This window comes from Streptomyces sp. NPDC028928 (genome assembly GCF_055564915.1).
In genome coordinates this window covers 694,141-738,912 of record NZ_JBVHVI010000001.1, presented here as the reverse complement: position 1 = coordinate 738,912, position 44,772 = coordinate 694,141, and the positions used below count along the sequence as shown (strand labels likewise).

At 73.1% G+C, this 44,772-nt stretch carries 36 protein-coding genes; 15 read left to right on the top strand and 21 right to left on the bottom strand.

The window, feature by feature from the left end; genetic code table 11:
• From ACZ4U1_RS03355 to ACZ4U1_RS03340, 4 genes are all read right to left on the bottom strand, one after another.
• Positions 1 to 2,702: caspase, EACC1-associated type (locus ACZ4U1_RS03355; RefSeq protein ID WP_467899019.1), on the bottom strand; the 2,702-nt coding region annotated here is incomplete at its 3' end.
• Positions 2,703 to 2,844: 142 nt separating this feature from the next.
• On the bottom strand, positions 2,845 to 3,834 hold the full coding sequence (locus ACZ4U1_RS03350) for an SMP-30/gluconolactonase/LRE family protein (protein WP_467899017.1): 990 nt from the start codon (positions 3,832 to 3,834) through the stop codon (positions 2,845 to 2,847).
• A 189-nt stretch (positions 3,835 to 4,023) separates the two neighbouring features.
• Complete coding sequence (locus ACZ4U1_RS03345) at positions 4,024 to 4,488, bottom strand: hypothetical protein (protein ID WP_467899016.1); 465 nt, start codon at positions 4,486 to 4,488, stop codon at positions 4,024 to 4,026.
• Positions 4,489 to 4,613: 125 nt separating this feature from the next.
• Positions 4,614 to 7,268 (bottom strand): glycoside hydrolase family 31 protein, encoded by a 2,655-nt coding sequence (locus ACZ4U1_RS03340; protein ID WP_467899014.1) that lies wholly within the window; start codon positions 7,266 to 7,268, stop codon positions 4,614 to 4,616.
• Positions 7,269 to 7,494: 226 nt separating this feature from the next.
• Here ACZ4U1_RS03340 and ACZ4U1_RS03335 point away from each other — a divergent pair, with 226 nt between their 5' ends.
• A complete protein-coding gene (locus ACZ4U1_RS03335) occupies positions 7,495 to 8,592 on the top strand; it encodes a GNAT family N-acetyltransferase (protein ID WP_467899012.1) in 1,098 nt (365 codons plus the stop codon).
• A 13-nt stretch (positions 8,593 to 8,605) separates the two neighbouring features.
• On the opposite strand, the gene ACZ4U1_RS03330 is transcribed toward ACZ4U1_RS03335, so the two are convergent.
• The 3 genes from ACZ4U1_RS03330 to ACZ4U1_RS03320 all read right to left on the bottom strand — a co-directional run bounded on the left by ACZ4U1_RS03330 (position 8,606) and on the right by ACZ4U1_RS03320 (position 11,031).
• On the bottom strand, positions 8,606 to 8,773 hold the full coding sequence (locus ACZ4U1_RS03330) for a hypothetical protein (protein WP_467899009.1): 168 nt from the start codon (positions 8,771 to 8,773) through the stop codon (positions 8,606 to 8,608).
• Between the two features lie 847 nt (positions 8,774 to 9,620).
• Positions 9,621 to 10,628 carry a Ppx/GppA family phosphatase gene (locus tag ACZ4U1_RS03325; protein ID WP_467899007.1) on the bottom strand — a complete coding sequence of 336 codons (1,008 nt, stop codon included), beginning with the start codon at positions 10,626 to 10,628 and terminating at the stop codon, positions 9,621 to 9,623.
• 79 nt (positions 10,629 to 10,707) lie between these two features.
• Positions 10,708 to 11,031 carry a ribosomal protein L7/L12 gene (locus ACZ4U1_RS03320; RefSeq protein WP_467899005.1) on the bottom strand — a complete coding sequence of 108 codons (324 nt, stop codon included), beginning with the start codon at positions 11,029 to 11,031 and terminating at the stop codon, positions 10,708 to 10,710.
• A gap of 179 nt (positions 11,032 to 11,210) precedes the next feature.
• On the opposite strand from ACZ4U1_RS03320, the gene ACZ4U1_RS03315 reads away from it, so the two are divergent.
• The 4 genes from ACZ4U1_RS03315 (at position 11,211) to ACZ4U1_RS03300 (ending at position 17,840) form a co-directional block, all read left to right on the top strand.
• Positions 11,211 to 12,368 (top strand): FAD-dependent oxidoreductase, encoded by a 1,158-nt coding sequence (locus tag ACZ4U1_RS03315; RefSeq protein ID WP_467899002.1) that lies wholly within the window; start codon positions 11,211 to 11,213, stop codon positions 12,366 to 12,368.
• Between the two features lie 153 nt (positions 12,369 to 12,521).
• Positions 12,522 to 14,315 (top strand): RICIN domain-containing protein, encoded by a 1,794-nt coding sequence (locus tag ACZ4U1_RS03310; protein ID WP_467899000.1) that lies wholly within the window; start codon positions 12,522 to 12,524, stop codon positions 14,313 to 14,315.
• Positions 14,316 to 14,360: 45 nt separating this feature from the next.
• Positions 14,361 to 15,176: an inositol monophosphatase family protein gene (locus ACZ4U1_RS03305; RefSeq protein WP_467898998.1), complete on the top strand. Its 816-nt coding sequence runs from the start codon at positions 14,361 to 14,363 to the stop codon at positions 15,174 to 15,176.
• A 123-nt stretch (positions 15,177 to 15,299) separates the two neighbouring features.
• Positions 15,300 to 17,840 carry a discoidin domain-containing protein gene (locus tag ACZ4U1_RS03300; RefSeq protein WP_467898996.1) on the top strand — a complete coding sequence of 847 codons (2,541 nt, stop codon included), beginning with the start codon at positions 15,300 to 15,302 and terminating at the stop codon, positions 17,838 to 17,840.
• Between the two features lie 25 nt (positions 17,841 to 17,865).
• On the opposite strand, the gene ACZ4U1_RS03295 is transcribed toward ACZ4U1_RS03300, so the two are convergent.
• On the bottom strand, positions 17,866 to 19,032 hold the full coding sequence (locus ACZ4U1_RS03295) for an amidohydrolase (RefSeq protein ID WP_467898994.1): 1,167 nt from the start codon (positions 19,030 to 19,032) through the stop codon (positions 17,866 to 17,868).
• 146 nt (positions 19,033 to 19,178) lie between these two features.
• On the opposite strand from ACZ4U1_RS03295, the gene ACZ4U1_RS03290 reads away from it, so the two are divergent.
• The gene (locus ACZ4U1_RS03290) at positions 19,179 to 20,642 is read left to right on the top strand and encodes an aminotransferase class I/II-fold pyridoxal phosphate-dependent enzyme (RefSeq protein WP_467898992.1); all 1,464 of its coding nucleotides are present in this window, start codon (positions 19,179 to 19,181) and stop codon (positions 20,640 to 20,642) included.
• Between the two features lie 374 nt (positions 20,643 to 21,016).
• The gene (locus tag ACZ4U1_RS03285) at positions 21,017 to 23,299 is read left to right on the top strand and encodes a catalase (protein ID WP_467898990.1); all 2,283 of its coding nucleotides are present in this window, start codon (positions 21,017 to 21,019) and stop codon (positions 23,297 to 23,299) included.
• Positions 23,300 to 23,359: 60 nt separating this feature from the next.
• On the opposite strand, the gene ACZ4U1_RS03280 is transcribed toward ACZ4U1_RS03285, so the two are convergent.
• The 7 genes from ACZ4U1_RS03280 to ACZ4U1_RS03250 form a co-directional block, all read right to left on the bottom strand.
• On the bottom strand, positions 23,360 to 25,027 hold the full coding sequence (locus ACZ4U1_RS03280) for a PP2C family protein-serine/threonine phosphatase (RefSeq protein ID WP_467898988.1): 1,668 nt from the start codon (positions 25,025 to 25,027) through the stop codon (positions 23,360 to 23,362).
• Positions 25,011 to 26,063, bottom strand: a complete 1,053-nt coding sequence (locus tag ACZ4U1_RS03275; protein ID WP_467900057.1) for a SpoIIE family protein phosphatase — start codon at positions 26,061 to 26,063, stop codon at positions 25,011 to 25,013. The genes ACZ4U1_RS03280 and ACZ4U1_RS03275 overlap by 17 nt, the downstream gene beginning before the upstream one ends.
• A gap of 8 nt (positions 26,064 to 26,071) precedes the next feature.
• Positions 26,072 to 26,515: an ATP-binding protein gene (locus tag ACZ4U1_RS03270; RefSeq protein ID WP_467898986.1), complete on the bottom strand. Its 444-nt coding sequence runs from the start codon at positions 26,513 to 26,515 to the stop codon at positions 26,072 to 26,074.
• Positions 26,515 to 26,895: an STAS domain-containing protein gene (locus ACZ4U1_RS03265; RefSeq protein ID WP_467898984.1), complete on the bottom strand. Its 381-nt coding sequence runs from the start codon at positions 26,893 to 26,895 to the stop codon at positions 26,515 to 26,517. Before ACZ4U1_RS03265 ends, ACZ4U1_RS03270 begins: the two co-directional genes overlap by 1 nt.
• Positions 26,892 to 27,785 (bottom strand): STAS domain-containing protein, encoded by an 894-nt coding sequence (locus ACZ4U1_RS03260; RefSeq protein ID WP_467898982.1) that lies wholly within the window; start codon positions 27,783 to 27,785, stop codon positions 26,892 to 26,894. The genes ACZ4U1_RS03265 and ACZ4U1_RS03260 overlap by 4 nt, the downstream gene beginning before the upstream one ends.
• 292 nt (positions 27,786 to 28,077) lie before the next feature.
• Complete coding sequence (locus ACZ4U1_RS03255; RefSeq protein WP_467898980.1) at positions 28,078 to 29,253, bottom strand: acyltransferase family protein; 1,176 nt, start codon at positions 29,251 to 29,253, stop codon at positions 28,078 to 28,080.
• A 246-nt stretch (positions 29,254 to 29,499) separates the two neighbouring features.
• The gene (locus tag ACZ4U1_RS03250) at positions 29,500 to 29,796 is read right to left on the bottom strand and encodes a Rho termination factor N-terminal domain-containing protein (RefSeq protein ID WP_467898978.1); all 297 of its coding nucleotides are present in this window, start codon (positions 29,794 to 29,796) and stop codon (positions 29,500 to 29,502) included.
• A gap of 193 nt (positions 29,797 to 29,989) precedes the next feature.
• On the opposite strand from ACZ4U1_RS03250, the gene ACZ4U1_RS03245 reads away from it, so the two are divergent.
• The gene (locus ACZ4U1_RS03245) at positions 29,990 to 30,811 is read left to right on the top strand and encodes a MerR family transcriptional regulator (RefSeq protein ID WP_467898976.1); all 822 of its coding nucleotides are present in this window, start codon (positions 29,990 to 29,992) and stop codon (positions 30,809 to 30,811) included.
• Positions 30,812 to 30,888: 77 nt separating this feature from the next.
• Here the strand turns inward: ACZ4U1_RS03245 and ACZ4U1_RS03240 are convergent, their stop codons facing one another.
• Positions 30,889 to 31,839, bottom strand: coding sequence for a hypothetical protein (locus ACZ4U1_RS03240; RefSeq protein ID WP_467898973.1), 951 nt, complete (start codon positions 31,837 to 31,839; stop codon positions 30,889 to 30,891).
• A 474-nt stretch (positions 31,840 to 32,313) separates the two neighbouring features.
• On the opposite strand from ACZ4U1_RS03240, the gene ACZ4U1_RS03235 reads away from it, so the two are divergent.
• Both ACZ4U1_RS03235 and katG read left to right on the top strand, forming a co-directional pair.
• Positions 32,314 to 32,751: a Fur family transcriptional regulator gene (locus ACZ4U1_RS03235; RefSeq protein WP_030640662.1), complete on the top strand. Its 438-nt coding sequence runs from the start codon at positions 32,314 to 32,316 to the stop codon at positions 32,749 to 32,751.
• Between the two features lie 33 nt (positions 32,752 to 32,784).
• The gene (gene katG, locus ACZ4U1_RS03230) at positions 32,785 to 35,010 is read left to right on the top strand and encodes a catalase/peroxidase HPI (protein ID WP_467898971.1); all 2,226 of its coding nucleotides are present in this window, start codon (positions 32,785 to 32,787) and stop codon (positions 35,008 to 35,010) included.
• A gap of 100 nt (positions 35,011 to 35,110) precedes the next feature.
• Here katG and ACZ4U1_RS03225 read toward each other — a convergent pair whose 3' ends face one another.
• Entirely contained in the window at positions 35,111 to 35,674 is a 564-nt protein-coding gene (locus ACZ4U1_RS03225) for a GlcG/HbpS family heme-binding protein (RefSeq protein WP_467898969.1), read from the bottom strand.
• Between the two features lie 190 nt (positions 35,675 to 35,864).
• Between ACZ4U1_RS03225 and ACZ4U1_RS03220 the strand changes: the two genes are divergently transcribed.
• Positions 35,865 to 37,061, top strand: a complete 1,197-nt coding sequence (locus tag ACZ4U1_RS03220; protein ID WP_467900055.1) for a sensor histidine kinase — start codon at positions 35,865 to 35,867, stop codon at positions 37,059 to 37,061.
• Positions 37,058 to 37,720: a response regulator gene (locus ACZ4U1_RS03215; protein WP_467898968.1), complete on the top strand. Its 663-nt coding sequence runs from the start codon at positions 37,058 to 37,060 to the stop codon at positions 37,718 to 37,720. The genes ACZ4U1_RS03220 and ACZ4U1_RS03215 overlap by 4 nt, the downstream gene beginning before the upstream one ends.
• A 29-nt stretch (positions 37,721 to 37,749) precedes the next feature.
• Here ACZ4U1_RS03215 and ACZ4U1_RS03210 read toward each other — a convergent pair whose 3' ends face one another.
• Positions 37,750 to 38,244, bottom strand: a complete 495-nt coding sequence (locus ACZ4U1_RS03210) for a hypothetical protein (RefSeq protein ID WP_467898966.1) — start codon at positions 38,242 to 38,244, stop codon at positions 37,750 to 37,752.
• A gap of 96 nt (positions 38,245 to 38,340) precedes the next feature.
• Here ACZ4U1_RS03210 and ACZ4U1_RS03205 point away from each other — a divergent pair, with 96 nt between their 5' ends.
• On the top strand, positions 38,341 to 38,874 hold the full coding sequence (locus tag ACZ4U1_RS03205; protein WP_467898963.1) for a caspase family protein: 534 nt from the start codon (positions 38,341 to 38,343) through the stop codon (positions 38,872 to 38,874).
• 79 nt (positions 38,875 to 38,953) lie between these two features.
• Here the strand turns inward: ACZ4U1_RS03205 and ACZ4U1_RS03200 are convergent, their stop codons facing one another.
• A complete protein-coding gene (locus ACZ4U1_RS03200; RefSeq protein WP_467898961.1) occupies positions 38,954 to 39,877 on the bottom strand; it encodes a serine hydrolase in 924 nt (307 codons plus the stop codon).
• 11 nt (positions 39,878 to 39,888) lie between these two features.
• A complete protein-coding gene (locus ACZ4U1_RS03195; RefSeq protein WP_467898959.1) occupies positions 39,889 to 40,869 on the bottom strand; it encodes a helix-turn-helix domain-containing protein in 981 nt (326 codons plus the stop codon).
• Positions 40,870 to 40,997: 128 nt separating this feature from the next.
• Here ACZ4U1_RS03195 and bla point away from each other — a divergent pair, with 128 nt between their 5' ends.
• Both bla and ACZ4U1_RS03185 read left to right on the top strand, forming a co-directional pair.
• On the top strand, positions 40,998 to 41,990 hold the full coding sequence (gene bla, locus ACZ4U1_RS03190) for a class A beta-lactamase (protein WP_467898957.1): 993 nt from the start codon (positions 40,998 to 41,000) through the stop codon (positions 41,988 to 41,990).
• A 219-nt stretch (positions 41,991 to 42,209) separates the two neighbouring features.
• Complete coding sequence (locus tag ACZ4U1_RS03185; RefSeq protein ID WP_467898955.1) at positions 42,210 to 43,778, top strand: carbohydrate-binding protein; 1,569 nt, start codon at positions 42,210 to 42,212, stop codon at positions 43,776 to 43,778.
• A gap of 102 nt (positions 43,779 to 43,880) precedes the next feature.
• Here the strand turns inward: ACZ4U1_RS03185 and ACZ4U1_RS03180 are convergent, their stop codons facing one another.
• On the bottom strand, positions 43,881 to 44,609 hold the full coding sequence (locus ACZ4U1_RS03180; protein ID WP_467898953.1) for a hypothetical protein: 729 nt from the start codon (positions 44,607 to 44,609) through the stop codon (positions 43,881 to 43,883).
• Positions 44,610 to 44,772 lie beyond the last annotated feature (163 nt).

Sequence of the window (44,772 nt, the reverse complement as noted above, 5' to 3'; positions counted from 1 at the left end):
GGGGGGGGGGGGAGCGGGGGGGTGGTGGGGGGCACCTCGGTCGGCGGGCCGTGTTCTTTTTCGGGCCTGGAAGACGGGGGGAGGAGCTGGTGTTCTCCCCCCCCCCCCCCCCCCGCGGCACGCCCGAGCAGGCGGCGGCGCAGCTGTTCCCGTGCGCCGGACTGCATCGTGGCCGGGGGCACGGGTTCATCGAGCAGCCAGGCCAGTTGTTCGATGAGCGAGTCGGTGAAGGCCATGCTGTCGGCCTGGCCCGCGAGGCGGTGCGAGGCGAAGAACGCCACGACGTCGACGTCGGGAGGGGGACGCAGCGCGAAGGTGGAGAGCAGCGCCGTCTTGCCCGACCAGGGGGCACCCTGCACGAGGGCGTACGGCTTGCCCCCGTGGCAGAAGGCCGCCAACGCCTCCAGCTCCGTCTCCCGGTCGTGCAGCAGTGCCGGGGCCAGGGCGCGGATCTGGTCGATGTAAGGGGCCACCCGCTCAGGTTCCGGGCCGGGGATCTCGGGCAGCTTGTCGAGCGGTCCCAGCCCCAGCAGTGCGGTCAGTCGCTCCTGGTGCTCGGGTGAACCGGTCAGGAGGCGCTCGATCCGGACGGCTTCGAGGTGATCGGGGCCGTCGAAGGGGTTGAGCGCGTTGATGACGCCGACGATGCGCCCTGCGGCCCACACCGGTGCGCCGCCCATTCCGCCCCAGGGGGAGGGGCCGCCGTCGGTCGGCTCGCGCGGAGCGCCGTTCACGGTGATTTCGAGTGTGCCGCTCCGGAGGTTGGACAGGGTGGACGTGGCACCGAAGAGGTGGGCCAGGTCCGTGATGGTCCGTCCACTGTGCCAGTCCCGACGCTCCTTGTAGACGGGGAAGCCCGCGGCTTCCACGGTGACCACCGCCGGTCGGCTCGTGATGCGGCCGTAGCGCACAGGAGGGACGACGGGGGCGTGGCTGGGCGGCTCGAACCGCAGGACGGCGACGTCCGCGGTGTCGTCCACCCACGCGACGGTCGCCGGTCCGGTCCATTCCTCGCGGCCGAAGGTGAGCCGCAGGAGGATCTCGGCGTGGCCCCGCACCGCGTGGGCCGCGGTCAGCACGCAGTCGTTCGTCACCCGGTAGCCCGAGCCGTGGTAGCCCCCTGTCAGGACTTCGGCGATGCGCGCCGGATCCAGGTGCCGTGAGGAGCCGGCGCCGGCCTCCGCCCGCGTCGGCGGAACGGATTCCCGGATCTCCGACGGCGCGCTCGGGAAGAGGGTGACCGTGATCATCCCGTGCCGGATCACCACCACCGGTTCCGGCGAGCCCAGGGTCTGGCAGTCCGCGACCGACCGGGGCAGCCCCGCGCCGACGGACTCGACCAGCTTCACCCAGGTCAGCAGCCGCGCCAGGCGGAAGTTGCGGGGCTGTGACTGGCCCTCCAGGGCGCTGAGCCGTACCTGCCCGTCGGGTACCTCCGACGGCCCTCCCCAGGTGCCGGGGCTGATCACCTCGATGCGGTCGTCGAAGACATGGACCTGTACGCAGGCCGCCTGGTCGGTGTAGTCGCGGTGCACGACGGCGTTGGCGATGATCTCCCGTACCGCGATCATCGGATAGCGGTAGGTGGTCTCGCTGTACGCGCTCGCGGCGCTGGGCGACTCGCCGAGCGCGGCCGACTTCGCCACGAAGTCGCGGGCTTTGACGATGAGTTCGGGGACCGTGCCGTGGAGGTCGACGCTCTCCACGGGGTCGGTCTTGTGGGAGCCGCGGAAGCGGACACAGCGCACCATCGCCGACGGAAGGAGCGCCGTCGGGTTCTGCCCGAACAGCAGTACCCCGGCGAGGGTGGGATGACCCTCCTTCAGAAGACCGGCTCGCTGGAGGAATTCACCGGACGTCAGCTGCTCGGGCAGGGTGGCCGCCATGTCGTCCCGCAGGTCGCGCCGGAACGCCTCGATGAGCTTCTCGCTGAGCGTCTCGCCTGGGGCGACGTCGTCCATGGAAGCCGAACGGGACGTGGCACGGCGGTCGTCGACCCGGTACTCGGGCTGCTCCGGAGGCGACGGGGAGACGGCCGGCTGCTCGGCCGTGGGTGCCGGGCGGCGGGCGATGGGAACGGCTCCCGCTCCGTCGAACTTGCGGTGCGGTGCGTGACCGTCGAACTTGACCTGTGCCAGGTAGGTGAACAGGTCGTCCAGGTCGACCACGTGATCGGTGTTCCGGTCGACGGCCCGGGTGAGCAGGCCGTCGACCAGTGCGCGGGTGAAGGGGCTCGGTTCGCCGCGTACCTCCGCGTCGGCCGCCCGGTCCGTCGCCGAGGTGGCGGCGATCAGGAAGCGTCCCTCGCCGGACAGCGCGTCGAGGAGGGCGTCGTCGCCCTTGAAGCCCCCGCTGTGGCAGCAGTCGAGTATGACGATCTTCACCTGGGCGAAGCTGGTGGCGATGACGTCGGACAAGGTCGCCGCCGGGACGGCGGTCGAATGCAGCCTGTCGACCCTGGTGTTGTTCGCGCACAGGAAGAGTTGCCGGTTGCGGTTGCGGCCGTGCCCGCTGTAGTAGAACAACAGCGTGTCGTCCGGCTCGGCGCTACTGAAGAAGTCGTCTGTCGCGCCGACGATTTCGCCGGCGTCGGCTTCGGCGACCAGACGCACCTCGCTGCGTTCGAAGAGACCCGCCGATGGGTCGGTGAGCGCGTCGCGCAGGAGGATCCCGTCCGCCTTCGGGCCCTGGAGTTCGTGCAAGGCACCCGGATCTCCCGGAAACCGTGAGTTGCACACGATCAAGGCCCGGTACATGCGCCCCAGCTTATGGGTTGCCGATCCGCGTCACCAGACGCGTGCCGCCGGCCGGACCGACCGGCCGACGGCGACGTGCCTACGACCCCTACCCCCGGCCGATGAGGTGGCGCAGGCGGGCCAGCAGGAGGTTGGGGTCCCGCCGGGTGGTGTAGGCACCGCTCGGCACGTACACGGTCCGGCCGCGGACGGCCACGGAGGTCGGGTTGGACAGGCCGTCCTGCGCGGTGAGCACGGGGACGACGGTGCCGTCCCTGTGGATCAGGACGACCTTGCTGCCGGCGTTGAGCGCGGCCAGCACGCTCCTGCCGTACCCGGGGAAGGTGAAGTCGTCGATGCCGGTGAGCGCGTCGGCCCGGGTCTCGACCGGGCCGGCGCTGCCGTCGGGGCTTACGGGGATGCGCAGCAGCGTGCCCCGGTCCGTGTTGGACACCCACACGGCGTCCCTGCGGACCTTGATGCCGTTGGCGCCGAAGCCGCGGGCGGGCGGCGCCGGGAGCGGAGCGAGCGCGGGGCCCGTCGCCCACTTCGTGGCCCTGCCTCCGGCCTGCGGGACGCGCCAGACGGTGCCGCGCACCGAGTCGGCCGCGTAGAGCACGCCCTGGTGCTCGTCGAGGGCCAGCCCGTTGGGCAGCCCGTCGGCCGGCAGCGCGGCGATCTTCTCCGGCGCGCCGCCGTCGGGGGAGAGGCGCCAGATGCCGGTCTTGCTGGTGCCGGTGGCGTAGTTGACGTACAGCGTGCCGTCGTGGGCGCGGGCGATGCCGGTGACGACGGCGCGGTGCACGAGCGGGGTGGCCGGGTGGGCCACGGCGGGCAGGGTCGCCCGGACCCGGGTCCGGCCCTCGGGGGTGACGTGGGCGATCTGCCGGGCGTAGGCGAACGTCAGGTCGGCGGAGCCGTCCCGGTCGAGCGCGATGTTCTCGGGCGTCCGTCCGGCGGCCAGGTCGAAGTGGGTGAGGACGCGCGCGTCCGTGACGAGCCGCTCACTGCCGGGGGCGGGCGGGGCGGGCGTGGCGGCGACGAGGCCGAGCGCGAGCACGGCCGTGGCGGCGCCGGTCAGGCGGGGGAGTCGGGACATGTGACCTCTTTTCGGTCGGCGCGCTGGGCGCCGGCGTGCGGGTCACACCAACATGACGGGGGAGGGGCCGCCGGTGGCGGGAGCCGGGCCGCGGGATCGCCCGCGCGGACCACCGTCACGCGCCCCGCGGGGCGCGCCCGGGTGACGATCCGGCCCTGCGGGCGGGCCCCGGGTCGCCGGGCCCGTCCGTCAGTCCCAGAGCGGATACGTCATGACCTGCTTGAAGCCCTCCGGACGGCCCTCCGGATAGGTGAGGCTCATCCGGTCGTAGCGCTGGACCGCCGGGTGCTTCTTCCAGGGCTTCGCGCGGTCGAGCCGGACGGTCACCGGGTACGCGTGGAAGGTGCCGGCCGCGCAGTACGGCTTGCAGTCGTTGACCATGTTCACGCCCACGGCGGTCGCCCCGTCCGGACCCCACTGCGACCAGTGGAGCCCGGTGAGCCGGCTGTTGCCGTCGCCGCAGGCGAGGATGAAGTCGCCGGGGCGGACGGTGCGGTGCCACAGGCAGTCGACCAGGACGGGCTGTGACGCGCCGGCCCGGGGAGGCGGTGGTGAGGTGGTGGCCGGCGCACTGGCCGTGGCCGTGGTCATGGCCGCTGTCAGCAGGGCTCCCGCCGCGAGAGTGACCGCCGTTCCCACCACTGATCCGCGCATGGCCGCTCCCACCCGTCGTGCTGTGTCCGACCGCGTGCACCCGACGCTACGACCGTCCCGCCGATTGCACCAGTCGCGCAGGTCGGGCCGCGTGTCAGCCGTGTGGCGACGGTGAACGGGACACGTCAAGAGCTCCTTTGCCTCGGCTCGACCAGGCGCACGGTGAACCCCCGGTCGAGCGGCAGACTCGGGGTGCTGAGGGTGGTGACCCGGGTGCCGGCGTCGTACGACCAGGCGTCGGCCGGCAGCGGACGCCCGTCGAGCAGGACCCGCGCGGGTGCCGTGCCGCCGTGCACGGTGAACCGGTACGACCGGGCGGCCGGCTTGCCCGCGTAGTCACCCCGGCTCGCGCCGGCCGTCACGGTCGTCCCCCCGGCGTCGCCGCGCACCGACACCCGCTGAGTGGCCGCGGCTCCCTTGGCGAAGTCACGGGTCACACCGTCGTCCTCGTACAGCGTGTAGTGGCTGCTGCCGTGCGCGGCCGGGTACAGGTCCCAGTCCAGCTCGTGCCGGTCGCGGGTCTGCCAACTCGTCGTCCCCTTCGGCCACATGGGGACGATCGCGCCCTCGCGCACGAACAGCGGCAGGGTGTCCAGCGGGGCGTGGTAGCCGTTGAGCGTGGTCGGGCCCTCGTAGGTGCGCCCGGTCCAGTAGTCGGTCCAGGTGCCCTCGGGCAGATAGATGCCGTCGCGGGTCTCCGCGTCCTCGTACACCGGCGCGACCAGGAAGTCCGGGCCGGACAGGAACTCGTACTTCGCCTGCGCGCCCAGGGTGTTCGGGTCGTCCGGGTACTCCAGCCAGAGCGGACGCACCGCACCCACGCCCGTCCTCGCCGCCTGCGCGGACAGGGTGTACATGTACGGCAGCAGCCGCTCCTTCAGCTGGAGGTACGTGCGGTTGATCGAGGTGTACGGCTCGCCGTCCCGCCACGGCTGCTGGTCGGCGGGCTTGCCGGTGGTGAGGTCGCTGGCCCAGCCGTCCATCGTCATGATGGCCGGCAGGAACGCCTTCCACTGGAGGTCGCGGGTGTACATCTTGGCGTCGTGGCGGTAGATGCTGCCCACGTCACCGGTGTTGTAGGCGATACCGGACATCGTCGCCCCGGCGTACGTCGGGATCTGCCAGCGGATGTAGTCCCAGGACAGCTTCTGGTCGCCGCTCCACAGCACCCCGCAGCGCTGGGCGCCCGCCCAGGACACCGGCAGCCACACGAAGCCGCGCGCGTCGCTGTTGTCCTCGATCCCCTGCTTGGCCGCGTCACAGGCGTCCAGTGCGAACTTGTAGCCGTTGCCGACCCAGGCCACGTCCAGCTTGGCCACCCGCTGGCCCGCCTTGACCTGGTCGGCGAGCTTGTCGATGCCGTCCTGGGTCCACAGGCCGAGCTGGGCGTGGTGGTCCTCAAGGCCCTTGGCCGTCTGCTCCAGGTTCTCGTACCCGCAGCCGTACCCGTCGTTGACCAGCATCCAGCCGAGCGGCATCCGGTGCTCGGTGTAGCCGTCGGCGATCTTCAGCGCGTCGAGGGTGTGCCGCTCGCCCCGGTTGGCGTTGTGCAGATAGCAGTCGGAGTCGCCCGGTTCGAGGCCGTACACGGGCGGCATGAAGGGCCTTCCCACCAACGCCGTGTACTCGCCGATCACCTGCTTGGCGTCGCCGAGGAAGTAGTAGGCGTCCAGGCGCCGTTCCTGCTGGCCGGTCGTCACCGGAGAGCCGAAGGTGTACACGCCCGGCGCGAAGGTGTTGCGGAAGACGCCGTAGCCCGCGCTGGAGAGGTAGAACGGCTGCGAGTTGTTGTAGCCGCCCTCGTTCCAGTCGAAGCTGTTCGCGACGTACATCGTCCGGCCGCGGTGCGAGAAGCTGCCGTTCTGCTCGCCGCCGCCGAAGAACTGCTCGTCGGCGCCCCGCGCGAGGCTCTGCCGCATCCCGCCGGTGGACCAGCGCAGCGGCTTGTCCTCCTGCCAGATCCGGGTGCGGTTGTCCGCCTCGTACAGCCCGAACCGCAGCGGCTTCTTGTACACGCGCAGCACGGCCTGAGGGGACCGGATGCCGTAGTAGTCGCCCGCGTCGAACGACGAGGTGTGCCGTTGGAGCGCGGGCTGCCTGCGCACGATGGCGGTGCCGGCCGGATCGCTCAGCGAACCGGACGGGTCGGCCTGGAGCCGGAGTTGCCCTCCCTTCAGGAAGTCGGCGCGTGCGGTGAGCCGCCCGGCGCCGATGGTGTAGCTGCCGTCGCCGCCCGAGAAGGACGTGAGGTCACCGGCGTCCGTGGTCGCGGGCAGATAGGCGGTGCCGGTGAAGGAGTTGTCGTGCACGTCGTACGGCACCACGAGCACGTGGTAGGTGCCCGAGGCCCGCGGGATCACCGTGGCCTCGGGGTCGGCGGTGCCCGCGCTGGATGCCACCTGCTTGCCGTGGTCGTCGTAGACGTACAGGTCGAAGTCGTCCGAGGGGCGTTCCCACTTGACGGACAGGGGGATGCCGCCCTCGGGGTTGTCGTCCCAGTAGCCGTCCGGCACCGAGACCGTCAGGTCGAAGCGGGAGCAGACGGTGCCGTCGGGGTCGGTGGCGGCGTCTGGGCACTTCTCGGGACCGCCGCCGGTGCCCTTGGCGTAGACCGGGCTCTGCCAGCTGACGCTGCTGTGGGCCGGGTCAAGGACGGCGCCGGCCGCCGGTGCGGCGGCCTGGGCGGGGGCCGGGGCGGCGAGCGCGGTCCCGGCCAGGACGCTCGCCAGCCCCAGCGGTATCCAGGCCGGCCACGGCACACGGTGTCGGAGTCTTCGCACGGCGGAACAGCTCCCCTCGCACCTTCGCGGACTGACTGTTCTTACGGCGGTGCTGCTTGAAAGCGCTTGAAATGAGCGTCAATCGAGCAACTTCACGCACGAAGCCTCAGGGTTGAAGCAGGTTCATGTCAATACCGCGGAGGCGTCCTGAGGCACCCTTGACAGGGTGCGGGGGTTTCGCGAGGTTTGAGCCTTGTCCTACGGTTCGGGACGCGCCCCGCGCGTCATGGGGGAGGCTGACGTGGAGATCACCGTTCACAGACCCGGGGAGCTGACGACCGGGCTGCGCGAGGCCTGGCACCGCGCGATGGACGAGTCGCCCGAGTACGCCAACCCCTTCCTGGCCCCGGAGTTCGCGGCCGGCGTCGGCCGGTTCCGGGGCGAGGCGCGGGTGGCGGTCCTGCGGGAGGGCGGGGAACCGGTCGGCTTCCTTCCGTACGAGCGCGGTCCGTTCGGCACCGGCCGGGCCATCGGACTCGGCCTGTCCGACTGCCAGGCCCTCGTGCACCGGCCCGGGATCACCTGGGACGTGCGGGAACTGCTGCGGGCCTGCGGGCTCAGCGTCTTCGAGTTCGACCATCTGCTGCGGGAACAGCGGCCGTTCGAACCCCATGTCACCGGTACCTTCGCCTCACCGGTGATCGATGTGAAACCCGGCGACGGCACCTACGCCCAGTGGCTGCGCGGCACTTACCCGGGGCTGGCCAAGACCACGCTGAAGAAGGAGCGCCGGCTCGGCCGGGACGTCGGCGAGGTGCGGTTCGTGTTCGACGAGCGGGACCCGCGGATGCTGCGCACCCTCATGCGGTGGAAGTCCGCGCAGTACCGCAGAACCGGCCGCATGGACCGGTTCTCCCGGCCATGGATCGTCCGCCTGGTCGAGGATCTGTTCGGCGTTCGCGAGGAGCACTTCACCGGGGTGCTGTCCGTGCTGTACGCGGGCGACCGGCCGGTCGCCGCCCACTTCGGCCCCCGGTCGAGCACGGTCCTGGCGGCCTGGTTCACCGCCTACGACCCCCAACTGCCCGCCTACTCACCCGGATTGATGATGCACCTGCGGACCGCAGAGGCCGCCGCCCGGCACGGGGTGACCCTGGTGGACCTCGGGCGCGGCGACAAGGAGTACAAGGACTGGCTGAAGACCCGGGAACTGCGGGTCGGCGAGGGGTTCGCCGCCCGCCCGCACCCGGTGGCGCTGGCCCGCCGGCTGTGGCGGCGGCCGGTGCGCGGCCTGCGGAACACGGTGCTGGCCCATCCGCGCCTGCGCGAGCCGGCCGACCGGCTGCTGAGGACGGTGGGCACCCTGCGGACCCGCGGCCGGTAGCCACCCGCCCCCCTCAGCGGCTCTGCCACCACAGCAGACCGCCCGCGACGAGAGCCGAGCCCGCCGCGCCCGCGACCCCGCGTACGACAGCGAACAGTGCGGCCCGCCCCAGCCCGCGGACGGTGTGCCGGCGTGGCCGTCGCGCCGCCCTGTCCATCGAGAACCCCTTCCACTTGGTCATGCCCACCCCTTCCGGTCGGTCCGGCCCTGCGCCGGTCCGTCGCCCCGCAGTCTGCTGCCGTGTCACCGAAGCCACCCGGAGCAGCGGGAACACCGGGCGGACTCGTCCTACGCTGGCTGTTCGGCGAGTTGCCCGCCGTGCCCGCCGCGGGCGGGACCGGACGGCGGGCAGAAGGGGGACGTGGGTGACATCGCGGTCCGAGGAGGCCCAGGCGCTCTACGAGCAGTTGCGCGCCCTGGAACAACGCGCACAGGACGCAGTGCGCCGGGCCGGCCGGCGATACTCACGCAGGGAGGTCAGCCGGGCGCTCGGCAGACCGCCGGCGGCGTGCGGGGTGCGGCAGCGCGTGCCGCCGCGCTCTGCGAGCAGTTGGGACGGCCCTCGGAGGCGGCCGACTGGTACCGGCGGGCGGCCGAGGAGGGAGACCTGGACGCCCTGCGGCACACCGCGCGTCTGATGACGCCGGCCGTGGGCCAGGATGCCGCTTTCGCCTGGCTCATGGCGTGCGCCGACCGGCACGCCGCGGCGGACCGGGACGAGCCACGGGCCACCGTGGCCGGGCTGCTCCATGCCGCCGGACGCACCCCGGAGGCGCTCGACTGGCTCCGCCGCGCCTCGGGGGCCGGTGACCCCTACGCCTGGTACCAGTACGTCGGCCTGCTGGAGTCCGCGGGCCGTACGGGGGAGGCGCAGCGGTTGCGGCGGTACGGGTGGGAGCCTGGGGGAGCGATCTCGCAACCGTGGAGCGCGGTCCCGCCCGGCCCGCTGCCCCTGGTCCGGTCGGCCGTACGGCCCCGAACCGGCCGGTGCAGCCGTTCGGGCCCCGTCGGCCGCGGGCAGGGCGCGGTCAGGCGGGCGGTCCGGCGATGCGCAGGGTGGCCGCCGGGACCGGTGCGGGGCCGGCGGTCTCGCCGGTGGCGTCCGTCCACCAGTCGGAGCCGTCCTCGACGTAGCGCAGCAGCACACCCTCGCGGATCGCCCAGGGGCAGACGACGGCCCGGGGCAGGCCCATCAGCTTCAGCGCGGTGTGCCCGACGACCGCTCCGGCCAGGCTCTGGGCGGCGCGCGGGGCGGAGATGCCGGGCAGCTGGGCGCGTTCGGCGGCGGGCAGCGCGGAGAGGGCGCGCACCGCCTCGCGCAGGTCCTGGCAGGCCAGTTCCCGCTCCATGAAGGGGCCGTACCGCCCCGGCGCGGCCCCGCACAGCCGGGCCAGCTGCTGGAACGTACGGGAGGTGACCGCGGCGGTGCGCGGGCGCTCCCAGCGGATCCGCGCGGCCACGTCCCGCAGTTCGTGGCGGATACGGCGGCGCAGCTCCTTCAGCTCGGCCGCCCCCGGCGGGTCCTGGACGCCCAGGTGCTCCTGGGTCAGCCGGTTCGCGCCGAGCGGCAGGGAGGCGGCGAAGTCGGGCAGCCGGCCCCGGCCGAAGGCCACCTCCAGCGAGCCGCCGCCGATGTCGAGCAGGGCGAGGGGGCCCGCCTTCCAGCCGAGCCAGCGGCGGGCCGCCAGGAAGGTCAGCTCGGCCTCGGTCTCACCGGGCAGGGTGCACATGCGGATCCCGGTGCCGGACGCCACCCGCTGGAGCACCTCGTGACGGTTCGGGGCGTTGCGGACCACCGCGGTCGCGAAGGCCAGCGGGCCCGCCGCGTGCCAGCGCCGGGCTGTGGCACCCGCCGCGGCCACCGCCTTCACCAGCCCCTCCACCGCCTCGCCGCCGAGGGCGCCGTCGGGGCCGACCTGTTCGGACAGGCGCAGCTTCCACTTGACGGTGTGCACCGGCAGCGGAACACCACCCTCCACATCTGCGATCACCAATCGGACTGTGTTCGACCCCGCATCCACCACGCTCACCCGCATGGCCGGGGAGTACCCACTTCACCGGCGACGACCCGTGACACGGGGGGCGTGCCGATGCACGCCGCTCCCGCCGCGCGCCTCAGGTCCCGCTCGCGCGGCAGTCCGACGCGGACCGGTAGCGCGAGGCGCACGGGCCGGGAGCCAGTGGGCGCCCGCTGGGCGGCAGCGTCCGTGCGCACCACCCGCACACCATGTCCGCCCCGGCTCCCGCCGCACGCAGCCGCGTCGCGGCCTGGACGGCCGCCTCGAACCAGATGTCCTCGACCACCGGTACCGGAACGGCGGCCATCAACCGCGCGCTCCGCCAGGCGCTCAAGCCGGTGACGGCACGCAGGGCCTGCACGACGTCCCGCCGGCGATCCCCCGCACCGGTGAGCAGCACACGGAAAGCCGGCTCCTCCACCCGACGGCCCCTCCCTCTCGCCCGCGTCCTCGCCGGCCCGTCCCGAACCCCTCGCCGGCTGTCTCTTCGCCGGCCCTGTCCGGATCCCGCCCACCCGGCCCCCGACGGCCCCGCCACTGCCCTTGGATGGCCCCGACCACTGTCGGCGGGCGGAGCGGCGGGTGACCGGAGCGGATGCGATGAGGGTACTGGTGATCGGCGGTGGCATCGCGGGCACCGCGACCGCCCTGGGCCTGCACAAGGCCGGTCTCGACGTCACCGTGTTCGAGGCGCACCCGGACACGGCCGAGGACATCGGCGCCTTCCTCACCCTGGCGAGCAACGGCATGCGCGCGCTGGCCGAACTGGGCGCCACGGCCGCCGTCACCGCCGTCGGTTTTCCGCTGACTTCCCTGCGGCTGCTCGACAGCGCGGGCACCGAGATCACGCACGCGCCGCTCGGCGAGGCCGGCGATCCCGCCCTGCGCTACCGCTGTCTGCGCCGCGGCGAGCTGAACGCGGCCCTCCAGGGCGAGGCGGTCCGGCGCGGCGTCCGGCTGCGCCACGGTGTCCGCCTGGTGGCCGTCACCGACGGACCGGACGGGGTCACCGCCCGCTTCGCCGACGGCACCACCGCCACCGGAGACCTGCTCGTCGGCGCCGACGGACTGAAGTCGACCGTCCGCCGGCTGCTGCTGCCCGAGTCCCGGCCCGGGTACTCCGGCCAGCGGGTCTACTACGGCTACACCGGCACCGCACCCGTGTCCGCCCCGCAGGCCGCCATCACCATGGTGCGGGGCAGCGCCACCGCGTTCGGATACACGGTCTCCCCGGCGGGACAGACGTACTGGTTCGCCCGCGCCGGCGGCGATCCGCTGCCCGCCGGAGCGACCGCCGCGCCCTCCGCCGAGCTGCGCGCACACCTGCTGCCGCTGCTGCGCGAGGACGAGACGCCCGCCGCCGGTCTGGTCGCGTCCGCCGACGGGGAGATCATGGCCGTCAACGCGACGGAGATGCCGCTCGGCGCCCCGTGGCACACCGGACGGGTCCTGCTCGTCGGCGACGCGGCCCACGCGGCCTCCCCGGCGACCGGACAGGGCGCCTCCATGGCCCTGGAGGACGCCGTCGTCCTGGCCAAGGCGCTGCGTGACCTGCCGGACCCCGGGAGCGCGTTCACCGCGTACGAGCGCCACCGGCGGCCGCGGGCCGAGCAGAACATCACCGTCAGCGGCGGCCTCTCCCGCGGCACCCGCACACCGTCCCGTCCGGCCCCCGTCATGGCCCGTCCCGCCGAGCCGGACGAGCGGCTGCTGCGCCAACTGGCCTGGGACACCCCGCTGCCGCCCGAGCCGCACTGACCGCCAGCCCGTGCGCGAACGTGGTCGCACCGGCCGCGTCGCGCGCACGAAAGTGCAAGAGGCGGGGCACGGGAGTCCATTGCCGGGGTGACGCCGGAGCCGGATCGTTCCGTGCAACCGGCCCTTCGGCAACAAGGAGCACCCGTGCGACCGTTGAGCAGAGCAGGCGGCGCCGTGGCCGCCGCCGTCGCCCTGGTCCTGGGCGGCGGCACCGCGGCGCCCGCGCAGACCGCGTCCCCCGGCGCCGCCGGCTACACCGTGACCGTGGGCACCCCGGTGCCGTTCACCCACCCCACGGACACCCCCGCCACCCCCTACCTCGACAAGGACGGCACCTTCCACTACCAGCAGTCCGCCGCGCTCTACGGCGCCGACGACCCGCGGGTCTGGGACTTCTACACCGGCAAGGACTTCGACAGCGCCACCTTCGACCGCACGCTCAGCGAGGCGGTGAACCCGGCCGACCCCGCCGACCGCAACGACGACACCACCTGGCGGTGCAACAACAGCCCCACCGGGCGCGAGGCGACGTACGCGCCGGCCGGCTCGCGCTACGCGCAGAAGAACTACTGCGACCTGTCCGGGGTGTGGATCGACCCCGACACCGGTGACTGGTACGGCCTGGTGCACAACGAGTTCACCCCGCAGCCCTTCGGCGACGGACTCCACTACGACGCCATCGACTACGCCGTCTCCACCGACCAGGGCCGCACCTGGACCATCGAGGACCACGTGATCACCTCGCCGTACAGCACCAGGCGCGGGGACACCACGGCCTTCCCGCACGAGACGTACTCCTACGGCGACGGCGACCAACGCCTGTTCGTGGACCCGGCCTCCGGCTACTTCTACGTCTATTACGGCTCGCGGATCGTCGACAAGAGCGGCGGCTGGAAGGCCTTCTACGAGCACGTGGCCCGTGCCCCGATCGCCGCGAAGATGGCCCCCGGCTCCTGGCGCAAGTGGTACGACGGGGCCTGGTCCCAGCCCGGCACCGGCGGCCGGGAGAGCAACCTCGTCCCCGTCGACGCCGGCCACCCCACCGGCCACACCCCCGCCGACGCCGAGTACGACCCGGCCAACACCGGCACCGCCGCCCAGCAGATCGCGGCCGGCACCATGCCCCCGACCTCACCGCTGTTCGTCCTGAACATCGCCTACGACGCCCACCTCGGCCTGTACATCGGCACACCGCAGGCCGTCGACCAGAGCGGCCACGCACCGCAGTACCTGTACGCCACCGACGACCTGGACACGCAGAAGTGGCGGCTCATCGGCGACACCGGCGACTACACCACCGCGTCCTGGTACCGCTGGTTCCTGGACCGCGCCAACCGCACCGGCTCCGCCGTCGTCGGCAGGACCTTCCGCGCCTACTGCTCCTTCGGCTGCTCCCACGACGCCTCCGGCGAGTACGTCGACATCACCGTGGATTCCGCCACGCCGGCCGCCCCGCCCGTGGACATCGGCCGCACGTACCGCATCGCCGGCGGCACGGGCCGCGTCCTCGCCCAGGCGTCCGGCGGTTCCGCCGTCACCTCGGTGGCACGGCCCTCCGGCTCCGCCCGCGAGTCGTGGTCCTTCACGCCCACCGGCGACGGCGCCTTCACCCTCGCCAACGCCGCGACCGGCCGGCTGCTGAGCGTCGACTCGGGCAGGACGGCCGGCCGTGCCTGGGGCGCCAGGCCCACGGTCACCGCGGTCCGGGCCGGCGGACCGTCCGTCGGACAGCAGTGGTTCGTGATCCCCGACTCCGCCGACGGCGGCTACCGCCTGGTCAACCGCTACAGCGGCCTCGTCCTCGGCCTCTCCGCGAACCCGGGCCGGCTCGCCGAGACCACTGCGCTGCGCACCTGGACGGACACCACCGGCACCACCGTCGGCGACGGACGCACCGCGGCCGAACAGACCCTGTCCCTCACCCCGGCCGGCGTCCGGGCGCACTGAGCCGGAGAAGGCCCGCGGTGACCGCGGCTCTCCTATGCTGCCCCCATGTCGATCATCAACGGGGAGTCCGACGCCCGGCTGGCCGTGACGGCGGCGCAGGCCGGTGCGGCGGTGGTGCGGGAGATGTACGGCCGGCGGCTGGACCGCCGTGAGAAGGCCGCCGGTGACTTCGCCACGGCGGCCGACCTCGCCGCCGAGCGGGCCGTTCTGGAGGTGCTGCGGGCCGCCCGGCCCGGGGACGCGGTGACGGCCGAGGAGAGCGGGGACACCGGTGCCGCCGGAGCCCGGCGCCGCTGGCTGGTCGACCCGCTGTGCGGCACCCTCAACTACGCCGTGCAGACCACACTCGTCGGCGTGAACGTCGCTCTGCGGGTCGGCTCGGAGGTCACCGCCGCGGCGACGGCCGATCCGTTCAGCGGGGAGGTGTTCTGGACCGACGGCGCGCGGGCCGTGGTCCGCCGCGACGGCGGTGACACGGAGCTGACGCCCGCCGCCGGGTCCGCGCTGGTGGACGTCAACCTCGACCCGCCGTTCCCCAACGCGCCCGGCTTCCAGCCGGCCCGTCTGCTCGCCGACCCGGGCTTCGCCGCGCGGTTCCGGCCCCGGGTGATCTCCAGCACCCTCGCGGTGGCCTGGGTCGCCGCCGGGCGCCGGGCCGCCTACGTCACCGACGGCCGGCCCGCCGACAGCGTGCACTTCGCCGCGGGCATCGCCCTGTGCCGGGCGGCCGGCTGCACGGTGACCGGCCTGTACGGCGAGCCCCTGCACACCGGCGCCGACGGGCTGCTCGCGGCGGCCGAGGCCGAGACGCACGCCGCCCTGCTGGACCTGGTCAAGAAGCAGGCCGGTCACGTGAGTTGAGCCTTCGCTCGAAGGATGTGGTGTCGGAAGGCTTGTGGCCCGCTTGGTTCATCACTTAAATCAAAACATGAACTAAGCCGAGGGGTCAGCTCCTCGGCCCCGCCCATGTCTGGAGCCGCCGCAATGAGACTGAGATCCCTGGGCATCGCGCTGGCCGCCACGGCCGCGCTGATCGCCCTGCCCACCGCACACCCGTCGGCCGACGCGGCCGAAACCCCCTTGTCCCAGGGGAAGACGGCCACCGCGTCCTCCGAGGAGAACACCGGCACCGCCGCCGCCCACGCCGTCGACGGCGACCCCGGGACCCGCTGGTCCTCGGCCGCGGGCGACGACCAGTGGGTCCGCGTCGACCTCGGAGCCACCGCCACCGTCAGCCGGGTGGTCCTCGACTGGGAGGCCGCCTACGGCAAGGACTACAAGGTCCAGATCTCCGCGGACGGCACCACCTGGACCGACCTGAAGTCCGTCACCGGCTCCGACGGCGGCACCGACACGCTCGACGTGTCCGGCCGGGGCCGCTACGTACGGATGCTCGGCGTGCACCGGGCCACCCCATGGGGCTACTCCCTCTGGGAGTTCCAGGTGTACGGCAGCACGGACGGCGGCCAGGCGGGCTGCGGCACCGCCGACGCCGCCCGGGGCAGGCCCGCCACGGCCTCCTCCACGGAGAACGCCGGCACGCCGGCCTCCGCCGCCTTCGACGGCAGCACCGCGACCCGCTGGTCCAGCCAGGCCGCCGACCCGCAGTGGCTCCAGGTGGAACTCGGCTCCGTCAAGGACCTCTGTCAGGTCGACCTGAACTGGGAGGCCGCCTACGGCAAGGACTTCCAGATCCAGGCCTCCACCGACGGACAGAGCTGGAGCACCCTCAAGAGCGTCACCGGGGCCAGTGGCGGCACGGCGTCGTACGACGTCAGCGGCTCCGGACGGTACGTCCGCATCCTCGGCACCGCCCGCGGCACTGGCTACGGCTACTCCCTCTGGGAGGTCGCCGTGCACACCGGCACCACCGGCGTCCCGCCCGTCCAGGGCGGCGGCGACCTCGGCCCGAACGTCATCGTCGTCGACCCCTCCACCCCGGGTCTCCAGCAGAAGTTCGACGACGTCTTCGCCCGGCAGGAGTCCGCCCAGTTCGGCGCCGGCCGCTACCAGTTCCTGCTCAAGCCCGGCACCTACGACAACCTCAACGCCCAACTCGGCTTCTACACCTCGGTATCCGGCCTCGGCCTGAACCCCGACGACACCCGGATCAACGGTGACATCACCGTCGACGCCGGCTGGTTCAACGGCAACGCCACGCAGAACTTCTGGCGTTCGGCGGAGAACCTCGCCCTCAAGCCGGTCAGCGGCACCGACCGCTGGGCCGTCGCCCAGGCCGCGCCCTTCCGCCGGATCCACGTCCAGGGCGGCCTCAACCTCGCTCCCAACGGCTACGGCTGGGCGTCGGGCGGCTACATCGCGGACTCGAAGATCGACGGTACGGTGGGCCCGTACTCCCAGCAGCAGTGGTACACCCGGGACAGCTCGGTCGGCGGCTGGACCAACGGCGTGTGGAACATGACCTTCTCCGGCGTCCAGGGCGCCCCCGCCACCAACTTCGACAACGGCCCGTACACCACCCTGGACACCACCCCCGTCTCCCGCGAGAAGCCGTTCCTGTACCTGGACGGCTCGACGTACAAGGTGTTCGTCCCGGCCAAGCGCACCAACGCCCGGGGCGTCTCCTGGCCCGCGAACGCCGGTACGTCCGTCCCGCTCGACCAGTTCTACGTCGTCAAGCCGGGCGCCACGGCCGCCACCATCAACGCGGCCCTCGCCCAAGGCCTCAACCTCCTCTTCACCCCCGGCGTCTACCACCTCGACCAGACCCTCGACGTCACCCGCGCGAACACCGTCGTCCTCGGCCTCGGCCTCGCCACCCTGGTCCCGGAGGGCGGCGTCGACGCGATGCACGTCGCCGACGTCGACGGCGTGCGGCTCGCCGGATTCCTCATCGACGCCGGCCCCGTCAACTCCGACACGCTGCTGCGCATCGGCACCCCGGGCGCCACCGCCGACCACTCCGCCAACCCCACCACCATGCAGGACGTGTTCATCCGCATCGGCGGCGCCGGACCCGGACTCGCCACCAACTCCGTGGTGGTGAACAGCGACGACGTCATCGTCGACCACACCTGGATCTGGCGCGCCGACCACGGCAGCGGCGTCGGCTGGGACACCAACCGCGCCGACTACGGCCTGCGCGTGAACGGCGACGACGTCCTCGCCACCGGCCTGTTCGTGGAGCACTTCAACAAGTACGACGTCCTCTGGAGCGGAGAACGCGGCCGGACGATCTTCTTCCAGAACGAGAAGGCGTACGACGCCCCGAACGCCGCCGCCATCACCCACGACGGCATCACCGGCTACGCGGCCTACAAGGTCGCCGACTCCGTCACCACCCACGAGGCGTGGGGGCTGGGCAGCTACTGCAACTACACGGCCGATCCGTCGATCGTCCAGGCGCACGGCTTCCAGACGCCCGTGACGCCGGGGATCAGGATGCACGACCTGCTGGTGATCTCCCTCGGCGGCAAGGGCCAGTACGCGCACGTCGTCAACACCACCGGCGCACCCACCTCGGGCACCGACACGGTCCCGTCCAAGGTGACGTCCTTCCCGTAGGGCTCCGGGCGGCGGCCGTCCGCGGTCAGGCGGGGGCGCGGCGCAGGTCCTCCCATGCGCGGTCGCGCAGTTCCGGCTCCCGCAGGACGTCCGCGGCCGTGCAGGCCAGCGCCTCCACCACCGCCGTGAGCACCCGCCGGGCCCGTTCCGAGAGCGCGGCCTCGGCGAACTCCGGTGTGTGGTCGGAGCCGCCGGCGCCCGTGATCGCGACGAACGGGTGGATGGCGGGCACCCGGCCGCTGACGTTGCCGATGTCGGAGGAGCCCAGGTAGACGCCGGGAACGGGCGGGGTGAGGGTGATGCCGGCGCGGTCCAGGTGCCCGGCGAAGCGCTCGGACAGCACCGCGCTGTCGCGGAAGTGTTCGTACCGCACGCTCGCCCGTTCCACCGTCAGGGCCGTCCCGGTCGCCAGCGCGACGCCCTCGGCGGCGGTGCGCAGCTGCCCCGCCAGTTCGTCCAGGGCGGCGGTGGTGAGGGCGCGCAGTCCGAAGCGGCCCTCGGCGTACTCCGGGACGATGTTCGTGGCCGTACCGCCCTGCGTGACGATCCCCTGGACATGGGACCCGTCCGGCAGCCGCCGGCCCAGCGCCGACAGCACGTTGAACAGCTCGACCAGCGCCGCGAGCGCGTCGATGCCCTCCGTCGGATTGCCCGTGGGATGCGCGGCCCGCCCCCGGAAGCCGACCCGGTACTGCTCCTGCGCGGTCAGCGGCGCCCGTACCCAGTCGTACACCCCCGGGTGGAACATCAGGGCGGCGTCGACCCCGTCGAAGACCCCGGCCTCCACCTCCAGGGCCTTGCCGCCTCCGCCCTCCTCGGCCGGCGTGCCCACCGCGAGGACCGTGCCCCCGGTGCCGTCCCGCACCGCGTCCGTGACCAGGGCCGCGCCGAGGCCGGCCGCCGCGATCAGGTTGTGCCCGCAGGCGTGCCCGAGCCCGGGCAGGGCGTCGTACTCCAGGGGGAACGCCACCACCGGCCGTCCCGTGCCCGAGTGGGCCGTGAACGCGGTCGGCAGGCCCGCGGTCTCCCGCCGCACCGCGAAGCCCGCCCGCTCCAGTTCCCCGGTGAGCAGCGCCGCCGCCCGGTGCTCGGCGAAGGCGGTCTCCGGGTCCGCGTGCAGGGCCGAGGCGACCGCCCACAGCGCGTCGGCGCGGCGCGCGGCCTCCTCCCGGATCCGCTGGTACAGCGACACGAGACCTCCTGGGGTGTGGCGGGCGTGGTGGTGCGTGCCGGCCCGGGTTCCACCCGGACGGCCCTTCGACACCGGCCTCGCGGGTTTGGGCCGCCCGGCCGGTGCAACACGGTGGATGCGGCACCGACCACCTCAGGAGGACAGCCATGGACCACTCGCGCGTACCCGTCCTGGAAGCGTTGCAGGAGTTCCGGCGGCGAGGAGACGTGGTGTACGGGCCACCCGGGCACAAGCAGGGCCGCGGCACCGACCCCCGCGTGGCCGAGGTCCTCGGCCTCGACGTCTTCCGCTCGGACGTGCTCACGCTGAACGGACTGGACGACCGCCGCGAGTCCCAGGGCGTGCTGGAGCAGGCGCAGGAGCTGATGGCGGACGCGGTCGGCGCCGAACACGCCTTCTTCTCCACCTGCGGCAGCTCCCTGTCCGTGAAGACCGCGATGTGCTCGGTGGCCGGCCCGGGGGAGAAGCTGCTGCTGTCCCGCAACGCGCACAAGTCGGTCATCGCCGCCGTGATCATCAACGGCGTCGAGCCGATCTGGGTCCACCCGAAGTTCGACGCCGAACGGCACATGGCCCATCCGCCCGAGCCCGACGACGTACGCGACCGGCTGCGCGAACACCCCGACGCCAAGGGCATGCTGCTCATCACGCCCACCGACTGGGGCACCTGCGCCGACGTGCGCGCAGTGGCCGACGCCTGCCACGCCTTCGACGTACCGCTCATCGTGGACGAGGCGTGGGGCGCCCACCTGCCCTTCCATCCGGGCCTGCCCGCCTGGGGCATGGACGCGGACGCCGACCTGGTCGTCACCAGCGTGCACAAGATGGGCGGCGCCATCGAGCAGAGTTCGGTGTTCCACCTCCAGCACGACCGGGTCTCGCCCACCGTGCTCAAACAGCGCGAGGACCTGCTCGGCACCACCAGCGCCTCCTGCCTGGTCTACGCGGCGCTCGACGGCTGGCGGCGGCAGATGGTCGAGCAGGGGCACGCTCTCCTGGACGCGGCTGTGCACCGCGCCGAGCGCGTCCGGGCCCGGCTGCGGGAACTGCCGGGGCTGCGGGTGATGGGCGGCGAGGTCATCGAGGAGGGCCTGGCCGCAGAGTTCGACCCGCTGAAGATCGTCATCGACGTACGGGACCTCGGGATCAGCGGCATGCAGGCGACCGAGTGGCTGCGCGCCAACTGCCACATCGACATGGGCGGCTCGGACACCTGCCGGATCACTGCCTCCATCACCCACTCCGACGACGAGGAGACCGAGAAACTGCTGGTGGAATCCGTCGGTTCGCTGGTGGAGCGCGCGGACTCGATCGAGCGGCGACCCGCCGTGCACCTGCCCGAGCCCCGCGCCCTGGAACTGGAGCAGGCGGTGCTGCCCCGCGAGGCCTTCTTCGCCGCCGCCGAGGTGGTGCCTGCCGAGCGGGCCGTGGGCCGGATCGCCGCCGAGATGATCAGCCCGTACCCGCCGGGCGTGCCGGTCGTGGCGCCGGGCGAGGTGATCACCGCCGAGGTTCTCGACTACCTGCGCAGCGGTGTCGCCCACGGCTTCCTCGTCCCCGACGCCGCGGACTCCTCCCTGGAGACGCTGAGGGTCATGGCACGCCCCTGACCGGCCCCTCCCGACCTGCGCCGGGCGGGGGCAGCGCCTAGGGTGGCCTGTGCGGGCGGCGGCCGGGTGCATGCCTGCCCCGGGTCAAGAAGCCGGCCCTGCTGCTGAACACGTCCTCGGCAGGGGTCACTTGGCCCTGCCGGTGGTCCCCGGGCCCGGACCAGCGCGTCCGGCGGGCCTCCCGCCCCGGCAATTCGATAGGAGACGGCCCGACTTCACCCCGACCGGAAATCGCCGAGATTCCCGGTTTCGGACGCCCCGGCCCGGGGACCTCGGTACGAGTGCGCCGCCACCCCTTTCGTTCGAATATCTCCCGGTATATCCCTGGGTGCCGGCCGCATGCCCCGGCGTGACCAGCGAAGGAACAGGTACTGATGAGCGAGACGAACCCCCTGAAGCGAGCGGCGGACAAGGTGGCGGACGCCCTCCAGGGCGGGCCCGCGGGCCCCGAGGACGGCATCCCCGGCAAGCCGGGAGCCGAGTCGCCGCCCGTCGCCGAACCGACCGGACCCCGCGAGCCGCTGCCCCCCAAGCCCGACCAGACCGGCCCGGACACCGTCTCGCCCACCGGGCAGCCGACCGGCGCCGACCAGGCCCGGATGGCGCAGAGCGGCGGCTACCTCACCAACGCCCAGGGCACCCGGCTGTACGACACCGACCACTCCCTCAAGGCGGGACCCCGCGGACCGGTGCTCCTGCAGGACCACCACCTGCGCGAGAAGGTCATGCACTTCGACCACGAGCGCATCCCGGAGCGCGTGGTCCACGCCCGCGGCGCCGGCGCGCACGGCGTGTTCCGCAGCTACGGCACCGCCGCCAACGTCACCAAGGCGGCGTTCCTCGCCGAGGACGTCGAGACACCGGTGTTCGTCCGCTTCTCCACCGTGCTCGGCTCCCGGGGCTCCTCCGACACCGTCCGTGACACCCGGGGCTTCGCGACGAAGTTCTACACCAGCGAGGGCGTCTTCGACCTGGTCGGCAACAACATCCCGGTCTTCTTCATCCAGGACGCCATCAAGTTCCCGGACATCATCCACGCCGGCAAGCCGCACCCGGACCGGGAGATCCCCCAGGCACAGAGCGCCCACGACACCTTCTGGGACTTCGTCACCCTGCACACCGAGGCCACCCACCACACCCTGTGGAACATGTCCGACCGGGGCATCCCGCGCTCCTACCGCACGATGGAGGGCTTCGGCGTCCACACCTTCCGGCTGGTCAACGAGGCCGGCGAGACGACCCTGGTGAAGTTCCACTGGAAGCCGAAGCTGGGCGTGCACTCGCTGGTGTGGGAGGAGGCGCAGATCATCAACGGCGTCGACCCGGACTTCCACCGCCGGGACCTCGCCGACGCCATCGAGGCGGGCGCCCACCCGCAGTGGGAGTTCGGCATCCAGACCTTCCCCGACACCCCCGACCAGACCTTCGAGGGCATCGACCTGCTGGACCCGACGAACATCGTCCCCGAGGAGCTGGCCCCCGTGCAGCCGATCGGGCTGCTCACCCTGGACCGCAACCCGTTCAACTTCTTCGCCGAGACCGAGCAGGTCGCCTTCCACGTCGGCCACCTCGTCCCCGGCATCGACATCACCGACGACCCGCTGCTCGCCGGCCGGCTTTTCTCCTACCTGGACACCCAGATCACCCGGCTCGGCGGACCCAACTTCCCGCAGCTGCCCATCAACCGGCCGCACGCCCCCGTCAACGACATGCTGCGCGACGGCATGCACCAGACCGCCGTGCACCGGGGCGCGGCCCCCTACCGCCCCAACTCCCTCGACGGAGGCTGCCCGTTCACCCCCGGCGCGCACCTCGACGGCGCGTACGTGGAGACACCCGTACGGATCCCCGAGGCGACCAAGGTGCGCGAGGCACCCGAGTCGTTCGACGACCACTTCAGCCAGCCGCGCCGGTTCTGGCTCAGCATGAGCGCCCCGGAACGCGAGCACATCATCGGCGCCTACACCTTCGAACTCGGCAAGTGTTACGAACAGGCCATCCGCGAGCGGGCCCTGCAGGTCCTGGCCAACATCGACCCGGAGCTGTGCGAGGGCGTCGCCGCCGGCCTAGGCCTGCCCGCACCCCAGCCCACGGTGCCGCTGGCCGACGTCGAGCCCAGCCCCGCCCTCTCCCAGGTCGGCCACACCTGGCCCACCGACGGCAGGATCATCGGCATCGTCACCGGCCCCGACGGCGACCTCGACGGCGTACGGGCCGTACGCCAGGAGGTGCTGGACGGCGGCATGGTCCCGCTGATCGTCGCCCCGGCGGGCGGCACCGTCGGGGACGGCGCGGACGCCCTGACCGTCCAGCGCACCTACGCCACCGCACGCTCCGTGGAGTTCGACGCCCTCCTGGTGGCCGGCACCCCCGGCGTGGGAAGCGACGCCTACGGCGCCCGGGACGCCAAGGCCAGCCACCCCGGCCTCCACCAGGCCACCCCCGACCCGCGGGTCGGCCTGCTGCTGGCGGAGGCGTACCGGCACGGCAAGGCCATCGGCGCCGCCAAGGGCGGCGAGAGCGCGCTGGAGGCGGCCGGCATCCCGCTCGACGCCCCCGGCGTGATCGCCGACGACTCCGCCACCGCCGTCCTGCAACAGCTCACCCGGCTGCTCGGCGCCCACCGGGTCTGGGAACGCTTCCCGTCCGCCGCCTGACGGCACCCGCCTCTCGCGGCAACGCCGGCCCCCATGACCGGGGGGCCGGCGCACGGCCCTTCACTCCCGCGTGGTGCGGCACAGCAACAGGCAGATGTCGTCGTCGTGTTCCGAGTCGTGCAGCATCGGCTTGAGCAGCGCGTCGGCCGCCGCGTCCAGATCCGCCAGATCCGCCGAACCGAGCGCCTCCATGGCCTGCGCCAGCCGGTCGATGCCCGCGTCGATCCCCGCGGTCCGCCGCTCCACCAGACCGTCCGTGTACAGCGCGAGCGTGGAGCCCGCCGGCAGCTCCAGGGTGTACTCCTCGTAGGTGAACGGCACCGGGACCCCCAGCATGATCCCGGGTTTCGCCTCCAGCACCCGCACCTCGCCCCCGGGACCGCGCGCGATGGCCGGCGGATGCCCGGCGGCCGCCCACACCACCTCCGGCTCACCGGGCGTGAACCGGGCGATCGCACAGGTCGCGTACAGCTCCGGCTGCTGGTGGCGGAGCATCCGGTGCAGCAGGGTGAGGATCCGCGCCGGGCCGTTGCCCTCGACGGCGTAGGCGCGCAGCGCGGTGCGCAGCTGGCCCATGATGACCGCCGCGCGCAGCCCGTGCCCCGTGACGTCCCCTATCACCGCCAGCACACTGCCGTCCGGCTGCGGAAAGGCGTCGTACCAGTCGCCGCCGATGTTCAGCCCGTGCGTCGCCGGCAGATAGCGGGCGGCCAGGTCCAGGCCCCGGGTGGCGGGCAGCTCGGTGAGCTGGGCCCGCTGCAGGGCCTCGGCGACGTCCCGGTGCTGCTCGTACTGGCGGGCGTTGTCCAGGGCGATGCCCGCCCGCCGGGCCAGCTCCAGCAGCATCACGGTGGTGTCCGGGTCGAAGCGGTCGCCGGGCGCCGCCAGGGTGAGCACGCCCTGCACGGTGCGCGCGCCGAGCGGCAGGCACAGCAGCGGCCGGTCCGGGGAGAGCGCGGAGGCCGGCAGGTCGTCCACGCCCGGGAGTTCACCGGGATGCGGCGCCGCGTGCTGGGGGCGGCCGGTGCGCGCCGCCGTCACCGTGGCCGCCGCCCGCTCGCCCGGCGGGGTCCGCTCGTCGTCCACCAGCCAGACGTCGACGTGCCGCGCGTACTCCGGAACCAGCAGCTCGGGCAGCCGGCGCAGGATGTCCTCGTGGTCGAGGGAGGCGTTCAGCACCGCGCTCGCGTTGGCCAGGAAGGTCAGCAGACGGCGGGCGTTCTCCGCCTCCGCGCGTGCCGCCCGCTCGGCGTCGAGGAGTTCACGCTGCGCCAGCGCCGCCGCCTCCAGCTCGGCGTGCAGCGCCAGCACACCCTGGTTCGTCTGGTGCAGCTCCTCCCGGTGGAAGTCGAGAAGCTCCTCCGTCTCCGTCAGGCGGGCCAGCACGGCGTCGGTGTCCGCGTCGGCGTCCAGCAGCGCCTCGGCGAGCGGGACGCCGCCCGGGCCGGGCAGCGGCACGGTCACGGGGGAGGGGCAGACGAGCGTGTGCTGCCAGGGCTCCGGCCCGCCCAGGGCGACCCGCAGCCGCCCGCCCGGGCCGGCGGTCACCGCCAGGTCGGCGCCGTCCGTGCCGAGGCCGCGGCGCAGCCGGGTACCGAGCGCGGCCAGGAAGCGGGCACGGTCGAGCACCGGCACCCCGGCGTCCGCGAGGAGCCGCGCCAGCAGGGCACGGGCGCGGGCCGCGTCGGCGGCGGAGGCGATGGTCCATTTCTCAGAGGCGGCTGTCATGGGCGCTGGTCCGGCGGTCGGGGGCCAGTACGGCCACGCTGGTGTCGTCGCGTACGGGGCGGGCGGGGCTGCCGGCGTCGCGCAGGATCGCCGCGGCCACCACCGACGGGTCCTGGCCGAGCAGCCGGGGGTCCTCCGGCGGCCTCCAGCGGCTGGGCAGTCCGTCGCTGTGCACAACGAGCAGACTGTCCCCGCGCCACGGCACCCGGCGCAGCGGAACCTGCGCCGGGAAGTACGCCCCGACGATCCCCGGATGCGAGATCAGGGACGTCCAGGAGTCCCCGGTGCGCACCCGGGCGCCGACGTTGCCGACCCCGGCGAAGCCGAGTTCCGCGCGCTCGGTGTCCACCTGGGCCACCGTGACCGCCGCGCCCCGGGTCGGCCGCAGCGCCGCGTGCAGCCGGCGCAGGATGTCCGGCGGCGGCAGATGCGCGCAGTGGCGCAGCTCGGCCACCGCCGCGGAGGAGGCGTGCGCGGCCTTCGGGCCGTGTCCGAGACCGTCCGCGAGCAGCAGCGTCAGCAGCCTCCCGGAGCGCACCCAGCTCCAGGCGTCACCGCAGTGTTCGGCCTGCCCGAGGGAGACCGTGATCCCGCCCGCGGGCACCGGTGCCGCGGGACTCCCGCGCCTGCCGGGCTCCGGGTCGATCCGGGCCGCCGCCACCGTCCCGCGGCCCGGCAGGCTGTACAGGTGGAAGGCGTTGGCGCTGCGCCGGCAGCTGCCCAGGCCCGCGCCGAGCGAGCCCTCGGCGGTGGACCAGCCGTCCCGCAGCGCGGCGCCGACGTCGGCGATGCCCGGCCCGTGGTCGAGCGAGAACAACTGCACCGAGGCGCCCGCCCCGTCGGCCGGCGGATCCACGAGGTTCACCACCATGCGGCCCCCGCCCGCGTGCCGGAGCAGGTTGGTGGCCAGCTCCGTGGCGACCAGCTCGGCGGCCGCCGTGCGCGCGGGGACGAGCCCCGCCTCTCCGCACGCCTCGCGCGCCGCGATCCGGGCGTCCCGGACCCGCGTGGAGTCGTGCACCGGGACCTCCCACACCCGGCTCATCACACCCCCGGACGCGACGAGGGCACCTGGGCCACCCAGGCGACGGCCGTGACGGTCGTACCCCTGCCCGGCTCGGTGTCGACGCTGAACTCGTGCACCAGCCGCTTCGCTCCGCTCAGCCCGAGACCGAGGCCGCCGCCGGTGGTGTACCCGTCGGTCATGGCCAGTTCCAGGTCACGGATGCCCGGACCGCTGTCGATGAAGCACATCCGCAGCCCCCGGGTACGTCCGTTGTCCAGCGGCGTGATCTCCGCCCGTCCGCCGCCGCCGTGCACCAGCGTGTTGCGGGCCAGCTCGCTCGCCGCCGTGACCAGCTTGGTCTGCTGCACCAGACCGAAACCGAGCCGAGCCGCGCACTGCCGCACCTCCTGCCGGACCCAGGCCAGATCCGCGTCCGAGCCGATGGGCAGACTCGTCGCGGACGCCTGGCCGGACTGCTGCATCAGCTCCCTCCCCGGGACAGCAGTTCCATGGCACGGTCCACGTCCAGGGCGGTGACCAGGCCGGGCAGGGTGAGCCCCAGCTCGACCAGGGTGATCGCCACGGCCGGCCGCATCCCGGCCAGGACCGTACGGGCCGCCAGCAGCCGGGCCGTGGAGGCGATCTCCGCGAGGACCCGGCCGAGGAACGAGTCGACGATCTCCACCCCGGAGATGTCGAGCACCACACCGGTCACCCGGCTGGTGGCGATACGGCTGGTGATGTCGTGCTGGAGCTGCTCGGCCATGCCGTCGTGCAGCTCGCCCTGCAGGGAGACCAGCAGGACGTCGCCCAGGGCGAGCACCGGGACCTGGGACGACTGAACGGGAATGGGCTGGTTCACCGGGCGCTCGCACCCGCGTCCGCACGGGAGACCTCGATGCCCTGTTTGCCCAGCGCGTAGGCCAGCGCGTCGGACAGCGAGGCACGGGTGAGCACCGAGCCCAGGTCGATGCCGAGCTGCACGATGGTCTGCGCGATGGCCGGGCGGATCCCGGACACGATGCACTCGGCACCCATCAGACGTGCCGCGGCCACCGTCTTCATCAGGTGCTGCGCGACGAGCGAGTCCACCGTCGGCACCCCGGTGATGTCCAGGATGGCGTACCGGGCCCGCTGGTCGACGATGGCCTCCAGCAGCGACTCCATGACCACCTGGCTGCGCGCGCTGTCCAGCGTCCCGATCAGCGGGACGGCGACCGTGCCCTCCCACAGCTTGATCACCGGGGTGGCCACCTCGAGCAGCTGCTGGCGCTGCCGCTCGATCAGCTCGGCGTTCGCGTCCAGCGCCGTCTCCATCACCACCAGGCGCAGCGTGCACAGCAGCAGGGACAGTGCCAGCACACTCTCGTGGGCCTGCGGGGCGGCGGGATCGGCGAACTCCTCGCGCAGCAGCTCGACCGCGGAGGCGCGCAGCCCGGCCACCTCCTCGGCGATCTGCGCCGGGGTGGATCCGGTGCGGGCCCGGGTCGCGGACATCCGCCCCAGCTGCTCGCGCACGGTGCCGAAACCGGGCGCCTCGATGTCCTCCAGCCGTCCGCTGACCGCCACTTCGGACAGCGCGTCGACCACCGCCTTGCACGCCTCCACGGCCTCGTCACGGGAAACGGTGAAGACCGAGCGGAACAACGGGGCGTCGGCCCAGCGCTGGGCGATCTGCTCCCTGCGTTGCTCCAGGAAGGAACTGACGACCTGCGGTGCCGATCCGGCCGCCTCCTGCTCGGGCACTCTCATCCTCTCCTCTCGCACAGCCGGGTCCGCCGGTCGGCCGGCTCCCCGAAGCCGATCACTGCCGACCGTCCACCGTAGCTGGCACGCCCCAGCCGTCCAAACCCCGCTCCCGGCACCGCGTTCACGTCAACTTCCCCCAGGCCAGAAGCACTTTTGTACCGGACGGCGGGCGGTGTGCGCCGCCGGGCCGGTGTCGGGGAGCCGTCTACCCCGAAAGCCGCGGGACTCTCCTCGCTGTTGCCGACGTCACCCGTGCGTGCGACCGGTGGCGGCTCGCCCCGCGCGGGTGACGGGATCAGTCGCGTGCCGCGGCCGGGGCCTCCCGCCGCGCCGGTACCGGGTCCGGCCGTCGCCTGGACCGGCGGCGGCGCAGCAGCAGGCGCCGTGCCGGGCCCTCCACCGCCTCGTACAGCACCCAGGCCAGGCCGAGGGAGACGGCGAACGCGGCCGTGGTGACGGTCAGTCCCGCCAGGGGGCCGAAGTGCGGCTTCTTGCCCAGCAGCTCGGTCGCGGCGCGCAGCACCAGCAGGTGGATCATGTAGAAGGCGAACGACAGCTCCCCGAGCCGTACCATCCGCCGGCGCCGCCACAGGGAGGGCAGGCCGTGCAGGTCGGCGACGGCCGCGGCGGGGATGAGCAGGGCGAAGCCGGCGAGGGTGCACACCGTGGCGGAGTAGCCGGGCCTGACCTGCGGGACCAGGAAGTAGCCGATGACGGCCAGGGCGAGCGAGGCCTCCAGTCCGGGCCCGCGCCAGCGGCCGAGCAGCACCAGCCGCGCGGTGACCGCGCCGAGCACGAACTCGGGCAGCCGCGCGGCCGGGAACGAGTAGATCGAGTGGGTCCACCAGTGGTGGGCGTCCGCCCAGGCCAGCATCAGGACCGCGGCCACCGAGAGGCCGCCCAGTGCGGCCGAGCCGCGCGCGCCGAGCCGGCGCAGCAGCAGGAAGATCAGCGGGAAGGCGGCGTAGAAGAAGGCCTCGCAGGCCAGGGACCAGCTCACCGGGTTCAGCGTCTGCCACCACGGCTGCCACCAGGAGTGCAGCAGCAGCGCGTTCGCCAGCGCCTGCTTCGCCGTCGGCCGTGGCTGGTGCGTCAGCGTGTACGCCATGACGAGGGCGACGGCGAGGGTGGCCAGGTGGACCGGGTAGATCCGGGCGACGCGCCGCCGCCAGAAGGCCGGCGCGCGGTCACCGGGCCGCGCCGACCAGGTCAGGACGAACCCGGACAGGACGAAGAAGAACGACACTCCGGTGGCGCCGGCGCCGAAGGCCCAGGACACGAGGCGGCCACCCGTGCCGCCGAACCAGCCGAAGTTGTGCACGTGCAGTCCGAAGACCAGCAGCGCCGCCATCCAGCGCAGCCCGGTGAGCGAGGGCAGGGAGGGCGGGGCGGCCGGTGCGGGGGACCCGGCGGTCGCCGCGTCGGTCCGGGCGGGTGGCGTCCGGAGCGCCGGGGTCGTCGCCGTGGTCATCACATCACCTGCCGCAGGGGGTTCGCGTGGGGCATGAAGGGGAACGTTGCCCGCTCACCCCGGGTCCATCACGTCGCATGGGGAATGTCACACTGCTGCCGAACGACGGGCGGCCGTGATTGCCACGGACGGCGGGACGGGGTGCACCCACACGTGTGATGGACGCCCGCCTCGGTGACGGGTACACCCCACGCGGCCCCGGCGGGCCGGCCGGCCAGTTCCTTCCGGAGGTTCAGCCTGAGCCCGTCAGGCCGCGGCACCCTGCCGGTCCGGGGCCGCGACCAACTGCTCCCGGGTCATCTTCGAGCGGCCCGGCACGCCGGCGGCGCTCGCCCGCTCGTACAGCTCCGCCTTCGACAGGGCGGTCAGGTTCTCGGTCTGCTGCTTCCGCTCTGCGGCCCGTTTGGTGCCGCCGCCCTCGCGGCCCCGGGAGCGGTTCTGCTCGACGCGCGCCCTCGTCGATCTCGTAGCCCTTGCCGATCCGGTCGGTGCCGAGCCGCGCTTCCTGTGGGAGGGATCCTCCCTCCCGTGTCCCCCTCCCACGGCCGATGTCCCACCGGCGGCCCCTCGGGCCCGGGCACTCCTGCGGAAGACCGGCGAGGCGGGCAGGGGCCGGGATGGATCAGGTGCGTGCCCGGTGACCAGGCCGGGGTACCGGCCGACCCTGTCGCGGTCCGTCGCCGTCGCGTAGTTTCTTGACCCTCACACCGTGTCAGGCGGTCCACTCGGAGACATCATGTTCACCATCGGAGACTTCGCCCGGCACGGCCGCGTCTCGGTCCGGATGCTGCGTCACTACGACGCCACCGGACTGCTGCGCCCGGCCCACGTCGACCCCGCCAGCGGCTATCGCTACTACACCGCCGCCCAGCTCGCGCGCCTCAACCGGATCATCGCGCTGAAAGACCTCGGTTTCACCCTCCAACAGGTGGGCGACATCGTGGACGAGAAGGTCGGCGCCGAGGAACTGCGCGGCATGCTGCGGCTGCGGCGGGCCGAGCTGGAGACGGCCGTGGCCGCAGCGGAGGCACGGCTGGTCCAGGTCGAGGCGAGGCTCCGAGCGATCGAGAGCGAGGGGCACATGCCCACGAACGACGTCGTCATCAAGAACGTCCGCACCCTGCGGGTCGCCGAACTGACCGCGACCGCCGCCAGTTTCGACCCCGAGGACATCGGCCCGGTCATCGGGCCGCTCTACGACCGGCTCTTCCGCCACCTGGACGCGGCGGGCATCGCGCCCACGGGTCCCGGCGTCGCCTACTACGAGGACGCCCCGGAGGGCGGCGGCAGGATCAGCGTCCACGCCGCCGTCCAGGTCTCCGCTCCGCTCCAGGACGGCGCCTTCCGCGTCCTCGACCTGCCGGCCCTCGACCAGGCGGCGACCATCGTCCACCGCGGCTCGATGGACACCGTCCTGCCCACCGCCCAGAGCCTGGCCCACTGGATCGACGCCAACGGCTACCGGTCGACCGGATACCCCCGCGAGATCAACCTGGAGTGCCCCGAGAACCGTGACGACTGGGTGACGGAACTCCAGGCACCGGTCATCCGGGCCTGACCGACTCCCGGCGGTACGCCGGCACTTCGGGCGTACGTCATCGAGGCCGGGCGTACGTCATCGGGGCCGGGCGTATGTCACCGGGAACGGGATCCCGCACGGGCGGCCAGCCGCTCCGCCTCGGCGGTGGCCGCTTCGGCCCGGCGGCGGGCCTCTCCGGCGGCGCGGGAGGCCTCGCGCGCCCGCTCCCGCGCACCCCGTTCCTCCTCACGGGCCTGCCGCTGTTCGTCCTCGGCGTGCCGCAGCCGCTCCCGCAGCTCCTGGATCCGCTGCTCCGCATCGGCCACCCGGGCGCAGGCCTTCTGCACCGCCCGCTCGGCGGCCTCGGCCTGCGCCTCGCGGGCGCGGAGGTCCCGTTCGGCGTCGCGGGCGGCCCTGCGGGCCTCGTCGAGGCGGCGGCGCCGCGCGAGTTCGTCCTCGGCGTCCCCGGCGGCCTCGGCCCGGCCGCGCGGTCGCCCCGCCTCGCGCGCGCCGCTCTTCCCGTCCTCGCCACGCCGTGCCGTTCCGGTCACCGCCGGGGGAGCGGGGCGGCGCGCGAGGAAGCGGTCGTCGGCCTCCGGGAAACCGAACGTGGAGCTGAGCGGCCTGACCAACCGCCCCTTTGCCCACGTACGGCCGGCCTCCGGGTCGGCGAGCACGGCGTGCAGCGTCTCCTCGACCTCCCGCTGGACCCCTTCGCCCACCGGACGTCCGGCCTCCGCGGCCAGCCGCCGCGCCTGCCGCCCGAGTGCGCCGATCACCTCGCTCTGCCGGCGGGCCAGCCGGCGCAGCTGGGCACCGTCCAACTCGCGGTGCGCCCGGCGCAGTTCCTCGCCGAGTTCCAGCAGCGGCTCGACCTCCGCCCGCTGCCGGCGCACCAGCAGATTGCTGACCCAGGCGGCCAGGCTCGGCCGCCGCAACGCGCCGATCTGCTTGGCGAGGCCCTCGTCACCGGCCTTGCGGGCGTCCAGGGCACGGCGGTCACGGGCGGCCACGAACTCCTCCGGCCGCAGCCCGTACAGCTCGTCGGCGACGGCGTCCAGATCCACCGGCGTCCCTCTCGGCGACCACTGTGATGACAGAGTCCGAGTTTCTCACCCTCGCGGCGCGGACGCGCCGCGGCTTTCGGCACCGGATCGCCGCCCTTCGCCCAGTTCCCCGCACCGTCGGCGAACGTGCAGGGGCCGGTGCCGTGCGTACGGCCCGCCCCTGGCGTGCGCGGTCGGGCGGCCGACCGCCAGTGCGTCGGATCGCCTGTTCGGAGGACCGTTCGGCTCGCCGCGCGGCCGGTGTCTGTCCGGGGCCACATGATGCGGGCATGGGCAGGGCTCGGCCTCCGGCCGTCGGCCGGACCGGCCGCGCTCGGCAAGCCGGCCGGATGTGTGCGGAGGCAAATGTGACAGCAAACTTCCGGGCGGATGTCGTAGCGGGCCCGGAGGTGGACGGCGGATGACGCGACGCGGCCAAAATTGCACCGTTCGTTTTCTTGAACCTCTCGTGTTTATGAGGGTAGGTTCGGCCGCATGACCGCCTCCCCGACACCGACCACCGCCGAGGAGCTCCGCGGTGCCGGCCTGCGCGTGACGGCGGCCCGCGTCGCGCTGCTGGAGACCGTCCGGGACGGCGACCACCTCGGCGTCGAGGCGATCGCCTCCGGAGTCCGCGATCGCGTAGGCCATATCTCCCTGCAAGCCGTCTATGAGGCCCTTCACGCGCTGACCGCGGCGGGTCTCGTGCGCCGTATCGAGCCGGCCGGCCACCCGGCCCGGTACGAGGGACGCGTGGGGGACAACCACCACCACATCGTGTGCCGGTCCTGCGGTGCCGTCGCCGACGTCGACTGTGCCGTCGGCGACGCGCCCTGCCTGACCGCCGCCGACGACCACGGCTTCGCCATCGACGAGGCCGAGGTCGTCTACTGGGGCCTGTGCCCCGACTGTTCCACCGGCCGCAGTTCCTGAGCACCGAGTTCCGCACAGTTCGGAAGGATTGCCATGACTGAGAACCACGACGCGATCGTCACAGACGCGAAGTCGGAGGAGGGGAGCGGCGGCTGCCCCGTCGCGCACGACCGGGCCCTGCACCCGACGCAGGGTGGCGGCAACCGCCAGTGGTGGCCGGAGCGGCTCAACCTGAAGATCCTCGCCAAGAACCCGGCCGTGGCCAACCCCCTCGATGAGGACTTCGACTACGCGGAGGCCTTCAAGGCCCTCGACCTCGCGGCCGTGAAGCGGGACATCGCCGAGGTGCTGACCACGTCGCAGGACTGGTGGCCCGCCGACTTCGGCAACTACGGCCCCCTGATGATCCGTATGGCCTGGCACAGCGCGGGCACCTACCGCATCAGCGACGGCCGCGGCGGCGCCGGCGCCGGTCAGCAGCGCTTCGCCCCGCTCAACAGCTGGCCGGACAACGGCAACCTCGACAAGGCCCGCCGTCTGCTGTGGCCGGTCAAGAAGAAGTACGGCCAGAGCATCTCCTGGGCCGACCTGCTGATCCTCACCGGCAACGTCGCCCTGGAGACGATGGGCTTCAAGACCTTCGGCTTCGGTGGCGGCCGCGCGGACGTCTGGGAGGCCGAGGAGGACGTCTACTGGGGTCCCGAGACCACCTGGCTGGACGACCAGCGCTACACCGGCAACCGCGAGCTGGAGAACCCGCTCGGCGCGGTCCAGATGGGCCTGATCTACGTCAACCCGGAGGGCCCCAACGGCAACCCGGACCCGATCGCCGCCGCCCGCGACATCCGGGAGACGTTCCGCCGCATGGCGATGAACGACGAGGAGACCGTCGCCCTGATCGCCGGTGGCCACACCTTCGGCAAGACCCATGGCGCGGGCCCGGCGGACCACGTCGGCGCCGACCCCGAGGCCGCCTCCCTGGAGGAGCAGGGCCTGGGCTGGAAGAGCACCTACGGCACCGGCAAGGGCGGGGACGCCATCACGTCCGGCCTGGAGGTCACCTGGACCGCCACGCCGACCCAGTGGAGCAACGGGTTCTTCAAGAACCTCTTCGAGTACGAGTACGAGCTGGAGCAGAGCCCGGCCGGCGCCCACCAGTGGGTCGCGAAGAACGCCCCGGAGATCATCCCGGACGCGCACGACCCGTCGAAGAAGCACCGCCCGCGCATGCTGACCACCGACCTGTCGCTGCGCTTCGACCCGATCTACGAGCCGATCTCCCGCCGGTTCTACGAGAACCCGGAGGAATTCGCGGACGCCTTCGCCCGCGCCTGGTTCAAGCTCACCCACCGTGACATGGGCCCGAAGTCGCTGTACCTCGGCCCGGAGGTCCCGGAGGAGACGCTGCTGTGGCAGGACCCGCTGCCGGAGCGCGAGGGCGAGCTGATCGACGACGCCGACATCGCCACCCTGAAGACCAAGCTGCTCGAATCGGGCCTGTCCGTGTCCGAGCTGGTCACCACCGCGTGGGCGTCCGCGTCCACGTTCCGCGCCAGCGACAAGCGCGGCGGTGCCAACGGCGCCCGCATCCGCCTCGCCCCGCAGCGCGGCTGGGAGGTCAACGACCCCGACCGGCTGGCCCAGGTGCTGCGCACCCTGGAGAACGTCCAGCAGGAGTTCAACGCCTCCTCCGGCGCGAAGAAGGTCTCCCTGGCCGACCTCATCGTCCTCGGCGGTGCCGCCGCCGTGGAGAAGGCCGCCAAGGAAGCCGGCTTCGAGATCCAGGTGCCCTTCACGGCGGGCCGTGTCGACGCGACCGAGGAGCACACCGACGTCGAGTCCTTCGAGGCGCTGGAGCCGACCGCGGACGGCTTCCGCAACTACCTCGGCAAGGGCAACCGCCTGCCGGCCGAGTACCTGCTGCTCGACAAGGCGAACCTGCTGAACCTGAGCGCCCCCGAGATGACGGTGCTCGTCGGCGGTCTGCGCGTCCTCGGCGCCAACCACCAGCAGTCGCAGCTCGGCGTCCTCACCACGACGCCCGGCGTCCTCACCAACGACTTCTTCGTCAACCTGCTCGACATGGGGACGACGTGGAAGGCGACCTCCGAGGACCAGACCACGTTCGAGGGCCGCGACGCCGCCACCGGTGAGGTGAAGTGGGCCGGCAGCCGTGCCGACCTGGTCTTCGGCTCCAACTCCGAGCTGCGCGCGCTCGCCGAGGTCTACGCCAGCGACGACGCGAAGGAGAAGTTCGTCAAGGACTTCGTCGCCGCGTGGACCAAGGTCATGGACGCGGACCGGTTCGACCTCGCCTGACCGACCGGTACGGCCTCACCTGACCCGTTGAACAGGACGTCCGGGTCCGCCAGTCGGGCGGACCCGGACGTCCTGCTTCTCCGGCGGAGGACCGGGCGCGTCAGCGGCCCAGCACCGCCGCACCCGCCTGCGCGTACCGCTCGTCCAGGTCGCCGGACGGAGCACCGGCCACGCCGATGCCCGCGACCGGAGCGCCCTTGGCGGTCACCGGCGTGCCGCCCGCGAGGAACAGCGTGCCCGGGATGTCCTTCAGGGTCGGCGCCTGCGCCAGCCGCCCGGCCAGCTCGGAGGTGGGTGCGTTCCAGGACACCGCGGTGTACGCCTTGCGCTCCGCGGACTCGTACGACTGCGGGCCCGCGCCGTCGCCGCGCAGGGTGACCAGGGTGTTGCCGTTGCGGTCGACGACGGCCACCGACACATGCCGGCCGTCCTTCTCGGCCGCCTCCACCGCGGCGCGCGCCGCCTTCGTGGCGGCGTCGAGCGTCAGGTGCGTGCTCTGGGTCAGTTCACCGCCGCGGGCCGCGACGGGGGCGGCGGGCGTGGTGTCCGTGGAGTCGGCGGCGTTGGCGGCGACCGTGCCGACGACACCGGCAGCGACGACGGCCAGGGCGGCGCCGCCCACGAGGACGCGGGTACGGCGGGACGGCTTCTTGCGGCTGGGCATGCTGGGGACCTTCCAGTAGAGCCGGGGCTGGGAACGTCACTCGCTCCCGGAACCGATCCTCGGCCCGGAACGGGCCGCGTCCCGTCGCCGGACCGGATGCCTGGGGGGTCATCCGATCGGATGACCCCGTGTGCCCCCGGCCTGGGCACAATGGAGGGTGTTTGCCCAGTTCAGCGCGGAGCCGAGGGAGGTGCCGACGGTGGCCGTACCCGAACGCGACGACACCCGCGCCCTCACCGTCGTCATGCACACGGCGTTCTTCGTGCTGCTGTCCGCGTCCGTCGCCCGCTATCTCGCCCGGCACGCCGACGGACCGCACACCCCCTGGGTGATCGCCCTCTCCGTACTGCTGGCCGCGCTCTACGTCCTCGGGCCCGCCCTCGGCACCCGGCCGAGCCCGCGCCGCCTGATCTGGCTCGGCCTGGTCGTGGCGGCCTGGGCGCTGCTCGTCGTCCTGGCCCCCAGCTTCGCCTGGTGCGCCGTCCCGCTCTTCTACACCGGCCTGCGCACGCTCCCGCCCCGCGCCGCGATCCCGCTCGTCGCGCTGCTGACGGCGCTCGCGGTCGCCGCCCAGCTCACCCTGGCCGGCTGGGCGGACCCCAACGTGCTGCTGGCCCCACCCGCGGTGGCCGCCGTGGCCACCACCGTGTTCGTCGTCATGCAACGCCAGGCGGCCCGCCGCGACGCCCTGATCGACGACCTGGTGCGCACCCGGCGCGAGCTGGCCGCCACCGAGCGCCGCGAGGGCACCCTCGCCGAACGCGAGCGGCTGGCCCGGGAGATCCACGACACCCTCGCCCAGGGGCTGTCCAGCCAGCGCATGCTGCTCCAGGCGGCCGACCGGTTGTGGGACACCGCGCCCGGTACCGCCCGGGACCACGTCCGTACGGCGGCGGCGATCGCCGAGCGTAGCCTCGCCGAGGCCCGTCGCTTCGTCCACGACCTGACCCCGGCCGACCTGGCCGGGGGCGGCGGCCTGCTCCGGGCCCTGCGCGCCGTCGCCGAGCGCGAGACGACACCCACGCTCACCGTCCGCGTCCACACCGAGGGCAGCCCGCCCGACCCGCTGCCCGCACCCGTGGAGTCGGCCCTGCTGCGCATCGCCCAGGGCGCCCTCGCCAACGTCCGCGAGCACGCGGCGGCCACGACCGCCACCCTCACCCTGACCTGCCTGGACGACCAGATCGTCCTGGACGTCACGGACGACGGCCGCGGCTTCGACCCGCGGACCCCGCTCGCCCCCGCGGCCGCCGCGGGGGAGTCCCGCGGCCACGGCCTGCCCGCCATCCGCGCCCGACTGCGCCAGCTGGGCGGCACCCTCACCATCGAGTCGGCACCGGGCGAGGGCACGGCCCTGTCGGCCGCGATCCCGTTGGAGCCGAGATGACCCACACCCCCGAGACGGCCGCCCGCCCACCGCGGACACCGGTGCGCATCCTCGTCTGCGACGACCACGCCGTCGTACGCGCCGGACTGCTGGCGCTCCTGCACAGCGCACCGGACATCGAGGTCGTCGGCGAGGCCGGCAGCGGTGAGGAGGCGCTGGCCCTCGCCCGCAAGACCGCCCCGGACGTCGTCCTGATGGACCTGCAACTCGGCGAGGGCATCGACGGCGTGGAGACCACCCGCCGACTGCGCGCCACGCCGCCCGCCCCGCACGTCCTGGTCCTGACCACGTACGACACCGACGCCGACGTCACCCGTGCCATCGAGGCGGGCGCCACCGGTTATCTGCTGAAGGCCGAGCGCGCCGAGGACCTCTTCACGGCGATCCACGCCGCCGCCCAGGGCCGCCCGGCCCTCTCACCCCCGGTCGCCGACCGGGTCATGTCCCGCCTGCGCAACCCGCGTCCCTCCCTCACCCCCCGCGAACGCGACATCCTCGCCCACCTCTCCCAGGGCCTCCCCAACCACGCCATCGCCCGCGCCCTCTACATCAGCGAGGCCACCGTCAAGACCCACCTCCGCCGCATCTACGACAAACTCGGCGTGGACACGAGGGCAGGAGCGGTGGCGGTGGCGAAGGAACAGCGACTGCTGCCCTGAGAGGGCGTCCGAGCGCCCCACCAGGCTTGTCAGTCCCACGCGTTGAAGAGGATTCCGCCCAGAGTGGTGATGCCGTACAAGCGGACTTGGCGCCACTCTGCCCCGGTCAGGACCGAGGTGTCGACGTCCGAGAGGGGCAGGGTGAGCTGCGCGCGGCCGAGCACGGCCAACCCCTGGTCGGCGAAGGCGCGGGCCCACGGCGGAGGTTCGAGGAACTCCTCCGTGTACCAGTCCCGGCGTTCCTGGGCGAACGCGACCCACGGGTGGTGGGCATGGCACAGGATGACGCACTCGCCCGTGCCCTCGACGACCGACGCGGTGTGGAACGTACGGGGGTACGCCTGTTCCTCGACCTCGCCCACATGGCCGTGGGCCGCCCGCGCGGCCGCATACAGGGCTGTCCGGAACGCCCGCTGATCGGTTTCCGGCAGCGGCCCGTCCTCCGGCCGGAAGAAGCCCGTGGCGCCTCGCGGCAGCGCGAACGCCGCTCCCCCGGCTGAGGGCCCGCGTCCGATTCTCGTCACCCGCCCATTATGGTCCGGCCTGCCAATCGACCGATCCGCCCCCTGCCCTGGCCGGGCCGGGAGAAAATATGGACGAGTTCGAGGGGGAAGAGCCAGGTGGAAGACGACAAGCGCGTAGCCCTGCTCATCGGCACCCTGTCGAATCCCACCCGCAACGAGATCACCGAGGGCATCACGGAGATCTCCGCGAGCGCGCCGCCTGGCAGCACGTTGCTCCTCTACTTCACCGGGCACGGCGTCCGGATCGGCGTCACCGACTACTTGGTGCCCTCCGACGCCCGAGCCCCTGCCGGCGACGGCGGCCACGCGTCCGGGTGGGAGCAGCCGCACGTACGCGAGTCGCTGCTGGAAGCCGATATCAGCCGGTATCTGGCCGGCTGCGCGGCAGGCACCGTGCTGTGGCTGATCGACGCCTGTCGCTCGGCCGGGGACGCGTCAGGCCCTGTATTCGGCAGCAACGTCGTCAAGGGACCCCCGCACAGTGGCTTCGCCATGATGACGAGCTGCGGCCCCGGCGAACTCAGCGGCTTCGCGGAGACGCCGGAGTGGGTACGGCGGCGCCTGGAGCTGTACGCGGGTATGTTCGGGCTCCGGTTCGAGCACGTCGGCGAGCCGGGCGTACGCCGATGAGGTGATCGTACGGCCCACGCTCACGATCCCGGCCGGACGAGTTCGAACCGCCTTCGACGCCGGTTCCCGGCCGGCGGACTCAGCGGCAGCGCAACGCCTCGAACGCCTCCCGCCCCGCCACCCCGATCGCCAGGTCGATATCCGCGGCCACCCCCGCGAAGCGGTCCGCGCGGGTCAGTGCCGCCATCGCCACCCGGTCCCCGGAATCCGCCTCCAGCACCCCGATCTCGTGCCGGAGATGCAGGAAGGTGCCCGTCTTTCCGAACCAGCGGAGCGCATCCGCCCGCAGTTCGCTCGCCAGCCGCTGTGTGAAGACCTGGAGTCCCATCAGCCGCCGCAGCTCCGCCGTCGCCGGGGGACTGGCGATCTCGTCGCACCACACGCGGTGCAGCAGGCCGACGAGCGATGCGGCCGTGCCGGTGTTGGCATGTGCGGGGTCCAGTGTCTCGATGGTGTGGCGGCCCGCCCGTTCGTCCCGGACGGCCAGCTCCAGCGCGAGGGAGAAGTCGTTGCCGGCGGCACCGGCGGCGCACTCGTACAGGTGGTTCATCCGGTGCCGCATCCGGATCCCGTCGCATCCCCACGCCCGCAGCCGCGCGTCGACGTCCGCCACCGGTACCAGGTCGAGCAGCGCGTCCGCGGCGGCGTTGTCGCTCACCGACAGCATCAGCTGGAGCAGGTCGGCGACGGCCACGGTGGCCGGGTACCGGAAGGCGGCGAGTCCCGTGGGACCGACGCTGCTCGTGCCCGGGTCCACCGTGACCGGGAGCGCGGGGTCCAGCTCCCCGGCCGCGATCAGGCCCAGGACGACCAGGGCGAGCGGTACCTTCACCACCGACGCCAGGGGGGTCAACCGCTCGGTGTCGAAGCCCAGTTGCTCGCCGGTGTCGAGGTTACGGGCGAGGAAGGAGCCGCGCACGCCGAGGGCCGCCCACTCCGTGGCGATGGTCTCGGCGACGTCCAGGAGGGCGCCGCCGTCGCCGGTGTACACCGGGTGGTGCACCGCGGCCCCGCTCATCCGCGTGCCGCCAGGCGTGCGGGGGCGTCCTCGCCTGCGGCCCCGGGTTCCGGCCCGCCGCGCCGGTCGGGTACGGCGCCCACGGCCGACGCGAGCAGTGCGGCGAGCCAGCCCGGCACGTCGCCCGCGCCGTTCGCGCCCGGGGCGGCGCTCACGTCGTACCCCCGGTGCAGTGCGCGGTCGGCGAGGGGCCGCCAGTGGGCGCCGTGCCGGCGGGCGAACGGTTCGGCGCACAGCAGCAGGGCGCTCCCGGCCAGTGTCTCGGCGAGCGCGGTGGCCGCCGGACCGGCCGGTCGTATCCGTCCCTCGGGCAGCCCGGCACGTGCGGCGGATCGCACCAACCGGTCCTCGAAATACGGCAATTCGTCCTCCGTCAGGAGCAGCAGCGGTGGTGGTGGGGAGGCGGGCGTCGTGCCGCGTGCGCGGCGCGGTCGTAGCTCTTCGAGGTGGACCGTACGCCCCGAGCCTCCGCTGTCGCTGCCGTCCGGTCCCGGCGCCGATGCCAGCCCCAACGGGACACGGAGCGCGGCCTGTTCGGGAGCGGTCCGCACCAGCGCGTACTGCAGCGAACCGTCGGCCAGCCCGGACACCCGCTCCCCTGGCGGCAGTTCCCGCATGCCGAGGGTGATGCCGTGGTCGGCGCCGGCGCGGAGGGCGCGGGCCAGCGCGGCCGGGGCGCAGTCCGCGGGGACTCCGACGGCGCGCACCCGCGAGCGGCGGGCCGACCGGGCGACCTGCCGCAGCCGCTGGGTCCGGTCCAGCACGTCCCGGGCGTACGGGAGCAGCAGCAGGCCCAGTTCGGTGGTCGTGGTCTGCCGCCGGGACCGGTCGAACAGCGAGCCGCCGAAGTGCTCCTCCAGCGTCTTGATACGGCGGCTGAGCAGCGGCTGGGCGATGCCGAGCCGGTCGGCCGCCCGGGAGAAGCTCGCCTCGTCGGCCGTCGCCACATAGGCCTCTAGGTGTGCCAGGAGATCCACCCAGCACTCATATCAATAAGGCATGGGAGCTTCAAAGTTCCCTCTTGGACATGGACGCGTACCGCCTGTTTCCCTGTCCCCGTCGAGAGATCGACGCCGATGACGGACGACCTGGGAGGACCACGCCCATGACCAGTAGCAGTGCCAGTGCCAGTGCCAGTGCCAGTGCCAGTGCCAGTGCCAGTGCCGGTGCCCGTACCGACCGTCCCGCCCCGCTGCCGCGCCGCCGCCTGCTCCAGGCCGGCCTCGCGGTCACCGGCGCCGCCGTGACCGTCACCGCGTTCTCCGCCTCGGCCGCGTCCGCGGCCCCGGACGCCCGCGCCCGTGCCGGCCAGGCCGAGTTGGCCGAGATGGAGCGGCGTCACCGCGCCCGGCTCGGTGTGTACGCGCGCAACGTGCGCACCGGGCGGACGGTGGCCCACCGGGCGGGGGAGCGGTTCGCGATGTGCTCGACGTTCAAGGCGTTCGCCGCGGCGGCGGTCCTGCGCGACCAGGCCGACTGCGCGCCGCTGGACCGGGTGGTGCACTACCCGCCGCACGACACCCTGCTGCCCAACTCACCGCGCACGCAGGAGAACCTGGCGACCGGCATGACCGTGGCCGACCTGTGCGCGGCGGCGATCCAGTACAGCGACAACGCGGCCGGCAACCTGCTGCTCCGGGAACTGGGCGGCCCGGCCGGTCTCACCCGCTTCTACCGGTCGCTCGGCGACGAGGTGAGCCGGCTCGACCGGTGGGAGCCGGAGCTGAACGCCGCGGTCCCGGGGGACGCCCGCGACACGACGACCCCGGAGGCGGTCGCCGCGAGCCTGGAGCGCCTCACGCTGGGCCGGGCGCTGGCCCCCGCCGACCGAGAGCGCTTCGTCACTTGGCTGAAGGGCAACAAGACCAGCGCCGAGCGGTTCCGCAAGGGGCTGCCCCAGGACTGGGTCGTGGCGGACAAGACCGGCACCGGTGACTACGCCTCCGCCCACGACATCGGCGTGGCCTGGACGACCCGGGGGACCCCCGTCGTGCTGGCCGTCCTGTCGAGCAAGAGCACCCCGGACGCCCCGGTGGACCAGGCGCTGATCGCCGACGCGGCGGCCGTCGTGGCCCGCACCCTCGCCCCCGGCGAGTAGCCCGCAACCCGACCGCCCAAGTTCCCTACGGATTCACTCATCTGAATATGAATCATGTACACGACTGTTGACGTGTGCATGTCGTCTCTCTACCGTCGGGAAGGTCCAGGGGAAAGCGCTTTCCGGTCCCTCTTCACCATGCCACGACCGGTCGTCGGGTTCACCCCCCTGGACCACTCGCATCCGCACAGCCGAGCCAACCCGCAGGGAGACAAGCCGATGCAACTGAGACCAGCCATCGCGTGCGCCGGTCTGCTCGCCGGCGCGCTCGTCGCGCTGTCCGGCACCACGGCCCAGGCCGCCACCACCCGCTACGAGGCGGAGAGTTCCACCACGGTCTGCACCGGGACCATCGACTCCGACTGGTCCGGCTACTCCGGCAGCGGCTTCTGCAACGGCACCAACGCCACGAGCGGATACGCCCAGTTCACCGTGAACGCCGCCGGCGCCGGCACCGCGACCCTGGGCATCCGCTTCGCCAACGGTACGACCACCGCCCGGCCCGCCACCCTCGCGGTCAACGGTACGACGGCCACCACGCTGTCGTTCGAGGCGACGGGCGCCTGGAGCACCTGGGCGACCAGGACGCTCACCGTGCCGGTGAAGGCCGGCAGCAACACCATCCGCCTCACCCCGACCACCGCCGACGGCCTGCCCAACCTCGACTATCTCGACGCCGACGTGGCGACGGCGGCCACCGGCGCCGTGCTCTACGTGTCACCGACCGGCACCGACGGCGCGGCCGGCACGGAGTCGGCCCCGACCACGCTCACCTCGGCCATCAGCCGGATCACCCCCGGCGGCACGATCTACATGCGCGGCGGGACGTACGCCTACTCCTCCACGGTCACCATCCCGGCCGGCAAGGACGGCACCTCCAGCGCCCGCACCACCCTCTCCGCCTACCCGGGCGAGAAGCCGGTGCTCGACTTCTCCGCGCAGAGCGAGAGTCCCTCCAATCGGGGCGTCCAGCTGTTCGCCAACTACTGGAGGCTGTACGGCCTCACGGTCGAGCACGCCGGGGACAACGGGATCTACGTCGGCGGCAGCAACAACATTGTCGAGCGGGCGGTGACGGCCTACAACCGGGACACCGGGCTGCAGCTGGGCCGGATCGCCTCCACCACCCCCAGCTCCCAGTGGCCGTCGAACAACCTGATCGTCAGCTCCGAGTCGCACGACAACGCCGACTCCGACGGCGAGGACGCCGACGGCTTCGCCGCGAAGCTCACCACCGGCACCGGGAACGTCTTCCGCTACGACGTCTCCCACAACAACATCGACGACGGCTGGGACCTGTACACCAAGACGGACACCGGCGCGATCGGCCCGGTGACCATCGAGTACTCCCTGTCCTACAACAACGGCACCCTGAGCGACGGCACCGTCAACTCCAACGGCGACCGCAACGGCTACAAGCTCGGCGGCGACGACATCGCGGTGAACCACGTGGTCCAGCACAGCATCGCCTACAAGAACGGCCACCACGGGTTCACCTACAACAGCAACCCCGGCACGATGACGATCTCCAACAACGTCGGCGTCGACAACGCCCAGCGCAACTTCTCGTTCGACGCGGGCACCTCGGTGTTCCGCAACGACACCTCCTGCCGGTTCGCCGTCAGCGGCTCGAACGACAAGACCGTCGGGAACGCCGACAGCTCCAACCAGTTCTGGACCGGCACCAACGGCTCCCGCTGCTCCTCGTACGCGGGCGCCCTCGGCTGGTCCTTCGCCTCCGACGGCCGCCTCGCGGTGACCTTCGGCGGCAGCGTCGTGAACCCCTGACCGGGAACAGGTTCTGAGCACGCGGGACGCCGCTTCGGGCGGCGTCCCGCTTCCGTGCGTCCCGGCAGGGGGAGTCGGTCCGGGTGAGCAGGGCGGTAGAGGTCAGCCGACCAGGTCGTCCGGCCGCACCGGGTGGGCCTCCAGGTCCGCCGCGGCCAGCAGGTCGGCGATCAGGGCCGGGGAGCCGCCCACGTAGGTGCTGACCAGATCCACGTCCCCGCCCAGGCACCAGGCGCGGTCCCGCGGCCACCACAGGTCGGGAAGCTCCGCGAACTCGTCCAGGTCCACCGGGGAGGCGGCGTCGGCCAGCCGGCCGGCCAGCAGGACCTCGTCCCGGCCCGGGGTCTCGAAGGTCGGGAACCGGCCCCAGTCCCAGCGGCCGTAGCCGGACCACAGCCCGAACCAGCACGGGTCCTCGGTCGCGGTGTGCCGGGCCAGGACGGGCAGCAGGGCCCGCGCGACATCCGGCGGCGTCGGCCCCTCGGCAGGGTGTTCGTCCCACACGCCGGGCAGACCGTGGTCGCAGCGGTCGACGTACTCCTGGTCCGTCCCGATGACTTCGTGCCAGCGGATCGTCGGCGTCATCCGGGTCCCGTGGGCGGCGGCCACCGCGGACCAGCGCACCGGCCGCTCGTCGAGCTGGGCGGGGTGCAGGATCCGGGCGTAGGCGGGGAAGCCCGGCGCGGCGATGGCCGCCACGGTGCCGAAGGCGCCCTGACCCGGGCCGTGCGGGGTGAGCCAGTCGGCGGGGGAGAGGTCGCCGGCCTGCGCCCGCAGGCGTCCGTACCACTCGGGGGCGGGCTCACGCTGGACCAGGTGGAAGTCGCTCACCCGCACAGTGTGCCGTGTGCCGGCCGGGGGCCGCCGACCGGGGGGGGGGGGGGGGGGGGCCCCGCCCCCCCCGCCCCTCCGGGAGCTGTGGGGTGTTTTGGGTTGTCATGGGGGGGGGGGGTGGGCCCCCTCGTGTGTTCCGTGGGAGGCATGGAAGACCAGC

Excerpts from the sequence above, each read along its gene's own strand:
- ACZ4U1_RS03255 (WP_467898980.1), bottom strand. The coding sequence starts at position 29,253 with ATGACCACGGCGACGACCCCGGCGCTCCGGACGCCACCCGCCCGGACC.
- ACZ4U1_RS03335 (WP_467899012.1), top strand. The coding sequence starts at position 7,495 with ATGGGGGAGGCTGACGTGGAGATCACCGTTCACAGACCCGGGGAGCTG.
- ACZ4U1_RS03315 (WP_467899002.1), top strand. The coding sequence starts at position 11,211 with ATGAGGGTACTGGTGATCGGCGGTGGCATCGCGGGCACCGCGACCGCC.
- bla (WP_467898957.1), top strand. The coding sequence starts at position 40,998 with ATGACCAGTAGCAGTGCCAGTGCCAGTGCCAGTGCCAGTGCCAGTGCC.
- ACZ4U1_RS03305 (WP_467898998.1), top strand. The coding sequence starts at position 14,361 with ATGTCGATCATCAACGGGGAGTCCGACGCCCGGCTGGCCGTGACGGCG.
- ACZ4U1_RS03285 (WP_467898990.1), top strand. The coding sequence starts at position 21,017 with ATGAGCGAGACGAACCCCCTGAAGCGAGCGGCGGACAAGGTGGCGGAC.
- ACZ4U1_RS03235 (WP_030640662.1), top strand. The coding sequence starts at position 32,314 with ATGACCGCCTCCCCGACACCGACCACCGCCGAGGAGCTCCGCGGTGCC.
- ACZ4U1_RS03260 (WP_467898982.1), bottom strand. The coding sequence starts at position 27,785 with ATGAGAGTGCCCGAGCAGGAGGCGGCCGGATCGGCACCGCAGGTCGTC.
- ACZ4U1_RS03290 (WP_467898992.1), top strand. The coding sequence starts at position 19,179 with ATGGACCACTCGCGCGTACCCGTCCTGGAAGCGTTGCAGGAGTTCCGG.
- ACZ4U1_RS03325 (WP_467899007.1), bottom strand. The coding sequence starts at position 10,628 with ATGCGGGTGAGCGTGGTGGATGCGGGGTCGAACACAGTCCGATTGGTG.
- ACZ4U1_RS03215 (WP_467898968.1), top strand. The coding sequence starts at position 37,058 with ATGACCCACACCCCCGAGACGGCCGCCCGCCCACCGCGGACACCGGTG.
- ACZ4U1_RS03185 (WP_467898955.1), top strand. The coding sequence starts at position 42,210 with ATGCAACTGAGACCAGCCATCGCGTGCGCCGGTCTGCTCGCCGGCGCG.
- ACZ4U1_RS03245 (WP_467898976.1), top strand. The coding sequence starts at position 29,990 with ATGTTCACCATCGGAGACTTCGCCCGGCACGGCCGCGTCTCGGTCCGG.
- ACZ4U1_RS03300 (WP_467898996.1), top strand. The coding sequence starts at position 15,300 with ATGAGACTGAGATCCCTGGGCATCGCGCTGGCCGCCACGGCCGCGCTG.
- ACZ4U1_RS03345 (WP_467899016.1), bottom strand. The coding sequence starts at position 4,488 with ATGCGCGGATCAGTGGTGGGAACGGCGGTCACTCTCGCGGCGGGAGCC.
- katG (WP_467898971.1), top strand. The coding sequence starts at position 32,785 with ATGACTGAGAACCACGACGCGATCGTCACAGACGCGAAGTCGGAGGAG.
- ACZ4U1_RS03280 (WP_467898988.1), bottom strand. The coding sequence starts at position 25,027 with ATGACAGCCGCCTCTGAGAAATGGACCATCGCCTCCGCCGCCGACGCG.
- ACZ4U1_RS03350 (WP_467899017.1), bottom strand. The coding sequence starts at position 3,834 with ATGTCCCGACTCCCCCGCCTGACCGGCGCCGCCACGGCCGTGCTCGCG.
- ACZ4U1_RS03225 (WP_467898969.1), bottom strand. The coding sequence starts at position 35,674 with ATGCCCAGCCGCAAGAAGCCGTCCCGCCGTACCCGCGTCCTCGTGGGC.
- ACZ4U1_RS03330 (WP_467899009.1), bottom strand. The coding sequence starts at position 8,773 with ATGACCAAGTGGAAGGGGTTCTCGATGGACAGGGCGGCGCGACGGCCA.
- ACZ4U1_RS03270 (WP_467898986.1), bottom strand. The coding sequence starts at position 26,515 with ATGCAGCAGTCCGGCCAGGCGTCCGCGACGAGTCTGCCCATCGGCTCG.